This is a genomic window from Streptomyces sp. NPDC051664, from assembly GCF_044453545.1.
In the GTDB taxonomy this organism is placed as follows: domain Bacteria; phylum Actinomycetota; class Actinomycetes; order Streptomycetales; family Streptomycetaceae; genus Streptomyces.
In genome coordinates, this window is record NZ_JBITCU010000026.1 from 1 (window position 1) to 56214 (window position 56214).

Annotated in this window: 52 protein-coding genes and 2 pseudogenes (1 of these 54 only partly in view); 29 read left to right on the forward strand and 25 right to left on the reverse strand. The window is 70.1% G+C overall.

All coding sequences use genetic code 11. The features are described from left to right. Positions 1 to 123: 123 nt before the first annotated feature. Positions 124 to 636 (forward strand): hypothetical protein, encoded by a 513-nt coding sequence (locus tag ACIA8E_RS31955; protein ID WP_399303291.1) that lies wholly within the window; start codon positions 124 to 126, stop codon positions 634 to 636. 103 nt (positions 637 to 739) lie between these two features. After that, a complete protein-coding gene (locus tag ACIA8E_RS31960; protein WP_399303293.1) occupies positions 740 to 1096 on the forward strand; it encodes a DUF1330 domain-containing protein in 357 nt (118 codons plus the stop codon). A gap of 67 nt (positions 1097 to 1163) precedes the next feature. Here the strand turns inward: ACIA8E_RS31960 and ACIA8E_RS31965 are convergent, their stop codons facing one another. Then, entirely contained in the window at positions 1164 to 1613 is a 450-nt protein-coding gene (locus ACIA8E_RS31965) for a YrdB family protein (RefSeq protein WP_399303445.1), read from the reverse strand. Between the two features lie 376 nt (positions 1614 to 1989). Here ACIA8E_RS31965 and msrA point away from each other — a divergent pair, with 376 nt between their 5' ends. Then, entirely contained in the window at positions 1990 to 2502 is a 513-nt protein-coding gene (gene msrA, locus ACIA8E_RS31970; protein ID WP_399303295.1) for a peptide-methionine (S)-S-oxide reductase MsrA, read from the forward strand. Positions 2503 to 2724: 222 nt separating this feature from the next. On the opposite strand, the gene ACIA8E_RS31975 is transcribed toward msrA, so the two are convergent. The 3 genes from ACIA8E_RS31975 to ACIA8E_RS31985 all read right to left on the reverse strand — a co-directional run bounded on the left by ACIA8E_RS31975 (position 2725) and on the right by ACIA8E_RS31985 (position 6797). Next, the gene (locus ACIA8E_RS31975; RefSeq protein WP_399303296.1) at positions 2725 to 3855 is read right to left on the reverse strand and encodes a hypothetical protein; all 1131 of its coding nucleotides are present in this window, start codon (positions 3853 to 3855) and stop codon (positions 2725 to 2727) included. Positions 3856 to 3926: 71 nt separating this feature from the next. Further along, positions 3927 to 5516 (reverse strand): M48 family metallopeptidase, encoded by a 1590-nt coding sequence (locus tag ACIA8E_RS31980; RefSeq protein WP_399303298.1) that lies wholly within the window; start codon positions 5514 to 5516, stop codon positions 3927 to 3929. A 177-nt stretch (positions 5517 to 5693) separates the two neighbouring features. Continuing rightward, entirely contained in the window at positions 5694 to 6797 is a 1104-nt protein-coding gene (locus ACIA8E_RS31985; protein ID WP_399303300.1) for a hypothetical protein, read from the reverse strand. A gap of 67 nt (positions 6798 to 6864) precedes the next feature. Here ACIA8E_RS31985 and ACIA8E_RS31990 point away from each other — a divergent pair, with 67 nt between their 5' ends. Continuing rightward, positions 6865 to 8010, forward strand: coding sequence for a cystathionine gamma-synthase (locus ACIA8E_RS31990; RefSeq protein WP_399303302.1), 1146 nt, complete (start codon positions 6865 to 6867; stop codon positions 8008 to 8010). Positions 8011 to 8100: 90 nt separating this feature from the next. On the opposite strand, the pseudogene ACIA8E_RS31995 reads toward ACIA8E_RS31990, so the two are convergent. The 4 genes and pseudogenes from ACIA8E_RS31995 to ACIA8E_RS32010 form a co-directional block, all read right to left on the reverse strand. After that, positions 8101 to 8292 (reverse strand): annotated as a pseudogene (locus ACIA8E_RS31995) (DUF1059 domain-containing protein). A gap of 38 nt (positions 8293 to 8330) precedes the next feature. Next, positions 8331 to 8543 (reverse strand): hypothetical protein, encoded by a 213-nt coding sequence (locus ACIA8E_RS32000; RefSeq protein WP_399303447.1) that lies wholly within the window; start codon positions 8541 to 8543, stop codon positions 8331 to 8333. A gap of 35 nt (positions 8544 to 8578) precedes the next feature. Beyond that, entirely contained in the window at positions 8579 to 9085 is a 507-nt protein-coding gene (locus tag ACIA8E_RS32005) for a sigma factor-like helix-turn-helix DNA-binding protein (RefSeq protein ID WP_399303303.1), read from the reverse strand. Positions 9086 to 9176: 91 nt separating this feature from the next. Continuing rightward, a complete protein-coding gene (locus ACIA8E_RS32010) occupies positions 9177 to 9701 on the reverse strand; it encodes a MarR family winged helix-turn-helix transcriptional regulator (protein ID WP_399303304.1) in 525 nt (174 codons plus the stop codon). A 156-nt stretch (positions 9702 to 9857) separates the two neighbouring features. Here ACIA8E_RS32010 and ilvA point away from each other — a divergent pair, with 156 nt between their 5' ends. From ilvA to ACIA8E_RS32025, 3 genes are all read left to right on the forward strand, one after another. Next, positions 9858 to 11087 (forward strand): threonine ammonia-lyase, encoded by a 1230-nt coding sequence (gene ilvA / locus ACIA8E_RS32015; protein ID WP_399303305.1) that lies wholly within the window; start codon positions 9858 to 9860, stop codon positions 11085 to 11087. Positions 11088 to 11179: 92 nt separating this feature from the next. Beyond that, a complete protein-coding gene (locus tag ACIA8E_RS32020; RefSeq protein WP_399303306.1) occupies positions 11180 to 12202 on the forward strand; it encodes an ATP-binding cassette domain-containing protein in 1023 nt (340 codons plus the stop codon). Beyond that, positions 12199 to 13050, forward strand: a complete 852-nt coding sequence (locus ACIA8E_RS32025) for an ABC transporter permease (protein ID WP_399303307.1) — start codon at positions 12199 to 12201, stop codon at positions 13048 to 13050. Before ACIA8E_RS32020 ends, ACIA8E_RS32025 begins: the two co-directional genes overlap by 4 nt. A 64-nt stretch (positions 13051 to 13114) precedes the next feature. Here the strand turns inward: ACIA8E_RS32025 and greA are convergent, their stop codons facing one another. Continuing rightward, positions 13115 to 13612 carry a transcription elongation factor GreA gene (greA, locus tag ACIA8E_RS32030; RefSeq protein ID WP_030914765.1) on the reverse strand — a complete coding sequence of 166 codons (498 nt, stop codon included), beginning with the start codon at positions 13610 to 13612 and terminating at the stop codon, positions 13115 to 13117. Between the two features lie 203 nt (positions 13613 to 13815). Then, positions 13816 to 14232: a DUF4307 domain-containing protein gene (locus ACIA8E_RS32035; RefSeq protein ID WP_399303309.1), complete on the reverse strand. Its 417-nt coding sequence runs from the start codon at positions 14230 to 14232 to the stop codon at positions 13816 to 13818. Between the two features lie 152 nt (positions 14233 to 14384). Between ACIA8E_RS32035 and mca the strand changes: the two genes are divergently transcribed. Both mca and ACIA8E_RS32045 read left to right on the forward strand, forming a co-directional pair. Beyond that, positions 14385 to 15266, forward strand: a complete 882-nt coding sequence (gene mca, locus ACIA8E_RS32040) for a mycothiol conjugate amidase Mca (RefSeq protein WP_093929501.1) — start codon at positions 14385 to 14387, stop codon at positions 15264 to 15266. Between the two features lies 1 nt (position 15267). Continuing rightward, the gene (locus tag ACIA8E_RS32045) at positions 15268 to 15507 is read left to right on the forward strand and encodes a hypothetical protein (protein WP_399303311.1); all 240 of its coding nucleotides are present in this window, start codon (positions 15268 to 15270) and stop codon (positions 15505 to 15507) included. Positions 15508 to 15591: 84 nt separating this feature from the next. Here the strand turns inward: ACIA8E_RS32045 and ACIA8E_RS32050 are convergent, their stop codons facing one another. Continuing rightward, positions 15592 to 18849, reverse strand: coding sequence for a tetratricopeptide repeat protein (locus ACIA8E_RS32050; protein ID WP_399303313.1), 3258 nt, complete (start codon positions 18847 to 18849; stop codon positions 15592 to 15594). Positions 18850 to 19072: 223 nt separating this feature from the next. Between ACIA8E_RS32050 and ACIA8E_RS32055 the strand changes: the two are divergent. From ACIA8E_RS32055 to ACIA8E_RS32065, 3 genes and pseudogenes are all read left to right on the forward strand, one after another. Continuing rightward, a pseudogene (locus ACIA8E_RS32055) lies at positions 19073 to 19906 on the forward strand (recombinase family protein); the annotation flags it as partial. A 257-nt stretch (positions 19907 to 20163) separates the two neighbouring features. Further along, entirely contained in the window at positions 20164 to 20415 is a 252-nt protein-coding gene (locus ACIA8E_RS32060) for a hypothetical protein (RefSeq protein ID WP_399303451.1), read from the forward strand. Positions 20416 to 20462: 47 nt separating this feature from the next. Further along, the gene (locus tag ACIA8E_RS32065; protein ID WP_399303315.1) at positions 20463 to 22478 is read left to right on the forward strand and encodes a thioredoxin domain-containing protein; all 2016 of its coding nucleotides are present in this window, start codon (positions 20463 to 20465) and stop codon (positions 22476 to 22478) included. Positions 22479 to 22525: 47 nt separating this feature from the next. On the opposite strand, the gene ACIA8E_RS32070 is transcribed toward ACIA8E_RS32065, so the two are convergent. Continuing rightward, positions 22526 to 23158: a TetR/AcrR family transcriptional regulator gene (locus tag ACIA8E_RS32070; protein WP_399303317.1), complete on the reverse strand. Its 633-nt coding sequence runs from the start codon at positions 23156 to 23158 to the stop codon at positions 22526 to 22528. Positions 23159 to 23290: 132 nt separating this feature from the next. Next, entirely contained in the window at positions 23291 to 24016 is a 726-nt protein-coding gene (locus tag ACIA8E_RS32075; RefSeq protein WP_399303319.1) for a hemolysin III family protein, read from the reverse strand. A 196-nt stretch (positions 24017 to 24212) separates the two neighbouring features. On the opposite strand from ACIA8E_RS32075, the gene ACIA8E_RS32080 reads away from it, so the two are divergent. Then, entirely contained in the window at positions 24213 to 26039 is a 1827-nt protein-coding gene (locus tag ACIA8E_RS32080) for a phosphoenolpyruvate carboxykinase (GTP) (protein ID WP_399303321.1), read from the forward strand. A 272-nt stretch (positions 26040 to 26311) separates the two neighbouring features. Here the strand turns inward: ACIA8E_RS32080 and ACIA8E_RS32085 are convergent, their stop codons facing one another. The 6 genes from ACIA8E_RS32085 to ACIA8E_RS32110 all read right to left on the reverse strand — a co-directional run bounded on the left by ACIA8E_RS32085 (position 26312) and on the right by ACIA8E_RS32110 (position 32717). Then, positions 26312 to 26902, reverse strand: a complete 591-nt coding sequence (locus ACIA8E_RS32085) for a hypothetical protein (protein WP_399303449.1) — start codon at positions 26900 to 26902, stop codon at positions 26312 to 26314. A 16-nt stretch (positions 26903 to 26918) separates the two neighbouring features. After that, positions 26919 to 28535 carry a substrate-binding domain-containing protein gene (locus tag ACIA8E_RS32090; protein WP_399303323.1) on the reverse strand — a complete coding sequence of 539 codons (1617 nt, stop codon included), beginning with the start codon at positions 28533 to 28535 and terminating at the stop codon, positions 26919 to 26921. Next, positions 28532 to 29749, reverse strand: coding sequence for a toxic anion resistance protein (locus ACIA8E_RS32095; RefSeq protein ID WP_399303325.1), 1218 nt, complete (start codon positions 29747 to 29749; stop codon positions 28532 to 28534). Before ACIA8E_RS32095 ends, ACIA8E_RS32090 begins: the two co-directional genes overlap by 4 nt. After that, positions 29749 to 30852, reverse strand: a complete 1104-nt coding sequence (locus tag ACIA8E_RS32100; protein ID WP_399303327.1) for a substrate-binding domain-containing protein — start codon at positions 30850 to 30852, stop codon at positions 29749 to 29751. The genes ACIA8E_RS32095 and ACIA8E_RS32100 overlap by 1 nt, the downstream gene beginning before the upstream one ends. 121 nt (positions 30853 to 30973) lie before the next feature. Next, positions 30974 to 31417, reverse strand: a complete 444-nt coding sequence (locus tag ACIA8E_RS32105) for a hypothetical protein (protein ID WP_399303329.1) — start codon at positions 31415 to 31417, stop codon at positions 30974 to 30976. An 88-nt stretch (positions 31418 to 31505) separates the two neighbouring features. After that, on the reverse strand, positions 31506 to 32717 hold the full coding sequence (locus tag ACIA8E_RS32110; RefSeq protein ID WP_030969252.1) for a pyridoxal phosphate-dependent aminotransferase: 1212 nt from the start codon (positions 32715 to 32717) through the stop codon (positions 31506 to 31508). Between the two features lie 294 nt (positions 32718 to 33011). Here ACIA8E_RS32110 and ACIA8E_RS32115 point away from each other — a divergent pair, with 294 nt between their 5' ends. Next, positions 33012 to 33323, forward strand: a complete 312-nt coding sequence (locus ACIA8E_RS32115) for a helix-turn-helix domain-containing protein (RefSeq protein ID WP_399303332.1) — start codon at positions 33012 to 33014, stop codon at positions 33321 to 33323. A gap of 106 nt (positions 33324 to 33429) precedes the next feature. Here ACIA8E_RS32115 and ACIA8E_RS32120 read toward each other — a convergent pair whose 3' ends face one another. Both ACIA8E_RS32120 and ACIA8E_RS32125 read right to left on the reverse strand, forming a co-directional pair. After that, positions 33430 to 34263, reverse strand: coding sequence for an arylamine N-acetyltransferase (locus ACIA8E_RS32120; protein WP_399303334.1), 834 nt, complete (start codon positions 34261 to 34263; stop codon positions 33430 to 33432). A gap of 105 nt (positions 34264 to 34368) precedes the next feature. Further along, complete coding sequence (locus tag ACIA8E_RS32125) at positions 34369 to 34734, reverse strand: iron chaperone (RefSeq protein WP_399303336.1); 366 nt, start codon at positions 34732 to 34734, stop codon at positions 34369 to 34371. 116 nt (positions 34735 to 34850) lie between these two features. Between ACIA8E_RS32125 and ACIA8E_RS32130 the strand changes: the two genes are divergently transcribed. After that, complete coding sequence (locus ACIA8E_RS32130) at positions 34851 to 35720, forward strand: serine protease (protein ID WP_399303338.1); 870 nt, start codon at positions 34851 to 34853, stop codon at positions 35718 to 35720. Between the two features lie 235 nt (positions 35721 to 35955). Here ACIA8E_RS32130 and ACIA8E_RS32135 read toward each other — a convergent pair whose 3' ends face one another. Together ACIA8E_RS32135 and ACIA8E_RS32140 are read right to left on the reverse strand one after the other, a co-directional pair. Further along, complete coding sequence (locus ACIA8E_RS32135; RefSeq protein WP_399303340.1) at positions 35956 to 37569, reverse strand: amidohydrolase family protein; 1614 nt, start codon at positions 37567 to 37569, stop codon at positions 35956 to 35958. A gap of 104 nt (positions 37570 to 37673) precedes the next feature. Then, positions 37674 to 38978 carry an alanine racemase gene (locus tag ACIA8E_RS32140; protein WP_399303342.1) on the reverse strand — a complete coding sequence of 435 codons (1305 nt, stop codon included), beginning with the start codon at positions 38976 to 38978 and terminating at the stop codon, positions 37674 to 37676. A gap of 138 nt (positions 38979 to 39116) precedes the next feature. Here ACIA8E_RS32140 and ACIA8E_RS32145 point away from each other — a divergent pair, with 138 nt between their 5' ends. The 4 genes from ACIA8E_RS32145 (at position 39117) to ACIA8E_RS32160 (ending at position 42994) form a co-directional block, all read left to right on the forward strand. Then, entirely contained in the window at positions 39117 to 40205 is a 1089-nt protein-coding gene (locus ACIA8E_RS32145) for a sugar kinase (RefSeq protein ID WP_399303344.1), read from the forward strand. After that, positions 40202 to 40966, forward strand: coding sequence for an IclR family transcriptional regulator (locus ACIA8E_RS32150; RefSeq protein WP_267002558.1), 765 nt, complete (start codon positions 40202 to 40204; stop codon positions 40964 to 40966). The genes ACIA8E_RS32145 and ACIA8E_RS32150 overlap by 4 nt, the downstream gene beginning before the upstream one ends. Positions 40967 to 40972: 6 nt before the next feature. Continuing rightward, positions 40973 to 41383, forward strand: a complete 411-nt coding sequence (locus ACIA8E_RS32155; protein ID WP_399303346.1) for a RidA family protein — start codon at positions 40973 to 40975, stop codon at positions 41381 to 41383. Between the two features lie 135 nt (positions 41384 to 41518). Further along, on the forward strand, positions 41519 to 42994 hold the full coding sequence (locus tag ACIA8E_RS32160) for a GntP family permease (protein WP_399303348.1): 1476 nt from the start codon (positions 41519 to 41521) through the stop codon (positions 42992 to 42994). 73 nt (positions 42995 to 43067) lie between these two features. Here the strand turns inward: ACIA8E_RS32160 and ACIA8E_RS32165 are convergent, their stop codons facing one another. Continuing rightward, positions 43068 to 45080 carry a serine/threonine-protein kinase gene (locus tag ACIA8E_RS32165; protein WP_399303350.1) on the reverse strand — a complete coding sequence of 671 codons (2013 nt, stop codon included), beginning with the start codon at positions 45078 to 45080 and terminating at the stop codon, positions 43068 to 43070. 218 nt (positions 45081 to 45298) lie between these two features. Next, positions 45299 to 47023: a chitinase gene (locus ACIA8E_RS32170; RefSeq protein ID WP_399303352.1), complete on the reverse strand. Its 1725-nt coding sequence runs from the start codon at positions 47021 to 47023 to the stop codon at positions 45299 to 45301. Between the two features lie 664 nt (positions 47024 to 47687). On the opposite strand from ACIA8E_RS32170, the gene ACIA8E_RS32175 reads away from it, so the two are divergent. The 10 genes from ACIA8E_RS32175 to ACIA8E_RS32220 all read left to right on the forward strand — a co-directional run. Next, the gene (locus ACIA8E_RS32175; RefSeq protein ID WP_399303354.1) at positions 47688 to 48554 is read left to right on the forward strand and encodes a hypothetical protein; all 867 of its coding nucleotides are present in this window, start codon (positions 47688 to 47690) and stop codon (positions 48552 to 48554) included. Between the two features lie 154 nt (positions 48555 to 48708). Further along, a complete protein-coding gene (cpaB, locus tag ACIA8E_RS32180; protein WP_313938919.1) occupies positions 48709 to 49416 on the forward strand; it encodes a Flp pilus assembly protein CpaB in 708 nt (235 codons plus the stop codon). A 7-nt stretch (positions 49417 to 49423) separates the two neighbouring features. After that, on the forward strand, positions 49424 to 50725 hold the full coding sequence (locus tag ACIA8E_RS32185; RefSeq protein WP_030914843.1) for an AAA family ATPase: 1302 nt from the start codon (positions 49424 to 49426) through the stop codon (positions 50723 to 50725). Between the two features lie 3 nt (positions 50726 to 50728). After that, on the forward strand, positions 50729 to 51151 hold the full coding sequence (locus ACIA8E_RS32190) for a TadE/TadG family type IV pilus assembly protein (protein WP_399303357.1): 423 nt from the start codon (positions 50729 to 50731) through the stop codon (positions 51149 to 51151). A 3-nt stretch (positions 51152 to 51154) separates the two neighbouring features. Next, on the forward strand, positions 51155 to 51523 hold the full coding sequence (locus tag ACIA8E_RS32195) for a TadE/TadG family type IV pilus assembly protein (protein ID WP_399303359.1): 369 nt from the start codon (positions 51155 to 51157) through the stop codon (positions 51521 to 51523). Between the two features lie 60 nt (positions 51524 to 51583). Continuing rightward, a complete protein-coding gene (locus ACIA8E_RS32200) occupies positions 51584 to 52921 on the forward strand; it encodes a CpaF family protein (protein ID WP_399303361.1) in 1338 nt (445 codons plus the stop codon). 10 nt (positions 52922 to 52931) lie between these two features. After that, on the forward strand, positions 52932 to 53870 hold the full coding sequence (locus tag ACIA8E_RS32205; RefSeq protein WP_399303363.1) for a type II secretion system F family protein: 939 nt from the start codon (positions 52932 to 52934) through the stop codon (positions 53868 to 53870). A gap of 14 nt (positions 53871 to 53884) precedes the next feature. Next, positions 53885 to 54772 (forward strand): DUF5936 domain-containing protein, encoded by an 888-nt coding sequence (locus ACIA8E_RS32210; protein WP_399303365.1) that lies wholly within the window; start codon positions 53885 to 53887, stop codon positions 54770 to 54772. Between the two features lie 51 nt (positions 54773 to 54823). Further along, positions 54824 to 56140 carry a sensor histidine kinase gene (locus ACIA8E_RS32215; RefSeq protein ID WP_399303367.1) on the forward strand — a complete coding sequence of 439 codons (1317 nt, stop codon included), beginning with the start codon at positions 54824 to 54826 and terminating at the stop codon, positions 56138 to 56140. A 44-nt stretch (positions 56141 to 56184) separates the two neighbouring features. Further along, a protein-coding gene (locus ACIA8E_RS32220; protein WP_399303369.1) for a response regulator crosses the window boundary here: on the forward strand, positions 56185 to 56214 show its beginning. It continues 1053 nt past the right edge of the window; the window shows 30 of its 1083 coding nt (coding positions 1–30); it begins with the start codon at positions 56185 to 56187; the stop codon falls past the right edge of the window.

Genomic DNA, 56214 nt, shown 5'->3' on the forward strand with positions numbered 1-56214 from the left:
CCCCCCCCCCCCCCCCCCCCCCCCCCCCCCCCCCCCCCCCCCCCCCCCCCCCCCCCCCCCCCCCCCCCCCCCCCCCCCCCCCCCCCCCCGCCCCCGTTCGTTCATCGCACTAATCTCACACCCATGACCGCTGCCGTCACCGCCATGATCACCGCAGTCGTCGGTGTGCTGGGCACCCTGTTCGCCCCGATGCTCGCCCAGCGGCTGACCGCGCGGCAGCGCGCCGAGGAAGCCGGACTAGCCGACAAGCGGCGGAAGTTCGAGGAGCGACGTGCCCAGTACACGGCCATGAACCGGGCCTCCCGGCAGTTCCACACGCTCCTCAAGGACGCCCTGCACCGGACCAGGGACGGCGTCTACACGGAGCAGGAACGCGCCCAGCTCGAAGAGGCCCGTCTCGACCACCGCGACCGGTACGCCGAGGCGCAGATGATCGTCCCCGAGCGGATCCTGCAGGCGTCCCGCGATCTCAACCGGGTCCTCGCGGACGGTGACGCGGCCATCAAACGTCTGGACCGCGGCCTGGCCCGCGACGGCGAGAGCGTCGAAAGGGCCCTCGAGAACCTCCAGGCGGCGGACCCGCACCTCGACACCATGCGGAAGCTGATGCGGGAGGACCTGGGCATCGACGACTGAGCCCCTACCCCGGAGGTAATCGACCGGTCCGTACGCCCGCGGGCAGCATGGTGCACACCGGCTGACGGGACCACCGCAGCACGCAGATCCGGAGGGCGACACCATGACCGCATACGCCATAGGCCACCTGCACCCCGCCGCCCACCCCGGCGAGGAGGTACTCACGTACATCGATCGCATCCAGTCGACCATGGACCCGTTCGGCGGCCGGTTCCTCGTCCATGGCACGCAGGTCGAGGTCGTCGAGGGCGACTGGCCGGGTGCGCTCGTCATCATCGGCTTCCCCGACCTGGTGGCCGCCCGCAGCTGGTACGAGTCGGCCGCCTACCAGGAGCTGCTGCCGCTGCGGACGCGGAACATGGCGGGTGACGTGGTGCTTGTCGAGGGCGTCGGACCGGAGTACGACGCGTCGGCGACCGCGGCCGCGATGCGGGCGGCGGCCCCGCCGGTCATCAGCTGACGACGGCCGGCCGGGATCCCGTACGGGCCGCAGCTCGGCCCCGTGCGCGAACGCGACCCCTACCCGCTCATCCGTCGCGTTCTGCCGCTTCATCCGCGCGAGGCCGAGGGTGATGCTTCCCGGGCGCCGGCTTGTGCCGAAAGATCTCCGCCAGTGCGGTGTTCGCGACCATCACGACGGCGAGCGCCACCGCGGCCGCCGGGTGACCGACCCGGTACAGCCCGAAGGCGCCGCCGCCCAGAACCACGGCCTTGACCGCGAGCACACCCGCCGACGGCACCCGGATCCGGGCGCGTGGCGCGGCGAACAGCCCCCACAGGGCGATGGCGAGCGCAGGGATTCCGAACGCCAGCAGCAGTTGCCGGGCCAGGTTGCCGCCACCGGCATGGAAACCCCACCAGGACAGACAGGCCAGCGCCGCCAACTCCATTACGAACGCCAGGACTTCGTTGGCTGCCCACCAGGGGCGCCCGGCCGGATCAGGGATCTCCCTGCCGTCCGTGCGGTACTCGCGCATCGGTGCCCCCTCGGCGTCCACGGCTGCGAGCGTACCGGCCCGAACGGGGTACTCAGCTTGACGCCCGTCCCCACGAGCCTGCCGTGCCGTGTGACCGGTCCACGGAGAGCGTCACCTGCGGCGGGTTCGCCGGTCACAGGCGCGCGGGTTCCGAGGAGGAGGTCAATCAGTGGCCCTGTCGCAGGACCGCGAAGAAGATGGCGAGGGGCACAACACGGCGGTGCGCCCCTCGCGGCGGCCGACGACCGCAGGGCCGGTCGGACGGGCACGGAATCGCTTGGAACCCTCGCGCGTTGCAGGAAGTGGATACGGGATGCCGGTGGTGTGCGGACCGAGCAGCCCGAGTGACCGAGCTGACACATATTGGAGGACTGCAATGGCGGCGCAGACGCAGAGGGCCGTGCTGGCGGGCGGATGCTTCTGGGGGATGCAGGACCTGATCCGCCGGCGGCCGGGAGTGACGGCGACTCGGGTCGGATACACCGGCGGTGACGTGCCGAACGCGACGTACCGTAACCATGGCACGCACGCGGAGGCCATTGAGATCCTTTTCGACCCCGAGACGACCGACTTCCGCGCGATCCTGGAGTTGTTCTTCCAGATCCACGACCCGAGCACCAAGAACCGTCAGGGCAACGACATCGGCCTCAGCTACCGCTCGGCGATCTACTACGTGGATGACGAGCAGAAGCGGATCGCCGAGGACACGATCGCGGATGTGGACGCCTCCGGACTGTGGCCGGGCAAGGTCGTCACCGAGGTCGAGCCGGTCGGCCCCTTCTGGCAGGCCGAGCCCGAGCACCAGGACTACCTGGAGCGTTACCCGGAGGGTTACACCTGCCATTTCCCGCGCCCGGGATGGCGGCTGCCCGCCCGCGCGGAGGGCTGACCGCGAGAGGCGGCCCAGGCCGACTGGGCGGAAGTGCCGAGGCCGGGTCGTGCTTGTGCCCTGCCGCGGACGAAGAGGGTGCCGGCGGCGGGACACAGTCGCGGTCGCCCGTGACCGGTGCAAGGCCCGATGGACGGCGTGCGCCCGGGCCGTCCGGCCCCGGCGGCGTGCTGCGACGCGGCGGGGGCCCCGGGGAATTCCGGCGCCCCCGCGTCGTAACGATCAGTTCCCGCCCGCGGCCAGGACCTGCGCGGCGCAGAAGTCGCGGGACCGGACGTAGCGCGCCTTCGGGTCCCCGGAGTACGTCCACGGGGCGCTGTCGATGTAGCCGTCGATCGCGCGGTACTGCTCCAGCGCCGCCTCGTACCGGTCCTGCCAGTACAGCAGCCAGGCGAGCAGATGACGGACCCGGACGATCCGCCGGTCCTCGGGGTCGGCGGCCGCCACGTCGATCAGGCAGGCGTCGACTGCGGCGATCAGCTCTGGGCTCTTGTAGAACACGTCCGGGTCCAGATCCTGCTCCGCCGACTCCTGCTCGAACGCGGCGTAGAGCGGGAGGAGGGAGAGCAGCTGGCCGGGGCTGCCCTTCTGCACAGCCTCGCGGGCGAAACGCTCGGCCAGCTCGTGCGAGCCGCGCCACTTGCGGCACCAGTACTGGAGCGCGGAAGTATGAGCCGCGAGGTGGTGGGCGTCGCGCTTCTCGACCTCGGCCCACAGCGCGCGGAAGTCGTCATGCCCGTAGCCGAGGCCGAGGGCGCAGGAGATCTCGGCGATGTACGGGCACGGGTCGTCGCCGCCCAGCTCCTGGGCTTCGTGGCAGGCCTCCCGGGCCTGGGCCATCATCCGGTGGAAGCCGGCGAACTGCTCCTGCGTGGTGTACTTCGCCTGCTTCGCGCCACGGATGTCCGCGGCGACGCTGATCAGCGCGCCGGCGTGCACGAAGGCCGCTCCCGCGTCCTTGGGCTGCGCGGTGCGCCAGGCCAGCAGCCAGGTGTCGTCGGCCGCGGCCTCGTCCTGGAGGACGCCGGCACGCCGGTAGCGCTCCTGCCAGTCCCGGCCCGCCTCGGCGAGGAAGTCGGCGCCCGCCTGCCAGTTCCCGGACCGGACAGTGGCGCGTATCTCCTCGTCGCGCGGGTCGGGGGCGGCAGCATGCGCGGTGTCGAGCTCGTCGGCCGGTACGAGGCCGAGCTCCGCGGCGGCCCTCGCCGGGCCGGACTTCCGGCTCCGGCGCGCGCCGGGCGCCGAGGGGGTGGCGCCGGATGCGCCTTCCACGAACTCCGTCGTCTTCTTTCGCGCCTTCAGCCAGAAGTACACGCCGAGAGCGATCACCAGCAGGGGTATCAGTCGTGCCACGGGGGGTTCCGGTCCAATCCAGAAAGGTGAGCTCGAGGGAGGGGGAGGAGGGACAGGGGAAGGGAGAGACCCTAGGGGGCGAGCAGTTTGCGCAGCGGTTCCGTGTCCGGCACATCCGCCACCGCCGCATCCAGCGCCGCCGGGAGCGTCTCCTCGTACCCCTCTGGCAGCTTCAGTGTCGCCGAGTCGGTCCAGGACAGCTGCCAGCGGGCCCGCCCCTGCCGTACCAGCTCGCCGCCGGCCAGCTGCAGCAGTCCCGCGCGCAGCCGGGGCCTGGCGAACTCGCGGGCCGCGCGGCCGGTCGCGGTGCGGGCCTCGTCGGACTTGGGGAGGCGGTCGGCGATCTGCCACAGCGCACCCGCGTCGATCGCGTCGAGTGCGGCGGTCAGCGAGCCGTCGCTGCCGGCCACCGCGCCGACCACCGCGCTGAACCGCTGCGCCGACTGCTGGGCGTACACCGTCATCGACTCGTGCACCAGCTCCGGCCAGTCGATGCGGCGCAGCCGCAATGCCTCCGGGGTCAGCACCGACTCCTCGACGGCGGCGAGCGTCCGCGCGGCGTCGGCGAGCAGGCCCAGCGACGGCTCCACGGGCTCCGACGCGCGCCCGTCGTCAGGCAGCGCCTCGATCCGGGCGACACGCTCCGCGATCGGCGGGTGCGAGTCGTAAGGGGAGGACGGCTCGGACGGCAGGGAGCCGCGCATCTCGTCCAGCTCGTCCTTGCGGGCGGCCAGCAGATGCCGTACGCCGCCGAAGACCTGGCCGGGCGGCGGCAGCATCCCGGCCTCGACGCCGAGCGTGGCGTACGCGTTCATGTAGAAGCCGTGGGCGGCGTCGAGCGCCGGGAGCTCGCGCAGCGCGGACGCGGTCGCGTCACGGCCCGCGATCCTGGCCGCGGCGACATCGGCGGCGAGCTCCTCGCGGCGGGCTCCGGAGAGCGTGGCGCGGATGTAGAACTTCGCGTACGCCGTGTAGACCGCCGCCATCGCGCGGTACGAGAGCCCCGCACCACCGGTGTCGATCTCCTTGGCCTTCCTGCCCTTGGCGACGGCCTTCGCCGCCTTCTTCTCCTGACGCGCCTGCTCCTTGGCGACGGTCCGGCCCGCTCGCTCCTGGAAGTGGGCGATGGTGCGGACCACCTGGATGCGGCCGCGTGCCGTGATCGCGGAGAGGCGGGTGTCGGAGTTGCCGTAATGGCCCATCTCATGGGCGAGCACGGAGCGCAGCTGAGCCTCGGACAGTCCGGCCATCAGCGGCAGACCGAGGTAGAGCCGGCGTCTTCCGCCGACCAGGCCGAGGAACCTGGCGTCCTCGCTGACCGCCGCATTCACATCGCCGTTGAGGACGATCTCGTCGGGGGCACGGGTGCCGACCTGCTGGGCGATGTCGCGGACGGCGGCCCAGAGCCGGGGCTCCTGGGTGTCGTCGACCGGCAGCCCGGCCAGGCCGTCGTCCTTCGGCGTACGCAGCATGAACATGCCCCGCACGATCGGGATCGCCAGCACGACGCTGAGGATGAACAGCTTCGCGGCGACGCTGCCAGTGGTCCACGTGAACGCGGCCCAGTCGAGGGCGCCGAGGGCGGCGAGCAGGACGAGGCTCAGCAGATAGAAGCCGGCAAGCAGGACAAGAGCGCGGACGGCGCGCAGAGTTGGGCCCATCGGGCAAATCCCCCACAGGGACAGGGCTGGTGACAGCGGTGTGGCAAGGGTGGTGTGGGGGGAACCGGAGTATGACCTACCGCAGGTCGGCGCGGCAACGTGATCCGTGAGCAGCCCGGAACCAGCGGCGGAACAATCGCCGCACAGGGGCTGAACAGGAACGGAGCCGCCCCGCGGCTACCTCGGCAGCGTCGCCGGACTGCCGCCGTTCGCCTCGTACCCGGCGACCGCGAGCGCCCGGTACACCGTGTACTCGGCGGCCGGGTCCGAGCTCTGCGTCCACGGCAGCGCGCCCACATGCCCGTCGATGTGGACGAGTTGGTTCATCGCCTCCGACCAGCGCTCCATCCGCACCAGGAACAGCACCAGCAGATGCCGGACATGGGCGAGCATCGGATCGTCGGGACGCGCGGCGTGGACCGCGAACAGCGCACCCTCGACCGCCTTCGTCACCACCAGGCTCTCGTAGAAGCCGCTCACGAGATTGACCTCGGGCAGATGCTCGTACACCGCGAACAGCGGCAGCGCGGCCAGCAGCGAGCCCTGCGGGGCGCGGGCGGCAGCCGAAACGGCGAAGCGGTCGGCGTCCTCGCGGGAGCCGTGCCACTTCTCGCACCAGAAGTGCAGTGCCGCGATGTGCGCGCCCATGTGTGCCGGGGCCCGGTCGATGATCTTCACCCAGAGCCGGTCGAACTCCTCGTGGGAGTAGCCGAGTCCGCGGGCGACGGCCAGTTCGACGATGTACGGGACCGGGTCACCGGGCGCCAGCAGGGCCGCCTCGCCGCAGACCGTACGGGCCTCCTCCAGAATGATCCGGAAGTCGTCCGTCCCCGCGGTGGAGGACCGCCAGGCCTGCTGGACCAGGAACTCGGCATGCACGGCCGCACCGCCCGCGTCCTTCGGCGACTCGGCCCGCCACGACCGCAGCCACGCACCACCGACACCCGGGGCCTGCATCAGCTCGAGCGACGCGGCGCCGGCGAACGCCTGCACCCGCTGCCACCGCACCTCGCTCTCCTTCGGCGTCCCGGCCAGCAACTGCGAGGCCGCGCGGCAGTCCTGGGTGCGCTGCACGACATCGAGAACATCCAGGAGATCCTGATCGGGGCCCGGCATCCGGACGTCCAGCTCCTCCTGGCGGACGAAGCCGTACGTGTCGGGGTCGGCGGCGTCCGGGGAGCCGGGCGCGACCTGGTGGATGCCGGACCTGCGGCGCAGCACGAAGGGGCCGATCACCGCGGCGAGCATGCACAGCGCGATGAGGAACCAGAGAATCTCCATACGCCCATTGTCACCGGACGGCGCAGCGGCCGTGGATCACCCCCGTGACGAACTACGCTCGGGCCCCATGAGCGACCAGCACAGCTTCGAGACCCTCGCGATCCACGCGGGCAACGCCGCCGATCCCCTCACCGGCGCCGTTGTTCCGCCCATCTATCAGGTGTCCACGTACAAGCAGGACGGCGTCGGCGGGCTCCGCGGCGGCTACGAGTACAGCCGCAGCGCCAACCCGACGCGCACCGCACTGGAGGAGAACCTCGCGGCCGTCGAGGGCGGCCGCCGCGGTCTCGCCTTCGCGTCCGGGCTCGCGGCGGAGGACTGCCTGCTGCGTACGCTGCTGTACCCCGGCGCCCATGTCGTCATCCCGAACGACGCGTACGGCGGCACCTTCCGGCTGTTCGCCAAGGTGGTCAAGCGGTGGGGCGTCGACTTCTCCGTCGCGGACACCTCCGACCCGGCGGCGGTCCGGGCCGCGGTCAACGACCGTACGAAGGTCATCTGGGTGGAGACGCCGTCCAACCCGCTGCTCGGCATCACCGACATCGCGGCCGTCGCGGACGTGGCCCGCACCGCGGGTGCCCGGCTGGTCGTCGACAACACCTTCGCCAGCCCTTATCTGCAGCAGCCGATCGCGCTCGGCGCGGACGTCGTCGTGCACTCGCTGACCAAGTACATGGGCGGCCACTCGGACGTCGTCGGCGGTGCGCTGATCGCCGCGGACGCGGGGCTCGGCGAGGAACTGGCGTACCACCAGAACGCGATGGGGGCGGTCGCCGGACCGTTCGACTCCTGGCTGGTGCTGCGCGGCATCAAGACGCTGCCGGTCCGGATGGACCGGCACAGCGAGAACGCCGCCAAGGTCGCCGAGTTGCTGACCCGGCACCCCAAGGTGACCCAGGTCCTCTATCCGGGGCTGCCGGAGCACCCGGGGCACGAGATCGCCGCCAAGCAGATGAAGGCGTTCGGCGGCATGGTGTCGTTCCGCGTCGAGGGCGGCGAGGAGGCGGCGGTCGAGGTCTGCAACCGGGCGAAGCTGTTCACGCTCGGCGAGTCCCTCGGCGGCGTCGAGTCGCTGGTGGAGCACCCGGGCCGGATGACGCACGCCTCGGTGGCGGGCTCGGCGCTGGAGGTACCGGCCGACCTGGTCCGGCTGTCCGTCGGCATCGAGTCCGCGGACGACCTGCTGGCCGACCTGACGCAGGCGCTCGGCTAGATCGTTCCGTCCGGGGACGAGTGATGACCCCGAAGCGCCGGGCGGGCCGGCTCGCTGCCCGCCCGGCGCATCGCCAGGTGATCCGTCCGGTCAGGCGTCGACCTTCTCGTCCTCCATCGACTCACGGATCTGTTGCCGCAGCTCCGGGCCGTCCGTGTGCGCGTGGACGGAGACCGCGTGTTCCGGCGCGGCCCGCAGGACTTCCTCTTCCTCACCGGAGATGGTGAGCGAGCAGTTCGTGACGCTCGGGTACTTGCGTCAGGCAACGACTTTCCTGGTCATGACGGCCTCCTCGGCCCGTTCCGCACGCGAATCCGGGCTCACCAGCCTTCCAGTGGCGGTGTCGTCTCGGCGGGCGGCACCTGCCACGGCTGGGTGACCACCGCCCACACCATGAACGCGGCCACCGCCAGGAACAGCACCGTCAGCGCCAGCGCGCGGGCCGCCCGGTGGCGGCGCAGCATGCGGCCGCCGCGCTCCGCAGCCCGCTCCGCCAGACCGGCGGGGACCTGCGGATGCGGCCCGTCCAGCATCCGCCGGACGCGGTCCTCCCTGCGGCCGGGGCGCTTCACGGCGCGGCCCCCAGCGGCCCCATGGTCCATCGCCTGGTCCGGCGCCGTGGGGTGGGCCCCCGGGGGTCGCCCATCGTGGCCACCGAGCGGTTGCAGATCGCCCGGACCCGGTCCACCGGAAGCCCCAGCAGCGCGGCGGTCTGCTCCTCCGCGACACCCTCGTACAGCCGCAGTACGAGGACCAGCCGCGCTTTCGGGGTCAGCGGGTCCAGCAGGCCGCCACGCGGCCGGCGGTGCCGCCATGCCTCCCGGGCGAACCGGGAGGCCAGCTCCTGCCGGGTGCGGTTGTACGGATCCTCGCCGTGCAGCCGGTCCCAGTCCGCGTACGTACGGGCCAGCGCGGCGGTCAGCAGACGCAGCGCCCGTTCGTTGCTCCCGGGCGGCTGCGACGGTTCGGCGGTGAGCAGCGTGGCAGTGTGCAGCAGGCGGCCGCCCGCGCCCGCCACAAAGGCCTCGAACTCCTGGGCGCGGCGCCGCTGAGGACCCGCCTGCTGCTCTCGCACCCCCACATGGCAGCGCCGCCGACCACCCCTGGTCAAGAGGTCGGACCGAGCGAATGCCACCCCCGAGGCGCCGCCCGGCGCGCCGCTCGGCTCAGTCGGTCGTCGGCTGATGCGTCTGCCGCGCGGCCAGCGCAGCGTTGAACCGAGTCAGCAGCATGCAGAACATGTCCCGCTCATCCGCCGTCCAGTCCTGCGTCACCTGCGACATCAGCTCCCGCCGCGACGCCCGCACCTCGTCGAGCCGGGCCTGCCCGCGCGGCGAAAGCTGGAGCACGACCGCACGGCCGTCCTCCGGGTGCGACGTGCGCTTGACCAGACCGGTGTCGACGAGCGGCGCGACCTGGCGGGTCACGGTCGAGGAGTCGATCCCCATCCCCGCGGCCAGCGCCTTGACGCCCATCGGGCCTTCCCGGTCCAACCGGTTGAGCAGCAGATACGCGGCCCGGTCCATGGAATTGCGGACCTGGCCGACACCGCCGAGGCGAGTCTGCTCGGCACGGCGGGCGAACACGGCCACCTGGTGCTGCAGAGCATCGAGGAGGTGGTCGGGACCCGGGGAATCGGGGGTGGCGCCCCCGGAAGGAGACGCAGCTGTCGTCATGTCCTGAGGGGGCATGGCCGGGGGCTCTCTTCGTGCGGTGTCGGATGGGTGGGGGACAGAGTACGCGGCCCCGGGGCAACGCGTACCAGTGCCGCACAAACCTGCGGACAACGACGCAGGACGGCGCCGCGGCGGCGTCCCGCACCGCGTCCAGCTGCAAGACTTGTGGTCATGAACTTCCGTACGCCCCACCCGTTTCCCCCAGTGATCCTCGACGATGTCCGGGGCGCGCAGAAGATGCTCTCCGGTGTGGCCCGGGTGACCGCGATGGAGGGCAGCCGCCATCTGTCGGAGCTGGTCGGCGCGCCGGTCCACTTCAAATGCGAGAACCTGCAGCGGACCGGTTCGTTCAAGCTGCGCGGCGCCTACGTACGGATCGCCGGACTGTCACCGGTGGAGCGGGCGGCCGGGGTCGTCGCCGCGAGCGCCGGAAACCATGCGCAGGGTGTCGCACTCGCCTCTGCGCTGCTGGGCGTACGGGCAACGGTCTTCATGCCGGTCGGGGCACCGCTGCCGAAGGTCGCCGCGACCCGCGAGTACGGCGCGCAGGTCAGGCTGCACGGTCAGGTCGTCGACGAGACGCTCGCCGCCGCCCAGGAGTACGCCCAGGAGACCGGTGCGGTCTTCATCCATCCCTTCGACCACCCGGACATCATCGCCGGTCAGGGCACCGTCGGCCTGGAGATCCTCGAACAGTGCCCCGAGGTCCGGACGATCGTCGTCGGGATCGGCGGCGGCGGTCTCGCCGCGGGCATCGCGGTGGCGGTGAAGGCCGTCCGGCCCGACGTGCGGATCGTCGGCGTCCAGGCGGCGGGCGCGGCCTGCTACCCGCCCTCCCTGGCGGCCGGCCACCCGGTGGTGATCGACGGGCTGCAGACGATGGCGGACGGCATCAAGGTGGGACGCCCCGGCGACGTGCCGTTCGGGATCGTCCAGGAGCTGGTCGACGAGGTCCGTACGGTCTCCGAGGCCGAGCTGTCCAGCGCGCTGCTGCTCTGCCTGGAGCGGGCGAAACTTGTGGTGGAGCCGGCCGGCGCGAGCCCCGTCGCGGCGCTGCTGAGCGACCCCCGGTCGTTCCGGGGGCCGGTCGTCGCGCTGCTGTCGGGCGGCAATGTGGACCCGCTGCTGATGCAGCGCATCCTGACCCACGGCATGGCGTCGGCGGGCCGCTACCTGAGCCTGCGGGTGCGGCTCACGGACCGCCCGGGCGCGCTGGCCGCCCTGCTCGCCTCGTTGTCCGTCGCGGACGCCAACGTCCTCGACATCGGCCATGTACGGACCGATCCGCGGCTCGGGCTCACCGAGGTGGAGGTCGAGCTGCACCTGGAGACCAAGGGGCCGGTCCACTGCGAGGAGGTCACCACGGCGCTGCGGCAGGCGGGGTACGAGGTGACGGCCTGACACGCGGCGGTGTGCGCGTTCACCGGGCGGCGCAAGGCGCACAATCCTAGGATCTGTGAGGGAAGTCACCCGAACGCTCTGGGGGAATCCGTATGCCAGGCGCCATCCATGCCGAAGGCCTGGTGAAGACCTTCGGCGATGTACGAGCACTCGGTGGTGTTGATCTCGACGTGCCGGAAGGCACGGTCCTGGGCCTCCTCGGCCCCAACGGGGCCGGCAAGACGACCGCCGTACGTGTCCTGACGACTCTGCTCCGGCCGGACAGCGGCACGGCGTTCGTGGCGGGAATCGACGTACTGAAGAGACCCGACGACGTCCGCCGCTCGATCGGGCTCTCCGGCCAGTTCGCCGCGGTCGACGAGTACCTGACCGGCCGTGAGAACCTGCAGATGGTCGGTCAGCTCTACCAGATGAGCCGGCGCGACGCGAAGGCCCGGGCGGGGCAGCTGCTGGAGCGGTTCAACCTCGCCGACGCCGCCGACCGGCCGGCGAAGACTTACTCCGGAGGCATGCGCCGCCGCCTCGATCTGGCGGCGGCGCTCGTCGTCTCCCCACCCGTGATGTTCATGGACGAGCCGACGACCGGCCTCGACCCGCGCAACCGGCAGCAGCTGTGGGAGGTCATCGAGGAACTCGTCGCAGGCGGCACGACGCTCCTGCTGACCACCCAGTATCTGGAGGAGGCCGACCGTCTGGCGCACGACATCTGCGTCATCGACCACGGCCTCGTCATCGCCCGTGGCACCTCCGACCAGCTCAAGGCCCAGACCGGCGGCGAGCGTGTCGAGGTCGTCGTCCACCAACCCGACCAGATCGACCCGGCCCGGGCCGTCCTCGCCCATCTGGGCAAGGGTGAGGTCACCCTCACCCAGCACATCCGCAAACTGACCGTCCCGGTCTCCGGCGGCGCCAAACTGCTCGCCGAGATCATCCGAGATCTCGACACCCGAGGGGTCGAGATCGACGACATCGGCCTGCGCCGCCCGACCCTCGACGACGTGTTCCTCTCGCTCACCGGCCACGTGGCCGAGCTGACGGAGACCGATGACGGGACCGTCCCCCGCGGACGCGGGGCGCAGACCGGCCGGAAGGCCGGACAGGAGGCCGCGAAGTGACTGCCACGACGGAAACGCTGCACATCGCGGCCCCCCGCCCGGGCGGTTCCCTGGGCCGGTCGGTCCGCGACTCCCTCGTCGTCGCCCGGCGCAACCTGATCCGGATGACCCGGATCCCCGAGATGGTCATCTTCGGGCTGATCCAGCCGATCATGTTCGTGGTGCTGTTCAGCTACGTCTTCGGCGGCTCGATGATGATCGGCGGTTCCACCAGCCCCGCCGACTACCGCAACTTCCTGATGGCGGGCATCTTCGCCCAGACCGTGACCTTCGCCACCGCCGGCGCCGGCGCCGGTATCGCGGACGACATGCACAAGGGCCTCATCGACCGGTTCCGCTCGCTGCCCATGGCGCGCGGTGCGGTGCTCACCGGCCGCACGCTCGCCGACCTCGTCCAGACGACGCTCACCCTTGTCGTTCTCGCGGTCGTCGCCCTGCTGGTCGGCTGGCGCACCGAGGAGAACGCCGGCAAGGTGCTCGGCGGCTTCGCGCTGCTGCTCCTGCTGGGCTACGCCTTCTCCTGGATCGGGGCGCTGATCGGGCTCTCGGTCCGCACCCCCGAGGCAGCCACGTCGGGCGGCCTCATCTGGCTCTTCCCGGTCACGTTCATCTCGAACGCCTTCGTGCCCACCGAGAACATGGCGAGCTGGCTCCAGCCGATCGCCGAGTGGAACCCGTTCAGCGCGACCGTGCAGGCCTGCCGTGAGCTCTTCGGGAATCCGGGCGTCTCCCCCTCCGACGCCTGGCCGATGCAGCATCCCGTCTGGGCCTCGCTGGCCTGGTCCGTGCTGATCATCGCGGTCTTCCGGACGCTGGCGGTCCGCAAGTACCGCTCGGCGGCCGTCTGAGGGCGACGAAGAGCCCCGGCCGTCCCGCGGCCGGGGCTCTCGGCTGTGCTGCCGGTGGGGCGGGTCAGCCCGTGTACGGCTTCGCCTCGAGGATCTTCACCGAGGCCTTCTTGCCGTTCGGCAGCTCGTACTCGGCGTCCTCACCCATCTTCTTGCCGTTCACGCCGGAACCGAGCGGAGACTGCGGGGAGTACGTCTCGATGTCCGCGCTCGCGTACTCGCGGGAGGCGAGCAGGAACGTCATGGTGTCGTCGGGATCGCCGTCGAACGCGATGGTGACGACCATGCCGGGCTCGACCACGCCGTCGTCGGCGGGGGCCTCGCCGACCTTCGCATGCTCCAGGAGCTGGGTGAGCTGGCGCACCCGCAACTCCATCTTGCCCTGCTCCTCCTTGGCCGCGTGGTACCCGCCGTTCTCCCGGAGGTCACCCTCCTCACGGGCCGCCGCGATCTTTACGGCGATCTCCGTGCGCGCGGGACCAGACAGGTACTCCAGCTCGGCCTTGAGCTGGTTGTACGCCTCCTGCGTGAGCCAGGTGACGTTTTCGCTGGTCTGGGTCACAGGTGCTCCTAGTCGGTACTGGAAATACAAGCGTCGGTACTGGGAATACAAAGCATCGCCCTACCCAGAAGCATGTGCCTCCACGGGTGGGCGAAACCACGAGCCTAACAATTCCGCAGGAAAAGGGGGAGAAGGTAAACCGCTACGACCGCGTCAACGCAGGTCGGGGAAGATAGTCGCAGGTCGGAGCCGGTCCGTGCCGGTCAACGCGACGCCCCGCCGTCGGCGGTGCAGCCCAGCAGTTCCACGCTGGTCGCCCGCGACGTCGTACGCAAGGAGATGATCCGGTCGATCCGGTCGGAGCGGTCGTCGAACCGGATGTCCTTCCGGGCCACGTCGTCGCCGTCCACGCGCTGCGAGCGGAGTGTGCAGTAGCCCTTCGCGTCCCGGTCCTTGCGAACCTCCAGGTGGACGTCGACCCGGTCGTCCGAGACGATCTTGAACTTGATCACCTCGGCGCTGATCTCCTGGCCCGCCACGTAGTCGTAGCCGATCCAGCCGACCACGCCGAGCAGTGCGACGCCCAGCACCGAGCCGATGATCTTGAGCTTGCGGTCCGCGCGCTCGTCCGCGGAGCGCCCGTAGCGGCCCTCCGGAAGTGCTTCACGCACCGCAGTCATGATCGTTCCTTCCGTACCGGGGGATCGCGGAATTTTCCACCCCTGGCTTCGGTCACTATAGAAGTCTGCCACCGCCGGCCGACCGCCACCCCGCACCGACGTCCCTACGGGACGGCACCACTCAATGGCGACCAATCACTGAGGATCGAGTCTTGACTGAGCAGCTTCGACTGATGGCCGTACATGCCCACCCCGACGACGAGTCGAGCAAGGGCGCGGCCACCATGGCCAAGTATGTGTCCGAGGGGGTGGACGTGCTGGTCGTGACCTGCACGGGCGGCGAGCGCGGCTCCATCCTCAACCCGAAACTCCAGGGCGACGCGTACATCCAGGAGCACATCCACGAGGTGCGCAAGAAGGAGATGGACGAGGCCCGGGAGATCCTGGGCGTCAAGCAGGAGTGGCTCGGCTTCGTCGACTCCGGGCTGCCCGAGGGCGACCCGCTGCCGCCGCTGCCCGAGGGCTGCTTCGCACTGGAGGACGACGAGAAGGCGGCGGCGCGTCTCGTCCGGAGCATCCGCGCGTTCCGTCCGCACGTCATCACCACGTACGACGAGAACGGCGGGTACCCGCACCCCGACCACATCATGACCCACAAGATCTCGATGATCGCGTTCGACGGCGCCGCGGACACCGAGACGTTCCCCGAGGTGGAGTTCGGCCCCGCCTGGCAGCCGCAGAAGCTCTACTACAACCAGGGCTTCAACCGTCCGCGCACGGTGGCGCTGCACGAGGCGCTGCTCGCCCGCGGCCTGGAGTCGCCGTACGGCGAGTGGCTGGAGCGCTGGAAGGAGTTCGAGCGCGTCGAGCGGACGCTGACCACGCACGTTCCGTGCGCCGAGTTCTTCGAGATCCGGGACAAGGCACTGATCGCGCACGCCACCCAGATCGACCCCGACGGCGGCTGGTTCCGGGTTCCGATGGACATCCAGCGGGAGGTCTGGCCGACCGAGGAGTACGAGCTGGCGAAGTCTCTCGTCGATACGTCCCTCCCCGAGAGCGACCTCTTCGCGGGCATCCGCGACAATGCCTGATATGTACGCGACCCAGGCACTGACCCACGTCATTCCTCTCGCCGAGGAATTCGACAAGAACAAGGTGACACCCGGCGTCCTCGGCTTCATCGTCTTCGCGGCGCTCGCGGTGGGCGTGTGGCTGCTGATGAAGTCCATGAACCGGCACATGGGCAAGGTCAACTTCGAGGAGGCACCGGATCCCGACGCGGTGTCCGCCGACGCCAAGACATCGGGAACCGCTGCCGGGCGCGCCCGGTAGCGGTTCGTCCCTACCTGCCGGACGGGCTTGATCCACCGCCCGTCCGGCACATGCGAGTGCCCGGCAAGAGGCCTCGGCCCCGCCCTACGGCCTCGCCCCCACCGGTACGCCCATGATTTCGCGGGCGTGGCGGGTCGGGGTCATGCCCAGGCGCCAGGCCTGCCAGCCGTCCTCCAGGTCGACCCCGCGGTTCAGGACCACCGTGAACGCCTCCGCGCAGTCCTCCAGCTTGCTGTCGCGGGTCGGATGGCCGGCCCCGAGCAGGTCGGCGAGCTCCTGCTGGGCCACCACCGTGCCCACCTCCGTGCCGCCCGCCGACGCGTACGGCAGCAGTGTGCAGCGCAGGAAGCGGGCCCAGTCGGCGCCCCGTGTGTCGCCGTACGAGTCGAACAGCTGCGCCGCCTCGTCGCACAGGGCCAGCGCCTGCGGGGCGCGGTTGTTGCCCGCGTCGATCAGGACCAGCTCGAGACACGTCCACGCCTCGCCGTGGGCGACACCGATGCGCCGGAAGTCGGCCCGGGCGTCGACCAGGAGCTGCCGGGCGAAGCCGGAGTTGCGCAGATTGCCGGTCTGGGCGGCCCGCTGGTCGCGGGTGACCCGGCCCGAGTGGTGCCGGGCACACGCCAGGCCGTACACGTCCCGCATCCGGGAGAACATCGTGCGCGCCCGCTCCAGCTCCCGCACCGCCTGATCGGTGTCGCCGGTCTCCTCCAGGGCCTGCCCCAGGTAGTACAGCGTCCACGCCTCGCCGCGCGCGTCCTCGCTGTCCCGGTGCAGGGACAGTGCCCGGCGCAGCTCGTCGACCGCCGGGGCCGCCTCGCCGTCGAGCAGCCGGGCGCGCGCCAGCTGGGTCAGCGCCCAGGCCTCGCCGCGTTCGTCACGGGTACGGCCGTACAGATCCAGCGCAGTGCGCAGCGCCTCGTCGGCCCCCGCCACATCGCCCATCCGCAGCAGGGTCTGGCCCAGCTGGAACCGCGCCCACGCCTCGCCGTGCAGCGACTCGCCCTCCCCGTGCAGGATCAGCGCCGTGTCGAGAAGGGCCAGGGCCTCGGCGAGACGGCCGCAGTCACGCTCGACGGCGGCCAGCGCATGCAGCGACCACGCCCGGTCCGCGGCCTGCCCGTCCGAGGACTGCAGCCCGATCGCCTCGCGCAGCCGCACCGACGCCTCGGTCAGGTTGCCCTGGTGGTGCAGGGTGATGCCGAGCGAGCAGAGCGCCAGCGCCGTGCCCGCCTCGTTCTGCGCCTCACGGTAGAGGCCGACGACCGAGGACAGGGTGGTACGGGCCTTGTCCAGCTCACCGAGCTGCCGGGCCGCGATACCGGTACGCCACTGGACCGACCGCTCGAGCAGCCCCTTGTCGACGGCCTGCGTCAACTCGCTGATCTCGCCCAGCCGGTAGAGGTCGCCGCGCAGCAGGCAGTAGTCGCACAGCGCGCCCAGCAGATCCAGCACGGCCCCTTGGTCGACGCCCTCCGCGTGCCGCAGCGCGGAGGTGATGAAGCTCGACTCGTCGTCCAGCCAGTGCAGCGCCGCGTCCAGCGAGGCGAAGCCGTGCGAGCCGAACTGGCCCGCCCGGGTCGACATCTTGCCGTCCACCATCCGGATCACCGCACCGGCGAGCTCCGCATAGTTGTGGATCAGCCGCTCCTGCGCGGCCGTACGGTCCGCCGCCGCCTCCTCGTCGAGCAGCCGGGCCAGGGCGAAGCCCCGCACCAGATCGTGCAGCCGGTAGCGCGAGCCCCGCACATGATCGAGGAGCCCGGCCCGGCACAGGACCGTCAGCAGCCGCTGCGCCTCCTGTTCCTCGGCGGACAGCAGCGCCGCGGCCGCCGCCGCGCCCAGGCTGGCGCGCCCGGCCAGCGCGAGCCGGCGCAGCAACCGCCGCGCCTGCTCGGACTGGTCGGTGTAGCGCAGCCACAGGGTCCGCTCGACGGGGGCGACCGGACCGTACGCGGCGAGATCGGTGGCCAGCGAGCTGCGGGTACGCGCCCCGAGCGAGGAGCCCGCGACGCGCAGCGCCAGCGGCAGACCGCCGCACAGCTCGGTGATGGTGTCGGTCGACTGGGAGTCGTACGGCCCCAGCTCCTGCGCCTCGGCCGACGTGCGCAGCAGCTCCTCCGCGCCCCCCGCGTCCAGAGGTCCCACCGGCAGCTGGTGCACCCAGGCCGGGATGTCGGCGGGCAGGTCCAGGGGCGCACGGGCGGTGACGAGGACCAGGCTGTCGGAGCGCTCGGGGATGAGCGTGCGGACCTGCGCCGGGTCGCCGGCGTCGTCGAGGACGACCGTCACCGGCGTACCGGTCAGATGCTGGTGGTACAGCTCGCCCAGCCGTCGCACCTGCTGCTCCGCGGAGGACCCTCCCGAGGCTTTCGACCCCGCGCGACCGGGGGAGCCCCCCTCCCGGAACAGCAGCTGCTCGCGGGGCGCGCCCAGGCGGTTCAGTAGATGCAGCAGTGCGTCACGGGTCGGCAGCGGGTTCTCGCCGGTGACGTCGGAGCGCAGATCCACCACGCAGGCGCCCCGGAACTGGTCCTTCAGTTCATGTGCCGCCCGCACGGCGAGGGTGGTGCGGCCCGAACCGGGCTCGCCGTGCAGCACGACGACGGTCGGCTTCGTCTCCGTCGAGGCCCGGGCCGCGTGCACCCACCGGGCGATCTGCGCCAGCTCGGCCCGGCGGCCCGCGAACGGCCCGTCGGGGGCGGGCAGATGACTGAAGGACTGGCCGAGCAGCGACCGGGTGCGCGCCGCCGCACTGCGGTCCCCGCCGCGCAGTTGTTGCACGACGGTTGTCGCCTTCTTCTTCGGCGCACGGGTCGACGCGGTCAGTATCCGCTGCTGGTCCAGGAACGGGCGTATGCCCCGCACCTCCAGCGCCGCCAGCCACTGCAGCCGCAGCTGCTCGGGGCCGCCGGGCTGACCCAGCGCGCCCGCCTTCCGGTGGGCGGCGGGCCAGTGCGAGGCGGTCACCTTGGCGACGGTGGCCGCGGCGCCCGCGACGGCGACGACGGCGCCGGCGCCGAGCGCCGGCCCGGCCGCAGTGCCGAGCGCGACATCCGCGCCGAACGCCGCAGCTGCGGCAACTCCGGTCACCAGCAGGGGAGTTCCCATCGTCGCTTTGCTGAACCGCTGCGACAGGGGCTGCTGTCCAGCCTCCATCGTGTCGAGTGCCTGGACGTACGCGGCGTACTCCTCACCCGCGTCGGCCACCAGGGAATCGAGGGCGGCCCGCCCGCGCGCCAGCAGTGACGCGGCGTCGGTCCGGCCGCCCGATCGACGTACCTCTTCCTCCACGGCGCGCACCAACAGCCGTTCGGCTTCAGCCCGGTGGCTGTCCCGCATGTTCGTCCCCCTCCGAGAGCTTCGGTTCGGAACAAGTGTCCTGTGTGGGGCGGCTGAGCGCGAGAGCAAACGGGGCAAGTGGTGTCACCCGAGCGGCCGTTGTGCTCACCTGACGAGTCCGGACGGCTGGTGAGGTGGAGCTTGTTGCCTGCGGTGTGACTTGTCCCGCGTTCGCGCGTTGAAGTGACTGTCGGATGAATTCTCGATACAGAGCGGACTTGCCATGTCATCCTCATCAATTGCCGCTGGCTCGGGCCGCGTTCCAGTTGCTGCTTACGCCCGTACGTCTGAAGACTTCCGGAAGGGCGATGCCCATGGGGTGAATAATCAACACCGGATCAACGAGAAGTCCGCCCGTGAGCAGGGCTGCGTCATCGTCGCCAGATATACCGACAACGGGTGCAATGCCTCCAAGCCGGGGTGTTCGCGACCAGCGTTCGACAGGCTGCTCTTGGACCTCAGGCGAGGGACCATCGGCAGCGGTATGCCACTGGGCGGCGTCGTCTGTGTGGCAGACGACCGCCTCTATCGGCGCGTGGAGGACTTCGCGCGGTTCATCGAAGCCCTGACGTGCCACCCCGGGCGCATACATGTCGATCAGAGCGGAGTCCGTAACCCCTATACCAAAGAAGGGTTGTTGAAGGCTGTGCTGTCCCTCGAAGCGGCTGCTGCGGAGACCGAGATCCGAGCCCAGAGAGTTCGCAACTGGCATTGGTCCCGGGCGATGGACGGAATGCCGCACAGCGGACCGCGCCCCTTCGGCTGGGCGGACGACAGAATCACCCTGCACCCGGTCGAGGCCGAGCTGGTGCGCAAGGCCATCGAGGATCGCATCGGGGGTATGCCGGTCAATGCCATTGCACGTGAGTGGTACCGGCTGGGCGTGAGAGGGACGCGTGGTGGTGTCCACAACCCTCAAACGGTCACGCAGATCATGACGGCACCGCGTGTGTGCGGCTACCGAGCCAACCGCGGTGAGCTGTTGCTCGATCCGGACACCAGGGTTCCCGTGGTGGGCCAGTGGGAACCCATAGTGAACCCCGAACAGTGGCAGGCGCTGTGTGCGACGTTCGCGGCGGGAAGCCTTTATATGCACCGCGGGAGCGGCGCGCCGCGGCGAACGGGCGAGAAGGCCGGACCGAGGTACCTGGCCAGTGGATTTCTGCGCTGTGGCGGGGAGACCAAGCCCGGACAGACGTGTGGCCGGAAAATGGGTGGCTCCAAAAGCAGCAGGAGCCGGAGAAGCCCGTACAACTACATCTGCAAGGAGCCGCGGGCCGGGGCTGCGGACGCTGCGCGATCAGTGGCCCGCTTGTGGACGACGCCATCGAGAGGTTTCTCTTTCCCAAGGGAGGGCGCGGGCCCGTGCGACTGCCGGAGTCGATTCGGGAGCGCTGGAAGTCGGGTGACATGGACTTCGATGAGCGGCGCAAGGTGATTGCCTCGGTCTTTGAGTACTTGGTGATCCGGCCGGGGGTGAAGGGGAACCGGACCTGGGACTACTCACGTGTGTCGCCGGTCTGGAAGTGGGCGGACCGAGTGGCGGCATCCGATCCCGCGGCTTGAGGGCCGGGTCATGGGTTGGAGCGGGTCCATTCAGGCAGGATGGGGGTATGCCGAACCGCCTGGCCCATGAGACGTCTCCGTACCTCCTCCAACACGCCGACAATCCGGTCGACTGGTGGCCGTGGTCGCCCGAGGCCTTTGACGAGGCGCGGGAGCGAGGCGTTCCGGTGGTGTTGAGCGTTGGTTACTCAAGTTGCCATTGGTGCCATGTTTTCGCGGTCGAGAGCTTCGAGGACGAAACGACCGCGGCATACATGAACGAGCACTTCGTCAATGTGAAGGTCGACCGCGAGGAGCGGCCCGATGTCGACGCCGTGTACATGGAGGCCGTGCAGGCCGCGACCGGTCAGGGCGGCTGGCCGATGACCGTCTTCCTGACCGCCGACGCCGAGCCCTTCTACTTCGGTACGTACTTCCCGCCCGAGCCCCGCCACGGCATGCCGTCCTTCCTTCAGGTGCTCGAAGGTGTCGTCTCCGCCTGGACCGACCGCCTCGACGAGGTCAACGAGGTCGCCGGGCGCATCGTCCGCGATCTGGCAGGCCGCTCGCTGGCGCACGGCGGGGAGGGGCTGCCGGGCGAGTCGGAGCTGGCGCAGGCGCTGCTCGGGCTGAGCCGTGAGTACGACGAGAAGCACGGCGGCTTCGGTGGCGCCCCGAAGTTCCCGCCGTCCATGACGATCGAGTTCCTGCTGCGCCACCACGCGCGTACCGGCGCCGAGGGCGCCCTCCAGATGGCCGCCGACACCTGTGAGGCGATGGCCAGGGGCGGGATGTACGACCAGCTCGCCGGCGGGTTCGCCCGGTACTCGGTGGACCGGGAATGGGTCGTGCCGCACTTCGAGAAGATGCTCTACGATAATGCGCTGCTCTGCCGGGTGTACGCCCATCTGTGGCGGGCGACGGGGTCCGAGCCGGCCCGCCGGGTCGCGCTGGAGACCGCAGACTTCATGGTGCGGGAGCTGCGGACCGCGGAGGGCGGGTTCGCCTCCGCGCTCGACGCGGACAGCGAGGACGGCGGCGGCAAGCACGTCGAGGGCGCGTACTACGTGTGGACGCCCGCGCAGCTGCGCGAGGTGCTGGGTGAGGAGGACGCCGCGTTCGCCGCCGATCACTTCGGGGTGACGGAGGAGGGCACCTTCGAGGAGGGCGCCTCCGTGCTGCAACTGCCGCGAACCGACGTGGCGGTGGACGCGGGCCGGGCCGCCGATGTACGGGCCCGGCTGCTCGCGGCCCGCGAGGAGCGGGCGCGTCCCGGACGGGACGACAAGGTGGTGGCGGCCTGGAACGGTCTGGCGATCGCCGCGCTCGCCGAGGCCGGGGCGTACTTCGACCGTCCCGATCTGATCGAGCGCGCCACCGAGGCGGCCGACCTGCTGGTCCGGGTCCATATGGGCGATGTCGCCCGGCTGGCCCGGACGTCCAAGGACGGCCGGACGGGCGACAACGCCGGGGTGCTGGAGGACTACGGCGATGTTGCGGAGGGTTTCCTCGCGCTGGCCGCCGTCACCGGCGAGGGTGTCTGGCTGGAGTTCGCCGGCTTCCTGCTCGACATCGTGCTCCAGCACTTCACCGGCGAGGGCGGGCAGCTGTACGACACGGCGGACGACGCGGAACAGCTGATCCGCCGCCCGCAGGACCCCACCGACAGTGCGACTCCTGCGGGCTGGACGGCGGCGGCCGGGGCGCTGCTCTCCTACGCGGCACACACCGGCTCGGAGGCCCATCGCACCGCTGCGGAGGGTGCGCTGGGGGTGGTGAAGGCCCTCGGGCCGCGGGCGCCGCGGTTCATCGGGTGGGGACTCGCGGTCGCGGAGGCGCTTCTCGACGGCCCGCGCGAAGTGGCGGTCACCGGTCCGGTCGGCGGCGAACTGCACCGTACGGCGCTGCTGGGGCGGGCGCCGGGCGCGGTCGTCGCGGCGGGCGCGGCGGGCGGTACGGAGTTTCCGCTGCTGGTGGACCGGCCGATGGTGGACGGAACGCCGACCGCGTACGTCTGCCGGCACTTCGTGTGCGATGCGCCGACGACGGATGCGCAGGAGCTGGCGCGGAAGCTCGGGGGGTGACGGGGGCGGCCGGGCTCGGTCACCCGGGCCCGGCCGCGCCGGAGGTGTCAGAGCGTCAGGCCGCCCTCGAGCGTGTCCAGGGCCTGGTTGACCATCGCGATCAGGTCACCTTCCTGACCGTGCTCGCCCCAGTACAGCGTCACCTCGCGGAGCGCCCCCAGCACCGCCGCGACGAACACCCGGACCTGCAGGTCGTCGGCGCTGCGGCCGCTGCGGTCGGCGAGTACCCGGGCCAGGATCTTCGCCGTGTCCGACATGGTCTCCGCCGTCCGCGCGCGGATCGCGGGGACCTCCACCATCAGCCGGGTGCGCCGACGGAGTTCCTCCTCCTCGGTGGCGAGGAACGCCGCCAGCGCCTCCGTCACGACGAACCGCAGTGACTGCAACGGCGGTTCGTCCGCGGGACGGTTGCGCATCTCCGCTTCCATGAGGGGGTCGTACTCGTCGGTGAGGACGATGTCCTCCTTGGTCGCGAAGTACCGGAAGACGGTGCTCGGCGACACCTCGGCCGCTTCCGCGATCTGCTCGATCGTGGTGGCGTCGTACCCCTGCTCGGCGATCAGCCGGTACGTCGAGCGCCGGATCGCCATCCTGGTCTTGAGCTTCTTCCGTTCGCGCAGCCCCGGCCGGGGCTGCGCCTCGACGGAGGTGGGAGGCGAGGTACGGGAGGTGGCGGCCATGATCGCCATTCTCGGGCATCGGCGGGTGCCGGGGCCATGCCGGCGTCCACCGGTCCGTGCCGGAGCGGTGGCATGCGAAGTGGCCGCGGCTTTCGGGCCGCGGCCACTGAGGGGCACAAGGGGGGAGGGCGCTCAGCTGTGGTTGTACGCCACCAGTGAGATGCCGACGTAGTGCACGACGAACGCAGCCAGGGTCAGCGAGTGGAAGACCTCGTGGAAGCCGAACCATCGGGGTGACGGGTTGGGCCGTTTGATGCCGTAGATGACGCCGCCGGCGCTGTAGAGCAGCCCGCCGACGATCACCAGAACCAGCACCGCGATCCCGCCGGTGCGCATGAAGTCGGGCAGGAAGAAGACCGCTGCCCATCCCATCGCTATGTAGCAGGGTGTGTAGAGCCAGCGGGGGGCGCCGACCCAGAACACCCGGAAGGCGATGCCGGCCGCGGCCGCCGCCCAGACCGCCCACAGCAGCGGCCGCCCGGTCGACTCCGGGAGCAGCAGCAGGGTCAGTGGCGTGTAGGTGCCCGCGATGATCAGGAAGATGTTGGCGTGGTCGAGCCGGCGCAGCACCGCCTCGCCGCGCGGGCCCCACGTGCCGCGGTGGTAGACCGCGCTCACTCCGAAGAGCAGGCATGCGGTCACGATGTAGATGCCGCAGGCGATCCGGCCGCGGGTGCTGTCCGTGAGTGCGATCAGCACGATCCCCGCGATCAGTACCGCGGGGAACATTCCGGCGTGCAGCCAGCCGCGCAGATGTGGCTTCACCGGGAACGGCAGCGCCAGCTCGGCCGGCTCGGGCCCGGCTGGTTCGACCTCGGGTTCGGCCTCGGCTGGTTCGGGCGCGGCGGCAGCAGTCATGTCCGCATGCTACCTACGCCTCCGTAAGTTGCGAACATGAGTGGTGATGCTCACGTGGGCGGCCCCCTGGACATATGGGCGAATCGGTCGGATGATCAAATGAGTGCGGTCGGCACCGGATGAGCGGCTACGAAGCATCCGGGTCGCGGCCCCCACGGGGCACCTACCGAAAAGACACCCTCAACAAGGAGCGATCGTGGCGCGCGACATCGCGGCTCCCCTCACTGTTCCCACCCGTCACCAGGAGCTCGTCACCTGGGTGAATGAGATAGCAGCCCTCACCCAGCCGGACCGTGTGGTCTGGTGTGACGGCTCCGAGGCCGAGTACGAGCGCCTGTGCGGGGAGCTCGTGGCCAACGGCACGTTCACCAAGCTCGACGAGACGAAGCGGCCGAACTCGTATTACGCCGCTTCCGACCCGAGCGATGTGGCCCGTGTCGAGGACCGCACCTTCATCTGCTCCGAGAAGGAGGAGGACGCGGGCCCGACGAACCACTGGAAGGCCCCCGCCGAGATGCGGGAGATCTTCACGGGTGAGCAGGGAGTCTTCCGCGGTTCCATGCGCGGTCGCACGATGTACGTCGTCCCGTTCTGCATGGGCCCCGTCGGCTCCCCGCTGTCCGCGATCGGCGTCGAGATCACCGACTCCGCGTACGTCGCCGTCTCGATGCGCACCATGACCCGCATGGGCCAGGCTGTCCTCGACGAGCTCGGCACCGACGGCTTCTTCGTCAAGGCCGTCCACACGCTGGGCGCGCCACTGGAGGAGGGCCAGGAGGACGTTCCGTGGCCGTGCAACTCCACCAAGTACATCTCGCACTTCCCCGAGGACCGCGAGATCTGGTCGTACGGCTCCGGCTACGGCGGCAACGCCCTGCTCGGCAAGAAGTGCTACGCGCTCCGCATCGCCTCGGTGATGGCGCGCGACGAGGGCTGGCTCGCCGAGCACATGCTGATCCTGAAGCTCACGCCGCCGCAGGGTGAGTCGAAGTACGTCGCCGCTGCGTTCCCGAGCGCCTGCGGCAAGACCAACCTCGCCATGCTGGAGCCCACGATCTCCGGCTGGACCGTCGAGACCATCGGCGACGACATCGCCTGGATGCGGTTCGGCGAGGACGGCCGTCTCCACGCGATCAACCCCGAGGCCGGTTTCTTCGGCGTCGCGCCCGGCACCGGCGAGCACACGAACGCCAACGCCATGAAGACCATGTGGGGCAACTCCGTCTTCACGAACGTCGCGCTCACCGACGACGGTGACGTGTGGTGGGAGGGCATGACCGAGACGGCCCCCGCCCACCTCACGGACTGGAAGGGCAACGACTGGACGCCCGCGTCCGAGACGCCCGCCGCCCACCCCAACGCCCGCTTCACGGTGCCGGCCGGGCAGTGCCCGATCATCGCGCCGGAGTGGGAGGACCCGAAGGGTGTGCCGATCTCGGCCATCCTCTTCGGCGGCCGCCGCGCCTCGGCCGTGCCGCTGGTCACCGAGTCCTTCGACTGGCAGCACGGTGTCTTCCTCGGTGCCAACGTGGCCTCCGAGAAGACCGCCGCCGCCGAGGGCAAGGTCGGCGAGCTGCGCCGCGACCCGTTCGCCATGCTGCCGTTCTGCGGCTACAACATGGGCGACTACATGAACCACTGGATCAAGGTCGGCGCCGACAAGCCCGACCAGTCCAAGCTGCCGAAGATCTACTACGTGAACTGGTTCCGCAAGAACGACGCGGGCAAGTTCGTGTGGCCGGGCTTCGGTGAGAACAGCCGTGTTCTGAAGTGGATCGTCGAGCGCCTGGAGGGCAAGGCCGAGGGCGTCGAGACGCCGATCGGCATCCTGCCCGCCAAGGGCTCGCTGGACACCGTCGGCCTGGACCTCTCCGAGTCCGAGCTGGACTTCCTGCTCACGGTCGACAAGGAGGTCTGGCGCGAGGAGGCGGCGCTGGTCCCCGAGCACCTCAACACCTTCGGTGACCACACGCCGAAGGAGCTGTGGGACGAGTACCGCGCGCTGGTCCAGCGTCTGGGCTGACGCGCGCGGGGGCGCACTCCCGAAGTGCGCCCCTCGTGCACACTCCGTGGCCGGGTCGTCCGACATCCACCCTGACCTGTGGTTCAACGGCCCGACGCGGTACAGCCCCCGAAACCCCCTTACGGTTCCGGGGGCCGCCCTTTCCCGCCCCTTTTATAAGGAACGTCCGGACAACGCTGCAGGCCCACGTACGAGACCTTCACATTGCTCCGCTGTTCCTTCACATGACCTCCGGTGGGGCCGCCCGGAGGCCGGCCGGGCCTGTGCGGGGCTCAGTTCGCCCGGCCCCGGTCCTCCAGATACCGCGTGTGCGTCTGCTGCCGGCGTGCCTCGGCCTCCCGCAGCCCCGTGGCCAGCGACTCCGCCTCCCGGTGCAGCAGCGAAAGCTGCTGTTCGAGCGGTCGCTCGGGCGGCTCGGTGCCCGGCGTCAGCCGCGTCCACCAGCGGGTCCGCAGATACGTGTCGACGGATTCCGGGATGTCCTGGTGCACGGCGCGGGACAGGGCATGGATGGCTTCCGGGTCGGTGGCGAGGGCCTCGGAGACCCAGCCGGGTGCGAGCAGCCCTTCCAGCAGCCCGGTCAGCTCGACGAGCCGCCCGGAGGCGGCAGGCGGCAGCTCCACTCCGGTCAGATACTCCCGCAGGGTCGCGAAGTCGGCCCGCACCGTCTCCAGCTGCGACGACGGATCGGGGAAGTCCGGGGCGGGCGGCCGCTCGGGCGGGGCGATCAGTGCGCCCGCGCCGTACAGCCCGACGATCACCACCGGCCAGTACGCACCTGCCAGTCCCGTGAAGGTGAGGGCGAGCCCGGCGATCCCGCACGCACTCCCGGTGAGGTTCTTGCGGGACTCGACGTACGCCATGACCCGGCCCGACGCTCTACTGGTAGCCACGGATCTCCTCGAATGCCCCGTCCAGGGAGCCCGGCCCCTGGTCCTTCGTCGCGTCGAAGAGCCGGCCGCCGGTCAGGGTGGCGATCGCGTCCAGTTCCGCACGGTCCGAGTCGCCGAAGACGACCGGGAAGACGGGGGTGGCGCGACGCGCCGCCGGGAGCGAGCGGTAGAAGGCGGCGAAGTCGTCGGCCGAGTCGCCCGTCGTGTTCTCGCCGTCCGTCATCAGGACGATCGAGGTGAACGCGGACTCGGTGTCCGGACCCAGCCGGTCGTAGGCCGACTCCAGACTCGAAAAGATCGCGGTTTCGCCGCTCGCGGTCAGGGCGGCGGTGTCCGCCTTGATCGCCGCGAGCCCGGCCCGTGGGTCGGCGGGATCGACCGTATGCGTGCGTGCCCGCTTCACCGACGACCCGAACGGCAGCAGCGTGACCTCCTCCCGTTCCCGGAAGTCCCCGGTCAGCCCGGTCAGCGCCGCCTTCAGCCGCCTTAGCCGCTCGCCCTGCATCGAGCCGGACGTGTCCAGCGCGTACACGGTGCGCGAGGGCCGCCGGAGCTTGTTCTCGTAACTGTCGAGCAGTCCGTCCGCGACGGATCGCGAGCCGGGGAACGGAAGTTCCCGACGGGCCTCGGTGGCCAGCGCCGCCGCCGGCCGTACGGAGGCGACGACCGGGCGGCGGAACGTCTGCCGGGTCAGCTGCCGCTGCACGGCGGGGGAGCGGAGGTACGAGGTCAGGGCGCGGACCGCGTCCTTGGCGTCGGGCGAGGCGGCGGAGAGCAGGCTCAGCGGGTAGTCGGCCGTCACCACACCGTCGCGCGGGCGGATCACGGTGAGTCCGGTGTGACTGTCCCGGTTGAGGGAGAGCAGCACGGACTCGTAGTTGATCAGCGCGTCGACCGTGCCGCGCCGGGTGTACGCGGTGGCCAGCCAGCCGGACGAACCCGAGGTCAGCCGCTGCCCGCCGAAGAACTCCTTCAGCTTCCCGCTCGCCTTGCGGACATCGGCGTCGGTCAGCGCGGACTGGGCGCCGGAAAGTGCCGAAGCGATCGAAACCAGCGCGGAGAAGCCGGAGTTGGAACGAGCCGGATCCGTCATGCCGTACGTCAGCCGCCCGTCGGCGACCGCCTGGTGCACCTGCGTCCAGGTGACGTCCGACGGGTTCCAGCCGAGTCGGTTCACCACCGACGGCTTGACGCCGAGGGCGACCGGCGACGTCATCAGCGGGGTCTCGGAAGTGATCCGCTTCGCCGCGTCCGGATGGAGCCGCAGATAGTCGTCGGACGACAGCCACACCGCGTCGTACGCCCCGTCCGCCTTCCCGGACCCGAGCTGTTCGACGGCGTCGAGCGTCCCGGTCCAGGTGGGCCGCACGGTGACCCCGGTCGCCTTCCGCGCCTGCTCCAACAAAGGCTTCATATCAGCGAGTTCGCTGGATGCAAGCACCCGCAGCGTCCCGGCCCGAGGCGCGCCGTCATCGTTCTTCCCGGGCGGCGCGGGACCGTCCGACGCCGAACACGCCGCCAGGGGTACGAGCACCGCGGCGGCCAGCAGCGACGCGAGTGTGCGCGACACCCGGCGCCGCAGCCTTCGCAGCCGACCCGTCATCCGAGACCACCGCCCTCGAGGGCGCCCGCGGACCGGCTGCGCTCCAAGTGGCTGCTCGCCTGCTGGAGTTCGGCCGTCAGTGACTCGACGGTCGCCGCCATGGACTCGGTCGCCTGCACCTTGTACGTGTCGATGATGTCCAGCGTCCGGTAGATCTGCTGGAACGCCGTCCGCAGCGTCTCCGCACCCACCGCAGGGTCGGCGGCGATCCGCTGGATCTCCCCGCTCTGCGTGGCGAGCATCTCCGCATTGCCCCGGATCAGGTCCTCCGTCGTGGAGCGCAGCACCTGCACCTGTTCGCTCACTTTGCGCTGGCTCTCCAGCGCCGATGCCAGCATCACGGCGATCCGCAGCGCGGAGACCGTCGTGGTCGCGGCTCGGTCGACGCCCCTGATCAGCTCCTCGTTGTTGCGGCGTACGACGTCCATCGCCAGATACCCTTGCGCGCAGACCGCGAGCTGGGCCAGCAGATCCTGGTGCTTCTGCCGTACGGGGAACAGCACATCGGCGCGCAGGGCGTCCGCCTGTACGGGGTCGGCGGCCTCCGTCGCCCGGATGCGTTGCTCGACGGCGCCGTCCAGGGCCTCGGTGAGGACCACGTACTCCTGGAGCTTGCCCATCGTCTCCCAGAGCCGGGTGCGCTCGGTGTGCAGAGCGGCGTTGTCGCGGCGCAGTTCGTCCTGGCCGCCGCGGAGCGAGCCGACGATCCTGTTGAGGGTGGACTGTGCGGAGGCGTACTTCGCGACATGGTCGCGCAGCCTGTTGCCGCCGGGAAGTTTCGCCAGCAGCCGGCGGGCGCCGCGGCCGGGGGTGTCGCGCGGATCGAGGTCCTCGACGGTGCGGCGCAGCTCGACGAGCGAGGCACCGACCCTCGACTGCGCGTCCCCGTCCCCCGACCCGGCGGAGAGCTCGCGGACCGTACGGTCCAGCATCCGGTTGGACTGCTGCGCGGCGCTGCGGATGTCGCCCTGCCCGAGGGAGGCGATCTCCCCGATCCTGGTGGTGAACTCGGGTGAGCGGGCGTCGAGTCCGGCGAGGCCGCCGACGTACTCGGTAGCGCGTCGCGTCATCTCCGTGCGCACCGAGTCGTCGACCGGGACGAGACCGGCGGCCTGCTCGGTACGGACGGGGGCGACGGGCTCGGGCGGGGTGAGGACGAGCGGCTGCGGCTCGGCTTCGGTCATGGGTGAGGTCTCCCGGGAAGCGTGGGTCATCAGCCGCGGGTCCGGCGGGCCATCGCGCGCAGCACCGTGGCCGTGGGCACGGGCGCCTGGCGGATCCCGGTCAGCTGTTGGTCGATGTAGTCGGTGTGACCGGCGGTCGCGGCGGTGAACTCGGCCGCCGCGCCCTGGGGGCGGAAGCCGTGCCGTACGGCGAGCTCGCGCAGGCGCCGGTCGGTGGAGAGCAGTTCGCCGAACTGCCGTCCCGAGTCGGTCAGCGGTACGAGGGTGTGGTCGCTGGAGACGGTGGTGTCCGGATAGAGGACGACCAGATCCCCGAGATCCTGCTTCTGCAGCAGCAGCGAGGCGACCTGCGACTCGTACACCAGGACCAGCGGATTGCCGACTCCGCTGATGAAGTCCCGGAACGGCGCGTCACTGCTGGTCTGCTGTGCCCCCTGAACCTGGATCAGCTTCTTCAGCAGCGGCGCGGTGCGGTCGATGGCGGCCTCGTCGGCGGCGACCCGGCCGCCGTCGGCGACGTACGAGGCGGCGGCGAGGTAGAGCGCGCCGGAGTTGGACGCCACGGGGTCGGTGCTCGTGATGAACACCGTGCCGGTCAATTCGGCATGCTTTCCCGCACCCTTGAGCTGCTGCCAGGTCCGGTCCGCCTTCGCGGCCTTCAGATACGGGGCCATGAGCAGCTTTCCGCTGGACTTGCTGCTCAGTGTCGCCAGCCCGTTGTCCGCCAGCACCTGCGCGGCGCCGCGGTGGGCGACGACGACGAGCGGCGAGTAGAAGGGCCGGATCGGTCCGCCCTTGACGGAGGACTTGCGCTGCAGCTCGTCGGCGGGCGCCTTCGAGCCGGGGAAGGCGAAGTCGTAGTCCTTCAGCGGAAGTTGGTCCATGGCCCAGGACCCGGACGTCTCCGCCTTCACGGTGAACCCCTTGGCAGCGAGGGCCTTCACCACTTCGGGATCGGCGAAGAACTCCGCCTTCTCCGACCCGATCACTCCACGCACGGTCTTCGTTGCCGTGCTCGTGTCCTTGCTGTCGCGGCCTGCTACGACGGCTACTGCCACTCCGCCGATCAGCAGCACCGCCAGGACGATTCCCACGATGCGTCTCACACAGGCAGCGTGCTCGCGGAAACCCACATTCCGGACGGAGTTGGGTGGACGGAAGGTGAAGTGCCCATCCCAGTACGCAACGGGAACGGCCGATGGCAGATGTGTGGCACCCGGTCCACGCGCCTCCGCGGCCCGTGGACCGGGGCCGTCAGAGGGCGCCGACCAGCCGTACGGGGGCGGGGGTGGGCGCGGTGCCGGTCGCGGCGGCGGGCGGCGGGGTGGTCGCGGCGGCCATCGCCGCCGTGTGCGCGTCCATCCGCTCGGCCGCGAGGATCGCGGCCGCGGTGTCGGCGCGGGATGCGGCCACCACCAGCGCGCGGCCCGCGAGGGCGTGCGCGCGGCGGTGGAGTGTGTCCGGTGCGGCGTCGGTCAGGCCGGCGTGCCGGGCGGGAGGTGCGCCGCGCAGCCGGGCGACCTGCTCGGCGATGCGGTCGCCCGCCTCGCCGAGGCCGAGCTCGTCGGTGACCGCGAGGAGCGCGGCCAGGTGTCCGGCCAGCTGGATGTCCAGCTCCTCCTCGCGGGAGCGGTGCGGGAAGTCCTCGGCGTGGTCGGCCGGTGTGTGGACCGATTTGGTGCGGATCGGTTCGTACATGGATGGCCTCCTGGTGTTGCTTGGAACCATCCTAGCTTGGAATCAGTCTAAAGTTATCCGCGATCCGATACTGGGGCTGCCGCCATGGTCAGGGCTGGCTGTATCCGTCCAGGAAGTTCCCGATCCGCTGGACGGCATCCGTCAGATCCTCGGTCGAGGGCAGCGTCACGATGCGGAAGTGATCGGGCTCCGGCCAGTTGAACCCCGTACCCTGCACGACCATGATCTTCTCGGCCCGCAGCAGGTCGAGGACCATCTGCCGGTCATCCTTGATCTTGTGGACCTTGGGGTCGAGCCGTGGGAAGAGATACAGCGCCCCCTTCGGCTTCACACAGGTGACCCCGGGGATCTGTGTCAGCAGGTCGTACGCGACGTCCCGCTGCTCCAGGATCCGGCCGCCCGGCAGCACCAGGTCGTTGATCGACTGCCGCCCGCCGAGCGCTGTGGCCACCGCGTGCTGCGACGGCATATTGGCGCAGAGCCGCATATTGGCGAGGATGGTCAGCCCCTCGATGTACGAGGAGGCGTGCGCCTTCGGGCCGCAGACCGCCAGCCACCCCGACCGGTATCCGGCGACCCGGTAGTTCTTGGAGAGCCCGTTGAACGTCAGCACCATCAGATCGGGTGCGATGGCCGCGGTCGGGGTGTGGGTCGCTCCGTCGTACAGGATCCGGTCGTAGATCTCGTCGGAGCAGACGACCAGGTTGTGGCGCCGGGCGATCTCCGTCAGCCCGCGCAGCATCTCGTCGTCGTAGACCGCACCCGTCGGGTTGTTCGGGTTGATGATCACGATCGCCTTGGTGCGGTCGGTGATCTTCCGCTCGATGTCGGCGAGGTCCGGCATCCAGTCGGCCTGCTCGTCGCACCGGTAGTGCACCGCCGTGCCGCCGGCCAGCGAGACCGAGGCGGTCCAGAGCGGATAGTCCGGAGCGGGTACGAGCACCTCGTCGCCGTCGTCGAGCAGCGCCTGCATCGACATCTGGATCAGCTCGGAGACCCCGTTGCCCAGGTAGATGTCCTCGACGCCGAGGTCGATCCCCTTGGTCTGGTAGTGCTGCATCACCGCCCGGCGCGCCGACAGCAGGCCCTTCGCGTCGCCGTAGCCGTGCGCCCCGGCGAGGTTGCGCAGGATGTCTTCGAGAATCTCGGGCGGGCACTCGAACCCGAACGCGGCAGGGTTGCCGGTGTTCAGCTTGAGGATGCGGTGACCGGCCGTTTCCAGCCGCATGGCCTCCTCGAGCACGGGGCCCCGGATTTCGTAACAGACATTGGCGAGCTTCGTGGACTGGATGACCTGCATGTCAGCGAGCTTACGGCGGTGTTTCACCGGCTGCGCGGGGATTCCACGCAGGTTGACCCACCCGGGTAGCGCCGCCCGCCCGCCGCGTCTTCCATCGCCATGCACGCCCCGCCCCGGACAGTGGGAACCCCGGGCGCGGGCAGGGGCGAGGCTTGGAATAGGGGTGTGACGGGCCGGACCGGTGAGATGCGCCACGCGAGGGAGGCGGGGGGCCGTGACCAAGGTCCTCTGCGGCGAGTTGACCATCGTATGAACGAGCCGTACGACGGTGACCGAGACCTATGAGAGGAAGGCGTGAGGGCAGGGCAGCACAATCGCTGGATTCGTACAGGCGCCGAGACGGAAGACCCGGAACGGATCGCCATGCGCGAGGCTCTTGCCTTCGGTAAGGCCCTTTACGACCGGCGCACCGCGCTAGAGCTGACCGCGGCGGACCTGGCCGCGCGTTGTGGGATGGACGAGGATGGCAGCGAGTGCATCGAAGAGGGCGGGACGGCGCCGACCGTTGAACTGCTCAGGCGGCTCGCGGCCGCTCTCGACGCGGATGTACATCTCACTCCCGGCCATGACCTGGGATCGCTCTGGTTCCAAGCGCACGCGGCCTGACCGAGGGATGCGTGGTGCGGATGGCCTCGCCTCGAAGCGATCGGCATGGGCCGCCGGGCAGGCGGCCCATGCCGGCCGGATGAGCCGCGGCCCTCGGCCGCCGCCCTCACTCCGGCAGGCGGGTGCCCTCCGGGAGCCGGATGCCGAAGTCGGTCGCGAGGACCTGCAGCACCTCGTCGCCGTTCGCCAGCTCACGCTCCTTGCGCGTGCCGTCGGCCGAGGTCTCCACGAGTCTGCGGCCCAGCAGCGCTAGATGGGCTTCCGGGGTGGTGCGCTGGACGTACAGCAGGTGCTGGAACGGGGAGCGCGGGTTGGTCGCGATGTGCCAGTTGATGACCTCGTAGTCCGGCGCCTGGAACGGCTCCAGCGTGAACGCGTACTGGTCCTCCCACTTCCCGCCCGCGCGCCCGGCCTGGAGTTTCCACAGCTCCAGCGGGCCGTCGTGCGGCGCGTGCGCAAGCCGATGACGGCGCGGGGCGTCGTGCAGTTCCACGTCCGCCACCAAAGGGATCGGCTCCAGCAGCGAACTGTCCCAGCCGAATCCGACGTCGGCGACATACGGGGTCGGCTCACCCGGCACCTCGACCCGCATGAGCATGTGGGTGCGCGGACGCACGTCCCCGGGCGCGGCGCCCAGCAGTACGCGGGCGCAGAGCAGCGTGACCCTGAAACCGAGCGCGGTCAGTGCGGCGGCGAGGAGGGTGTTCTGCTCGTAGCAGTACCCGCCGCGCTCACCGCGTACGAGCTTCGCCTGCAGATCCGCGAGCGCGAGCGAGGGCACGCTGCCGAGTACGGGGTCCAGGTTCTCGAACGGGATGCTCAGCGCGTGGGCGCGGTGCACGGAGCGCAGCACCTCCACGGTGGGGGCAGGCTCGCCGGTCCACCCGATACGGGCGAGGTACGCGTCGAGGTCGAGGCCGGACTCGTGGTCGGTCGTCATGGATCGACCGTACGCAATCGGGGCGGCGGGATGCCTCCGGCCACGAGGTGATCCGGCTGGTGCGAGGGGGATTCACGGACGCCCGTCAGTGGCCCGGGCGCTTCCTCAGCAGACCGTGCCCGGTCCGGCCGCCGTGGCTCGCAACAGGTCGCGCACCAGGTCGAAGTCGATGTTCTCCGGCTTGCGGAAGCGCAGGCACGCCTTGCCCATGTCGTATCCGGCCAGCCGCTCCGCGAAGGCCTCGCGGACGTCGGAGCGCAGCAAGTAGAAGGAGATGTAGTTCTTCTGGCTGGCGAAGGCGACCTCGCCGACGCCGTTCCGTTCGTAGGCGGGCATCCCGTACGCCATCACCTCGGCGAACCCCTTCAGTTCCTGACGGCACATCTGCCGCAGCCTGCCCAGGGCCTCCCGGCGCTCCTGTGGGATCTCGGCCAGGTATCCGTCGACGTCCTCGGCCTTGCTCTGCACCATGTGACCGACCCTAGGCCGAAAACAGGCTCTTGCCCCGCACGGGCACGCCCCTAACAATGCGCATGACAAAGCCGAAGGAACCCTTCGGTCACAGAGGTCACAGAGGGGACCCCCACATGAAAAAGCCTCTCGTCGGCGCACTCTTCGCTGTTCTGCTCCTCGGAGCGGGAACGGCCCCCGCTGTCGCGGCCACAAGCCACGACGCGGCCGCGCCCACGGTCAAGGTCGCCGCGCCGCAGGCGGTCAAGGCCAAGGCCGTCAACTTCGCCGGGACCGTCGCGCTCAGCAACTGTTCCGGCTCCGTCGTCCGGACTGCTGCTTCGCTGCCGTCCGACCCGGCCCTCGTACTCTCCAACGGGCACTGCATGGAGACCGGCTTCCCGGGCCCGGGTGAGGTCGTCATGAACCGGTCGTCCACCCGCAGCTTCACTCTGCTGAACTCCGCGGGCAGCGGCGTCGGCACGCTGCGCGCCAGCAAGATCGCGTACGGGACGATGACCGATACCGACATCTCGCTGTACCAACTCACCCGCACCTACGCCCAGATCGAGAGCACCTACGGCATCAAGGCGCTGGAGCTCAACGCCGCGCACCCGGTCCAGGGCACCGCGATCACGGTCGTCTCCGGCTACTGGAAGCGCACGTACAGCTGCAATGTCGACGGTTTCGTCTACCGCCTCAAGGAGGGCGAGTGGACCTGGAAGGACTCGGTCCGCTACACCTCCGCCTGCCAGACCATCGGCGGCACGTCCGGTTCCCCGGTGATCGACAACGCGACCGGCAAGGTCGTCGCCGTCAACAACACCGGTAACGAGGACGGGCAGCAGTGCACGGACAACAACCCGTGCGAGGTCGATGAGAGCGGCAACGTGACGGTCCGCCAGGGCATCAACTACGCCCAGGAGACCTATGGCATCGTGCCGTGCATCGGCACCGCCAGCAGGATCGACCTCGACCGGGCCGGGTGCACCCTGCCCAAGCCGTAGTCGGTGAGGTGCGCCGTGGGACCCGGACCCCCGGGCCTCACGGCGCAGCCGCGCGTCGTACCGCGGCCTCGATCCCGTCCAGCAGCACGCCGAGCCCGACGGTGAACGTCTCCTGGGCCTGGCGCTCGAGACAGGGCACCGGGTCGTCGGCAGGCGGCGGCTCGGGTGCGCTCTCGCGAAGGAGCGGGCGGAAGGATCCTGAGCCGCATGCCGACGGCGGCGCCGACGGAGAGGGCTACGGCGTCGACCGGACCGCCCGCCCCGCCAGGACGGACGTCCGCCTGCCGTCCTCGATGACGAAGCGGCCGTCGATCAGGACGTGCGGGATGCCCACCGGCAACCTGCGCGGCTCCTCGAACGTCGAGCCCGCCGCCACCGTCTCCGGGTCGAAGAGGACGAGGTCGGCGCGGTAGCCCTCGCGGACGTGGCCCCGGTCGGGCAGCCGCAGCCGGGCTGCCGGGCGGGAGGTGAGGTGGGCGACGCACTCCTCCAGCGAGAGAACTCCCAACTCCCTTGCATACCGGCCGAGATACTGCGGGAACGTGCCGTACGCCCGGGGGTGCGGCTTGGCGCCCTGGAGAATGCCGTCGCTGCCGCCCGTGTGGACGCGGTGCCGCATGATCTGCCGGACGTTCTCCTCGTGGCCCACGTGCTGGAGGATCGTCGTGCCGAGCCGGTCGTCGACGAGCAGGCGGCGGGCGGTGACCCAGGGCTCCTCGCCGCGCAGCCGCGCGGACTCGGCGACCGTACGGCCGACATGGCCGGCGAGCTCCGGCACGCTGACACCGGAGATCTCGATCGTGTCCCACTCGATCGGCACCCCGTGACAGCCGTCCGAACCGAGCACCTCCATGTGGTGCCGGATCCGCTCCGCCGCCTCGTCGTCCGCGAGGCGCGTGAGGACCGACTCGGGTCCGCCCTCGCTCGCCCAGCTCGGCAGCATCGCGACGAGCGTCGTGGAGCCGGGGGTGTACGGGTAGGTGTCGAGGGTGATGTCGGCGCCCGTGGCGATGGCCCGGTCCAGGAGGGCGATCAGCTCGGGGGCCCTGCCCTTGTTCACGCCGAAGTTCATGGTGGCGTGGGCGAGATGGAGGGGGCAGCCGGCGTCACGGGTGAGCTGCACCATCTCCTCGTACGCGGCGAGTGCGCCCGCGCCGTACGAGCGGTGGTGCGGGCAGTAGTAGCCGCCGTGCTCCGCCACGACGCGGCACAGTTCGGTGAGTTCGGCGTCCTTGGCGTACATGCCCGGGGTGTAGGTGAGGCCGGACGACATGCCGACCGCGCCCTCCGCCATGCCCTGGGCCACGAGCTCCTTCATCCGGGTCAGCTCGGCCTCGGTGGCCGGGCGGTCGTCCCAGCCCACCGCGTACATCCGGACCGTGCCCTGCGGGATGAGGTATGCGGCGTTGACCGCGATGCCCTGGCCGCCGAAGTTGCGGTCGAGGCGGTCCAGGTATTCGCCGACCGTGCGCCAGTCGAAGTCGACGTCCGAACCGTCGCCGTTCCAGCCGGTGATCGCCTTCCGTACCTCGCTGAGGGTGCGGTCGTCGACCGGGGCGTACGACAGGCCGTCCTGGCCGAGGACTTCCAGGGTGACGCCCTGGGCGGCCTTCGCGCTGTGCTCCGGATCGCGGAGAAGGGCCAGGTCGCTGTGGGCGTGCATGTCGATGAAACCGGGGGAGAGGGCGAGGCCGGCGGCGTCGAGGGCCCGGGTGGCGGTGGGGCGGGGCCCCGGGATGCCCTCGGGGTGGATCTCGGCGATCCGGCCGTCGGCGATTCCGACATCGGCCCGGTAGGAGGGGGCGCCGGTGCCGTCTATGACGTCGGCGTTGCGGATGACGAGGTCCATGGTTGTGCAGCCTTTCGGTGACGGTGTCGCTTCCACCACCCCACCCCGCCCCTCCGCCCCGGTTCCGGGAAGGGGCGGGGTGGTGGGAGTCGGCCCCGCAAGGATCAGAAGAACGTGCGGATGTAGTCCGTGACCGTGCCGTCCGCCTCGACCAGCGGAATCAGCTGCCACTTGTCGAACGACGTGCACGGGTGCGAAAGCCCCATCCCCACCCAGTCGCCGACCTCGAGCTCCGCCCCCGCCTCGGTCCGCACCCACGTGTGCTGGTCCGACAGCCCCGTGACCGTGACCCCCGTCGCCGCCCGCACCGAGCCGTCGCGCCCGGACCGGATCACCTGCGCCTCCGGGAGGTCGAGGTCGTACGCCGCGTCCCGCTTCCCCGCGTTGAGGAACGCCTGCTCGGCGGAGGGACGCGACACGACCTGCGCCCAGAGCCGGAAGGCCGGCTGCAGCGTCCCCTCCTCGGACACCCGGTTGAACGGCGTGAGCCGCCGGTAGTGACCGTCGTCGTGCGAGACGTACGCACCGGAGCGCAGCAACTTCACCACCGGTGCGGAGAGTCCGGGAATCTCCGCGAAGACCTCGGCCACCGTGTCGAACCACGCGCTGCCGCCCGCGCTGACCAGAATCGCGTCCGCACCGGCGAACCGGCCGGCCTTGTCGAAGTCCGCCGCCAGCGCGACGAGCCGGCGCAGCCACTCCCGTACGCGCTCCGGCGACGCGTCCGGCACCTCGCCCTCGTAGCCGGCCACGCCCACCAGCCGAAGGGTCCCCGTCGAAGCCACCGCGTCGGCGACCGCCGCGCAGTCGGCCTCGGTACGCGCACCGGTGCGGGCACCCTCGCCCGCGCCCAGCTCCACCACGACATCCACCGGACGGGAGGCGCCCGCGGCGCGCAGGGCCTCGTCCATCAGCTCGACACCGCGCACCGAGTCCACATAACAGACGAAGTGGAACTCCGGGTCGGCCGCCAGCTCACCGGTCAGCCAGCGCAGTGCCACCGGGTCGACGAGCTCGTTGGCGAGGAAGATCCGCTGGATGCCGTACGCCCGGTAGACCCGCGCCTGGTGCGGAACGGCCGCGGTGATGCCCCACGCGCCGCGCTTCAGCTGGTCGGCGAAGAGCTGCGGGGACATGGAGGTCTTGCCGTGCGGGGCGAACGCGAGGCCGTGGCGTTCCGCGTACGTCTCCAGGAGGGCGAGGTTGTGCTCGACCGACTCGGCGGACAGGGCGAGGACCGGGGTGGTGAAGCCGCCGGTGAAGAGGTTGCGGCGTTCGGCGGTCAGGGCGCCGACGGTCAGGCCCTCCGCGTCGGGCGGGAGTGCCTTGAAGCGGTGGTCGACCCGTTCGTCGGCAAGTCCGGCGAGTGCGGCGAGTCCAGCCTGGGTGACCGGGTGGTCGGCGGCCAAGGGAGCCTCCTCAAGAAGTAATCGTTGCAACATATGCAACAGTCATTGCGCATATCGCTTGACGCTGTCTAACATCCGAGCCGATGCCGGGTCAATGGTGAGAACCGGCGCTGAATGCTGATCATCGAGGAGCCCAGAGTGCCCGGACCCGCAGCGGGGGCGGCCCACGCCGCCACGACGAGCGATGTCGTCTGCCTCGGCGAGTCCATGGTGACGTTCCTGCCCTCCCAGCCCGGACGCCTCGCCGACGTGCCGTCCTTCGGCCGTGCGATCGGGGGCGCCGAATCCAATGTCGCCTGCGCGCTCGCGGCGTCGGGGCACCGGACGAAGTGGGTCAGCCGCGTCGGTGCGGACGGGTTCGGCGACCATCTGGTCGAGGCGATCTCCCGGTACGGCGTCGACACGTCGGCGGTCGAGCGCGACCCGGCCCGCCCCACCGGCATCTACTTCCGTACGGCGACCGACCGGGCGACCGACACGCACGAGGTCGCGTACTACCGGGCAGGGTCCGCGGCATCGGCGATGTCCCCGGCGAACGTCCTGGCCGAGGACGCGCTCTGCGGCCGCATCCTGCACCTGTCCGGGATCACGGCGGCGCTGTCCGAGGACTGTCTGTCTCTGCTCCGCTCCCTGACGGCGCCCCGCCCCGGACGCCCGCTGATCTCCTTCGACGTGAACCACCGGACGGGGCTGTGGCGCGACGGCGACGCGGCACCGGCCGTGCTCCTCGACCTGGCGCGCCGCTCCGACCTCGTCTTCGTCGGTGAGGACGAGGCGGAGGAGGCGTGGGGGCTGCGCGGCGCGGAGGCGATCCGTGCGGCGCTGCCGGAGCCGGGGGTACTGGTCGTGAAGCGGGGGGCCGAGGGGGCGACGGTCTTTTCGGGGCCCCGCCCCGGATCCCGCTCCTCCGTCGCCGGCGCGCCCGAGAGTGTCGCCACCGTCCCTGCCCTCCGGGTCGACGTCGTCGCCCCCGTCGGCGCCGGCGACGCCTTTGCGGCCGGGTTCCTCTCCGCCACCCTCCGCGACCTGCCCGTACGGGACCGGGTCCGGCACGGGCACCTGACGGCCGCCGCAGTCCTCACCGTTCCCGGCGACCTCACCGACCCTCCGGCCCGTGCCCACGCCGACCGGCTGGTGGCTCTCGACGACACCGCCTGGGAGACACTTCGTCTCGGCCCCGGCTGGACAGCGGCCGAGCGGGCATCCGAGGAGGTACCCACCCCATGAGTCAGACCGTCGACCGCGCGCTGAGCATCCTTCCGCTCCTCGCCCAGGGCCCCGCCGATCTCGGCCAGGTCGCCGACCGCCTCGGCGTCCACAAGTCCACCGCGCTGCGCCTGCTCCGTACGCTCCACGAGCACGGACTCGTCTACCGTCAGCAGGACCAGCGCTACCGCCTCGGCGCCCGCCTGTTCGCCCTGGCGCAGGAGGCCGTCGAGAACCTCGACGTACGCGAGATCGCCCACCCCCACCTCGTCGAGCTCAACGAACAGTGCGGGCACACGGTCCATCTCGCGGTGTACGAGGAGCACGAGGTCCTCTACATCGACAAGGTCGAGAGCCGCTACCCGGTCAGGATGTACTCCCGGATCGGCAAACCCGTCGCGATCACCGTCGCCGCCGTCGCCAAGCTGCTGCTCGCCGATCTGACCGAGCCGGAACGGCGTGCGATCGCCGAGAAGCTCGACTACCCCATGTACACGTCCCGTTCGATCCCGAACGCCGGCGCCTTCCTCAAGGAGCTCGCCGCCGTCCGCGAACAGGGCTGGGCCACCGATCTCGGCGGCCACGAGGAGTCCATCAACTGCGTCGGCGCCCCCATCCGCGGCGCGGACGGCCGGGTCGTCGCCGCCATGTCGGTGTCCGCGCCGAACGTCGTCGTCACGGCAGAGGAACTCCTCACCCTGCTCCCGCTGGTGCGCCGCACCGCCGACGCCATCACCCGGGAGTACTCCGGCACGCCCACCCCCCAACCCAAGAAGGCCTGAACCGTCATGACCGAGAAGACCGCCCTCACCCCCAGCACCCACACCGCCCCGCCCGCCAAGTTCTCGCACGGCGTGAAGAAGGGGAACATCCTCCAGGTCGCCGGCCAGGTCGGCTTCCTGCCCGCCGTCGAGGGCCAGGTGCCGACCCCGGCCGGTCCGACGCTGCGTGAGCAGACCCTCCAGACGTTCGCCAACGTCAAGGCGATCCTGGAGGAGGGCGGCGCGAGCTGGGACGACGTGATGATGATGCGCGTCTACCTCACGGACGTGGACCACTTCGCGGAGATGAACGAGATCTACAACGCGTACTTCGGCGAGCAGAACCTCAAGGAGGCCCCCGCCGCCCGTACGACGGTCTACGTCGGCCTCCCCAAGGGCCTGCTGATCGAGATCGACGCGCTCGCCGTCCTGAGCTGAACGAGCCGACCGATCCACGGCTGATCCGCTTGCCGCACCGCAGCACCACGCCCCACGGCACGGCGCCCCGCACGACCGGGACGCCGTGCCGCGCCCCACCCTGCCCGAAGGACCCCCACACCACGGAGTCGTCCCATGCTGCTCGCCGCCACGCCACCTCCCGTCGAGACACCACCCCACACCGGTGGACTCCTCCTCCTGATCGACGGCACCGCCGGTCTGCTGACCGTCGCCGCCCTCGGAATCGCGCTCCTCCTCTTCCTGATCATCAAGGTCAGGCTGCAGCCGTTCGTCGCGCTGCTCGCCGTCTCCATAGCCGTCGGCCTGGGCGCCGGTCTCTCCGTCACCGAGCTCTTCGGCACGGTGCAGAAATCCGCCGCCGTCTCCGTCATCGAGTCCGGCATGGGCGGCATCCTCGGCCATGTCGCGATCATCATCGGCCTCGGTACGATGCTCGGCGCGATCCTCGAAGTCTCCGGCGGGGCAGAGGTGTTGAGCGCCCGCCTGCTGAACCTCTTCGGTGAGAAGCGGGCCCCGCTCGCCATGGGCCTGACCGGCCTCATCTTCGGTATCCCGGTCTTCTTCGACGTCGGTATCTTCGTCCTCGCGCCGATCGTGTACGCCGCCGCGAAGCGGTCCGGCAAGTCGATCCTGCTGTACGCGATGCCGCTGCTCGCCGGTCTCTCGATGACCCACGCGTTCCTGCCGCCGCACCCGGGACCCGTCGCCGCCGCAGGTCTCTTCCACGTCTCCCTCGGCTGGGTCATCCTCATGGGCGCCGTCGTCGGCATCCCGTCCGTCCTCGCCGCCTGGGTCTACGCCGCCTGGATCGGAAAGCGGATCTTCGTCGAGGTCCCGCAGGACATGGTCGAGGCCGCCGAGGAGTCGAAGGCCGCGGTCGTCGCCGAGCAGCGGGCCGCCGGTGTCTCCCCGCGGGAGGAGCCGGTCGGGCTCGCCACCGTACTGACGATCATCGGCACCCCGCTGGTGCTGATCCTCGCCGCGACGTTCTCCTCCATCGCCCTGGATCCCTCCACCGTCCGCTCGGTCATCGAGTTCTTCGGCAACCCGTTCGTCGCCCTCTCGATCGCACTGCTCCTCGCGTACTACCTGCTGGGCATCCGGCGCGGCTGGTCCCGCAAGTCCCTGGAGTCGGTGTCCACCTCGTCGCTGAAGCCGGTCGGCAACATCCTGCTGGTCGTCGGCGCGGGCGGTATCTTCGGCGCTGTCCTGAAGGGCAGCGGCATCGCGGACGCGCTCGCCGACACATTCAACGACGTCGGCCTGCCGGTCATCCTGCTGGCCTGGCTGATCTCCGTCGTCCTGCGCGTCGCCCAGGGTTCGGCGACGGTCGCGATCGTCACCACGGCGGGCATCGTCGTGCCGCTGGTCGAGGGCCACGACATGTCGCAGGCGCATCTGGCGCTGATCATCATGGCGATCTCGGCGGGTTCGATCTTCGCCTCGCACGTGAACGACGGCGGCTTCTGGATGGTGTCGAAGTACTTCGGCATCACCGAACGCGACACCCTCAAGTCCTGGACGGTCCTGGAAACGGTCCTGTCGGTGGCGGGCTTCGTGGTGGCGGCGCTGCTGAGCCTGGTGATCTAGGGCCTCTCGTTCGGATCATGCCGGGCTCGCGCCTGATCCGAACGAAGAACCCCAGGGCCGGCCGGCGGCGGGCTCAGTCGGTCTGTGTCGTGCACAGGACGTTCTTCCCGCCGTCCACGTCGTAGATCCAGTAGCTGTTCCGGTCTCCCTGGCTCCGGGCGCAGTAGCCCCGCGGATAGCTCTTCTGCGCCCGGTGGTAGCCGGTGATCTGCAAGGTCGCGTTGTAGCCGGAGGGGACCTTGGCCGCGTCGCAGCTCCAGACGTTCATGAGGAGCGACTCGGTGACGGAGGCGTTGCTGATCTTGGCCACGAAGCACTGGCCCGTGCGGAACTGGCGCTCCAAGCAGAGCGACACGGTGAAGTCCGGCACCGAGCCCACGTGGTACCAGTACGAACGCCCGTTACCGGTCGGGCAGTCCGCGAAACTGATCCCTTTCCGCGCGGACGTCACTCGGGTGTAGGCGTCGGCGGCACCGCACGACACCGTGCGCGGCGCGGTCGTGGACCAGTCGTCGTAGCCGTCGTCGTACGCCGTGAGGCAGTCCCCGGTCGATACGGCTCGGAAGGCGGCATCGGTGGCATCGGGCGTCGGGTCGGGGTCCGCGACGGTGCCGGAGGAGGATGAGCCGCTGCTGCCGGACGACGACGTGTAGCCACTGCTGCTGGACGTGCTGCTGCCCCCGCTGCTGCTTCCGGCATCCGGCTCCCACGGCCGCCAGACCACCATCACGACGAAGATCAGCGGGATGAGCCACCAGCCGCTCGAAGAACCCTTCTTCGCCGGCGGGGCGGTGACGGACGCCACGGACAAGGGCGGCTGCTGGGCCGACGACGAGGAAGCCCGCTTGCGGGCCCGCTCCTGGCGGCGCTCCTCGGCGCGTTTCTGCTCCGCGGCGCGCTCGGCCCCGAGCCGCGCGGCCTGCTCGCGGGCGGCCTGCTTCTCGGCCCGTTCGCGTTCCGCACGCTCGTGCTCACGCGCCGCGCGTTCCCGCTCGCGCTCCGCCCTTTCGCGTTCCCGTTCCCTCTCCCGTTCCTGTTCCCGCTCGCGTTGCGCCCGCGCCCGTGCGGCCTCCGCTTCCGCCTCCGCGTCCCGGGTGTACATCTGAGTCCGGCCCGGAAGCGGTACGGCTGATGTGCGCTGATCGGCGGTCAGGTCGTCGGGGCCCGCCGCCGCGCCGTGCCGCAGGGCGTGACTCTGGCGTTCGTACACCTCGATCATTGCTGTCCAGCGGGGCGGCAGCCAGCGGCTCCCGCTCTGTGAGAGCGGCAGTCCGGCCATCGCCTGGCGGAACTGATGCAGCACGTCCGCCGGTGCGGGACGGTCCGTCGGGTGTACCGCCAGACACGGACGGATGAGAGGTACGAGTTCCTTCGGCAGCCCGTCGAGATCCAGTTCACCGCGCTGCACCCGTGCCAGCAGGGCGAGGGTGTCCCCGTCGGCGCGGTACGGCGGCCGTCCCGTGGTGAGGTGGAAGAGTGTCGCGCCCAGCGAGTACACGTCGGACGCCGCCGTCGACGTCTCGCCGCGTGCCTGCTCGGGCGAGGTGAAGGCGATGGTTCCGAGGGTCAGACTGGTCCGGGTGAGGTCGCTGGCGTGCGAGATGCCGAAGTCGATCAGTCGGGGGCCCGTCAGCGGAAGCAGGATGTTCTGCGGCTTCACATCCCGGTGGATGATGCCCTCGCGGTGCAGCGTGACGAGCGCCTCGGCCGTTCCGGCAGCCAGCCACCGTACGGCCGACGCGGGCAGCACCCCTGCGGCGCGCACCAGTTCGGAGAGGGCGGGCGCGGCGATGTAGTCGATGGCCATCCAGGGCTGCTCGGCGTCCGGGTCCGCTTCCCGTACCCGTGCCGTGAACGCGCTGTCGATCCGTTGCGCCAGCTTCACCTCGCGGGCGAACCGACGCCGGTCGATGTCGCTGACCTCTCCCTCGGCCAGCAGTGTCTTGACCGCCACGAGCTGCCCGTCGGCTGCCTGTGCGAGGTAGATCCGCCCCATGCCGCCGGACGCCAGCCGGCCGAGCAGCCGGTTCGTCCCGAGTGCTGCCGGATCGCTCTCGCTCAGCCCTTCCAGCCGTGCCCCCGCCATGTAGCTCCCCCCGTCACTTCATCGCGCGGTGAACAGGGTCCCACGAGGGGTGGGCAGGTGACCCGACTCCCTCTGTACCAGGTCGGCAACTTCCCTTTCCCGCTCGGAAATACGGGCGAGGGAGAGACCGGAGGTCACGGGCCGGCACCTGGAGGCGGACATGCAGCAGCGCCACCGGGGGAGCGGTGGCGCTGCTGGTCACTGATTCCGGACGGTGGTTACGGCAGGCCGTGCACGTGCGGGCCCACCGCGTTCGACCAGGCATTGCCCGACTGGGCGTCCCAGTTGGTCGACCAGGTCATCGCGCCGCGCAGACCCGGGTACGTCGTGGACGGTTTGAACGAACCGCAGTTGGTGCCGCGGGCCAGGCAGTCCAGGGCGTTGTTCACGATCGTGGGGGAGACGTAACCGCTGCCCGCGCCACTGGTCGAGGCCGGCACCCCGAGCCCGACCTGGGCCGGCGAGAGGCCGCCCTGCAGCTGGATGCAGGCGAGCGCGGTGAGGAAGTCCACCGAGCCCTGCGAGTAGACCTTGCCGTCGCAGCCGAGCATCGAACCGCTGTTGTAGTACTGCATATTGACGACGGTCAGGATGTCCTTGATGTTGAGGGCCGTCTTGAAGTACTCGTTCGACGTCGACTGCATGTCGATGGTCTGCGGCGCCATCGTGATGACGAGCTTGGAGCCGGCCTTCGACGAGAGGGACCTGAGCGCCTGCGTCATGTAGGTGGAGTTCAGGCCGTTCTCCAGGTCGATGTCGACCCCGTCGAAGCCGTACGTCTGCATCATCGAGTAGACGGAGTTCGCGAAGTTCGTCGCGGAGGTGGCGTCGTTGATCGAGACGGTGCCGTTCTGGCCGCCGATCGAGATGATCACGGACTTGCCGGCCGCCTGCTTGGCCTTGATGTCGGCCTTGAACTGGTCGACGGTGTAGCCACCGAGCCCCGCCGAGTCGAGGTTGAAGGTGACGCCGCCCGGAGTGCCGGTCGCGTCGGCGAAGGAGACCGCGATGATGTCGTAGTTGGCCGGCACGTCGCTGATCTTCTGGACGGTGGCGCCGTTGTTGAAGTTCTGCCAGTAGCCGGTCACCGCGTGCTTGGGCACGGTCCCGCCGCCCCCGCCGCCACCGGTGGCCGAGGTGGTACCGGTCACCGCCGTGGACTTGGCGGACTCACCGGCCGCGTTGGTCGCGGACACCTGGAAGGAGTACGAGGTCGAGGCGGTCAGTCCCGTCGCGGTGGCCGAGGCCCCGCTCACCGACTGCACCTTGGTGCCGTTCTGGTAGACGTTGTAGCCCGTCGCGCCGGACACCGCGTTCCAGGACAGGGCCACGGAGGACGAGGTCACGGAGCCCACCGCGAGACCGGCCGGGGTGGCCGGCACGGTCGGCGCCGGGTCACCGCCGCCGCCGCCGTCCGGGCCGGTGACGGAGATGTCGTCGGCGAGGTAGGGGGCCTGCCCGTACCAGCCGTGGAGGTACACGGTCACCGAGGTGGTGTTCGGGCCGGTCGTGAAGCTCGTGGAGAGCTTGGTCCAGCTGCCGGCGTCGGGGGTCCAGGTCGACACGTCGGTCGTTCCGGTGCCGGTCGCGCCGATGTACGTGTATCCGCCCTGCACCCAGCCGCTGAGGGCATACGTGGAGTTCGGCTTCACGGCCACGGCCTGTGTGCACTGGGCGTTGTCCTGGCCGGCCGGGGTCGCCTTCAGGGCCGCGGCTCCTCCGTGCACGGGGGAGGAGACGGTGGTGCCGCTGCTGTTGGAACAGGTCCAGTTGGCGAGTCCGGACTCGAAGCCCGCGTTCTTGGCGTTGTTGACGTCGGCGGCCTGGGCGGTGCCGACGAGGCCGGTGAAGGTCAGCGCCGCTGCGGCGACGACGGCCATGACGGAGCCGAGGACCGGGCGGATGCGGCGTCTGCCGTGCCGGGTGCCGGGTGAGCGTTCCACGTGCTTGCCTCCGTGGGGGAGTTGGGGATGCAGGGGGATGCATCGGGGTGCAGGCGAGTGCCGGGGGTGCGACACGGGAGTGAACGTGCTGCGCATGGAGGTGCGTTGAAGAACGGTGGCCACCGTTGGCCGACAAAGCTGGTCCAGACCAATCGAGTTGTCAAGACCTCTGGTGACTGCGGGTTCCGACGAGGGGTGCGACAGGAGTGCGCCGGCCGGGGTCCGGATCGCTGCCGGTGCCGTTCCGCGACCCGATCGGCCTCTCTCGTGGGCGAGTCGGGAGGGCGGCTGACCGGGGTGGCCCGAGATGGCCGGACGGTGACGGATTTTGCGCCTCCGGAATGGAGCGCCGGTACCCGAGATCCATTCTGACGTGCGCGTATGAATTCAGGCCGGCGAAAATCGGAACGCGTTTCGGTAACCCTCCGCAGTGGTACAGGAGTTAACCACTTTCTGTTTCGCCCGATTTCGCACCTGGCTGTCGCCCGCCTGTCGCGAGGGTGTTGCCCGGATGTAGCTGTACTGGTCCACGAAAGGTGTTCTCTGGCTGGTAAGACGTGGATAAAGTGCTGTGGCAGAAGCACGGAACAGGAGCGATTGCGGCCGCCGTCAGCGCGACGGTGGCCGGAGCCGAACGGGGACCAGCGTGCCGACCGCAATAGCAGTGACCAGTGCTGATCTTGTGCTGCCACCGACCGACCAGCAGACACCCACGGCGGCCTTGCTGCAGGCTCCGCAAGACCAGACGATGGATCTGGCGATCAGTGACATGCATGTGCTGCTGGAGCAGCACGGCTATGTCGTCGCCGTCTACTCGGCCGGCCTGCCGGCCGCCCACGAGCGCAGGTTGCATTCCGTCAGATCGGTCCTGGAGAGCGACCGCATCGCCCTGCTCAAGGTGGATCTCCCACCGCTCGGCATCGCCGTACTCGTAAGACAGCTGCGCCAGTTGTCGATCTGCGACTTCAGTCCTGGAGTGGTCGCCTCCGCCGCCCGGCTGCTGCCGCACTACATCTACCCGGGCGCCCTGCTGAACTCGGTCACCAAGCTGGACCGGGTTCCGGTCAGTCTCAAGACGCATGCCAAATCGTGGGTGCCGGGCTCCCAGTTCGCCGTGGTCGCGGGGCCGAACCCGCAGCTCGTGAAGGTCGGTCCGGCCGTGGAGCCGCCGTCCGGGCCGGAGTTCGCAACGCATCTGCTGATCGGCAAGGGCCAGTCGCAGTCGGACTGGGTGCACAGGACTCTGGCTCCCGCCTGGAAGGTCCAGGCCATTCAGGAGGCCACTCTGCCTTCTGACTCCTCCCGCTGGTGGGGAACCGGAAAGCTGGTGGAATTTGCCGCCTATCTTCCGGACATCTCCGTTCTGTACCAACTGGTGGCCTCCGTAAGGCGCGAGAACTGCCACTGGTGCGGAATGGAACTCATCGGAGATCGTTGCGGGTTCTGTTCCTCACCGCTTCCTCCACCCGAGAACCGAATGCACCCCGGAAGTGTCCTGAACCAAGGAGCGCCCGTGCAGCCACGGTCGTGACGTCCCTGCATTTCCGCAACACGCGTAGATACAGACGTCGTACAGGCACAGTCCCAGACGCGAATCCCGACCGACTTCCAGACGTACGCCCAGTCACCGCGCATCCTTCTGTCCGCTGCCCCACGCATCCGATACGAACGAGGTTGTCCGGCCCATGAACTCCCGCCAGCGCCGCGGCGTGATACTCCTGCTCCTGTCGGTCCTGTGCGCCTTCGGCGCCTTCGCCGGCGTGCTCTCGGTGATCAGTGACGTCAACTCGAAGGTCGGCCCCGAGGTGTCGGCCTACCAGCTGAAGTCCGACATCGCCCCCTACACGGCGCTGTCCTCCGGACAGTTCGAGAAGATCAAGATGCCGAAGCGCTGGCTTTCGACCAACGCCGTGACCGACCTCTCCGAAGTCAACGGAAAGATCGCCGTCACACAGCTGCGCAAGGGCTCGCTGCTCCAGTCGGACATGATGCAGAAGAGTCCCGAACTGCAGCCCGGTGAGCAGGAGATCGCCATCATGATCGACGCCGCCACCGGCGTCGCCGGCAAGATCACACCCGGTTCGACGGTCAACATCTACGCCACGTTCGCCGGCGAGCAGGACGGCGCCCCGTCCCAGTCGAAGGTCATCGTCTCCAACGCCAAGGTGCTGGACGTCGGCAAGCTGACCGCCCTGGAGCCCGGCCGGGACGCCAAGTCGAACATGGGCACCGAGGCCGTCCCCATCACGTTCGCGCTCAACACGCTCGACACCCAGCGCATCGCCTACGCCGAGTCCTTCGCGGAGCACGTACGCCTCGCGCTCCTGGCCTCCGGCAGCGACAGCACCATCCGGCCGGGCGACCGCACCTACACGCTCGACAAGGACAAGTGAGGATCGAATGACCACAAGGATCCTCCCGGCCGTCGGTGACCCCGACGCGGCCAGATCCGTCACCACCCTGCTCAGCCAGCTTCCCGACGCAGAGCCGGCCGCACCGGTCGGCGACTCGACCCAGCTCATCGACACCCTCGCCCGCCTCGCGGGCGAGTCGCTCGACGAGCTGCCCGAGGTCGTGCTGGTCCATGAGCGGATCGGTCCGGTGCCGGCCCTGGAGCTGATCCGGGAGGTCTCCCTGCGTTTCCCCGCCATCGGGGTCGTGCTGATCACCGCGGATGCCAGCCCCGGGCTGTTCTCCGCGGCGATGGAATCGGGCGCCCGTGGCCTGGTCACCCTGCCGGTGAGTTACGAGGAACTCGCCAACCGGGTCCAGTCCGCCGCCCAGTGGTCGGTCGGGGTCCGCCGTCACCTGGGCAGCGGAGGTGACGTCTTCACCGGCCCCGGCGGCACCGTCATCACCGTCAGCGGCGCCAAGGGCGGAGTGGGGGCGACCGTCACGGCGGTCCAACTCGCCCTGGCGTCACAGGCGTCGGGGCAGACCGTCGCGCTGGTCGACATGGACCTCCAGTCCGGCGACATCGCCTCGTACCTCGACGTGCAGTTCCGGCGCTCCATCGTCGACCTGGCGGCGATCGCCGACATCTCGCCCCGCGTCCTCTCCGACGCCGTGTTCAGCCACAGCACCGGGCTCGCCCTGCTGCTGGCGCCCGGCGAGGGCGAGCGCGGCGAGGAGGTCAGCGACCGGTCGGCCCGTCAGATCGTCAGCGCCCTGCGTTCGCGGTACGAGGTGGTGGTCATCGACTGCGGCAGCCAGCTCCAGGGCGCCGGCGCAGCAGCCATCGAAATGGCCGACACGGCTGTTCTGGTCACTACCCCGGACGTGATCGCGGTGCGTGGCGCGAAGCGCACCGTACGGATGTGGGAGCGACTCCAGATCCGTAAGGCGGAGGAGACGCTCACGCTCGTCAACCGGTTCATCCGCAACACCGAGATCCAGCCGCCGCTGATCGAGAAGATCACCGGGACCCGGATGGCGAACACGGCGGTTCCCGCGAACTTCAAGGAACTCCAGGGCGCCGTCGACGCGGGCCGGATGCACGAACTCGACGCCAAGAGCACGGTGAAACAGGCGCTCTGGGGCCTGGCCGGAGAGCTGGGGATCGTGAAGCTCCCCGCCGGCGCAGACAGGAGCGGCGGGAAGAACGCCGGAAAGTTCAAGAACGACCGAGGCTCCATCGGACGCCCGCGCAGACGGCGCGACGGTGACTCCGGGGGCCGTGGGACGACCGAGGGGACACGTTGACCGATGGCAGCCACCGAGATGAGAGGCCTGAGGATACGGAGGAGGCGTGACGGTGATTCCTTCCGTGAGCAAGATCGCGGCCAGACCGCGATCGAGTTCGTGGGCGTCACGCCGCTGATCATCCTGTTACTGATCGCGCTCTGGCAGTGCGCGCTGATCGGCTACACGTTCAGCCTGGCGTCGAACGCGGCCGACGAGGCGGCCCGGGCGGGCACCGGGGCGGAGTACCTCCCGACGCTGGCCTGCAAGCGCGCGGCCCGGGAGGACCTGCCGGACGCCTGGGAAAGCAAGTCGAGAACGCGCTGCCAGGCGACGCCCACTCTGTACAAGGCCGAGGTCAGCCTGAAGGTGCCGGTCCTGGTGCCCGGCGTACTCAACTGGCCGATGACGATCACCGGCGAAGCCGCGTCGCCGACGGAGGGCTGACCGATGAGCGAGCGCACAGGCACACCCCGCCGCGACCGCGGCCAGGTGGCCATCGAGTACATGGGTTTCATCCCGTTGCTGCTCCTGGTGGGTCTTCTGGCGATCCAGCTGGGCGTGGCCGCGTACACGGCCAACCAGGCGGGCACAGGTGCCCGCGCGGCGGCCCGTACGGCCAGCCACGACATGCCGCTGACGCTTCCCGAAGAGGCGGGCCGGGAGGCGATGAGCGACTGGCTCGCCGACGACTCACTCTTCACCCCGAGCTACGGCATCGACGAGGTGACCTACACCGCGCGCGTCAAGATCCCCACCGTCGTCCCTGGACTCAGCTGGGGCTACGCCGAGCGAAGCTCCACCTTTCCCCGGGAGTGACCGAGCCCCGCATCGCGCGGCCGGAGCGCCATCTGCACGTCGGATCAAGGGAGTTACGGAATGAGCCTGCGGGCCCGCATCACCGCCCCCGAGAAGAACAGCGGGGGGCGGGAGGACAGCCACATGGTGGCCACCTACCGCGCCAAGCTGCTCGAGGAGATCGACCTCGCGGAGATGTCCTCGCTGGCCGCCGCCGACCGGCGGGCCCGCCTGGAGCGCGTACTCAGCCACATCATCAGTCGTGAGGGCCCGGTCCTCTCGACCGTCGAACGCACCCAGCTGATCCGCCGTGTCGTCGACGAGGCCCTCGGCCTCGGCATCCTGGAGCCGCTCCTCGAGGACGCGTCCATCACCGAAATCATGGTGAACGGACCGGACCAGATCTTCGTCGAACGCAGCGGCAAGGTCGAGCAGCTCCCGATGCGGTTCGGTTCGCACGAGCAGCTGATGCAGACCATCGAGCGTATCGTCTCGACCGTCAACCGCCGGGTGGACGAGCAGAATCCGATGGTGGACGCGCGGCTGCCCAGTGGTGAGCGTGTCAACGTGATCATCCCGCCGCTCTCCCTGACCGGCGCGACGCTCACCATCCGACGGTTCCCGCGGGCGTTCACGCTCCAGGAGATGATCAACGTCGGCTCGCTCGACGAGCAGATGCTGATCCTGCTGTCCGGGCTCGTCCAGGCCAAGCTCAACATCATCGTCTCCGGTGCCACGGGCACGGGTAAGACGACGCTGCTCAACGCACTGTCCGGACTGATTCCGAACCATGAGCGCATCGTCACCATCGAGGACTCCGCCGAACTGCAGCTCCAGCAGAGCCATGTGATCCGGCTGGAGTCCCGCCCGGCGAACGTCGAGGGCAAGGGCCAGATCACCATCCGTGACCTGGTCCGCAACTCCCTGCGTATGCGGCCCGACCGGATCGTCGTCGGTGAGGTCCGTGGCGGCGAGTCGCTCGACATGCTCCAGGCGATGTCGACGGGTCACGACGGTTCGCTCGCCACCGTCCACGCCAACAACGCCGAGGACGCGCTCATGCGTCTGCAGACCCTGGCCTCGATGTCGGAGATCAAGATCCCGTTCGAGGCGCTGCACGACCAGATCAACAGCGCCGTCGACGTGATCGTCCAGCTCACCCGGCACGCCGACGGTTCCCGCAAGGTCACCGAGATCGCCGTCCTCGACTCGCACGGCCGCGACGCCTACCGCATCGTGTCCGTCGCCCGGTTCAACGCCCAGCCGATGGCCGCCGACGGGCGGATCCACGGCCAGTTCCAGTACCTCCCGCTCCCGCGCAAGATCGCCGACCGTCTCTACATGGCCAGCCAGCCCATCCCGCAGGCCTTCGGAGTCGCCGCGTCCGACGAACAGCTCGCCACCCGAGAGGCCAAGTAGGTACCGCGCCATGAACAATCTCCCTCTGCTCACGATCGGCGTCACGCTGCTCTTCGGAGTGACAGGCGTCATGGGCCTGCACGCCTACTCCGGCGGGAAGGCCGACCGGGACGCCCTCGTCGACCGGCTGTCGCACACCGGCCAGATCCCGGCGGCCGGGCGACACCGCCGCTTCCAGGGCGTCGACCGCAGGCTGCGGAAGACGGGCCTGGGCCGCAAGCTGGAGCTGAAGCTCGCCGCCACGGGTCTGGAAATCACCCCGGGCGAGTTCTTCGTCTACGCGCTCGTCGCCATGGCCGCGCTCTGGATGACCGCCTCGTCGATCCTCGCCAGCTTCTTCGGCCCGGTCGCGGCGCTTGTAGGCCTCTGGGGTACCAACGCCTTCCTGAACTGGCAGCGGACCAAGCGCACCGAACGCTTCATCAACCAGTTGCCCGAGCTCTCCCGCATCCTCGCCAACGCCACCCAGGCGGGCCTCGCGCTGCGCACCGCCATCAGCATGGCGGCGGACGAGATGGAGGACCCGGCGGGAGAGGAACTGGCCCGCGTCGCCCGCCGCCTCGCCGTCGGCGAGTCGCTGGACGACGCGATGAGCGAGCTGACGGACCGGCTGCCGTCGCGCGAGCTCGTCGTCCTGGTGACGACCCTGGTCCTGTCCAACCGGGCCGGCGGTACGGTCGTCAGCTCGCTGCGCAACCTCACGGAGACGCTGGAGGAGCGCAAGGAGACCCGGCGTGAGGTCAAGACGCAGCTGTCACAGGTGACCGTCACGGCGTACGCCGTCCCGGTCTTCGGTCTCGGCGCGATGCTCCTGATGAACGCGGTGATGCCGGGCGCACTCGACCGGATGACCGGCGCCTTCATCGGACAGGTCGCCGTGATCGTCTCCATCGTCCTGTACACGATCGGATTCATCGTGATCCGCCGCATGTCCCGTATCGACGTCTGAGGGGAGGAGCTGACATGGACCTGTTGCTTGCGCTCGTTGTGGGTCTCGCGGTGTTCGGCGCCATCGCCGGCATCCGTATGTACCGGGCCGACGCCAAACTCCCCGGCGACCTCGCCATCGCCCTGGAGGTCGGTGCCACGCGCACCAACGCCATGGGTTCCGGCATCGACCGGCTCGGCATGCGCTGGGCCCCCATGGTGCTGCGGATGATGGGCCCCAAGGCCGTCAACAAGAAGCGCCGCCAGATCGACATGGCGGGCAACCCCGGCGGTCTGACGATTGACCGCTACGCCGCCCGCCGCTTCGTCTACGGTGCTCTCGGTCTGCTTGGTGCGTTCACGATGATCCTGCGCGGCCAGTTCTTCCTCTCCCTGCTGCTGATCGGCTTCGGCCTGTTCTGGGTGGAGGTCGGGATCTGGTCGGCGGTCCGGGTCCGCAAGGACCACATCGAGCGGACGCTCCCCGACTTCCTCGACGTCCTGGCCGTCGTCGTCTCGGCGGGCCTCGGTTTCCGCCAGGCCCTGGGGCGCGTCGCCGACAAGTACGAGGGCCCGTGGGCGGACGAACTCCGTATCACGCTGCGCCAGATGGACATGGGCGTCAGCCGTCGCCAGGCCTTCGATGAGCTGCGCAAGCGCAACGACTCGGAACAGGTCGCGATGTTCGTGACCACGCTCCAGCAGGGTGAGGAGCTGGGCGCCCCGATCGTCGACACGCTGATCCAGATCGCCAACGACATGCGGCGTACGGATGCCCAGAACGCCCGCCGGAAGGCCGCCAGGGCCGTTCCGAAGGCCACCTTCGCGGTCACGACCTTCCTGCTCCCGGGAACCCTGGTCCTGCTGACGGTCGGCTTCGTCTACGGAGCCGACGTCGACTTCAGCTTCCTCACGGGCGGATGACATGCATGACGGGGATCTTGAGCACGATGACCAGGGGGAGGTGACAGGCTCATGTCGTTCCAGCTCGGCAGTTCACAGCTCGGACTGACCGCCGAGGTGCGTCAGGCGATGGCCGACCCCGGAGCGCGCCCGGCGTTCGCGATCCAGCTCAACGCGCTCCAGGCCATGTGCCGTCAGGTCTTCGGCTTCCGGCTCGCGATGATCGCCATAGCCACGCCGTTCGCGATCAATCACACGGCGTCGGGCGTGGCCACCTGGCTGATCGGCTCGGCCGTCCTCGTCACTTTCATGGGGTCGTACGTCCTCTTCCGGGACTGGGAACGCTTCGGGCCCGTCCTCCTGCGCCACCCCTGGCTGCTGGGCATCGACGCGTTGTTCGGAGCCCTGCTGCTGATCACCGCCACGCCCGAGTCCACTCTCGCCTACGTCACCGTGTGCACCCCGCTGTTGGCGGGACTCGTCTACGGCTGGCGGGGCGCGGCGGTCTTCGCGGCGCTCCAGACGCTGATCGTCTTCGGCGTGTACGGGACCGACTCGAGGCTGCAGGCGAGCGACGCCACCGCGCTGCTCCTTCCCGGCTTCTGCGTGATCGCGGGCGCCGTCGGGGTCACCCTGCGCAATCTCCTCCTACGGTTCGGCACGGCGAGCCAGGCCCTCACCGAGACCAGGGCGCGGCTGGCCGTGAACGAGGCCGTGGAGGGCGAGCGCACCCGGCTGGCCCGCGAGATGCACGATTCGGTGGCCAAGACCCTGCACGGCCTGGCGCTGGCCGCCGACGGCCTGGCCAGCTCCTCCGACCGGATGGACCCGCTCACCGTCAAGCACCAGGCCGAACTGGTGGCCCGCTCCGCCCGCCGGGCAGCGGCGGAGTCGCGGGAACTGCTCTCCGACCTGCGCCGCGACTCCGGACTCGACGGCGGTGTGGATGTCGTCTCCGAACTGCGGGCCAGGGCTGACGACTTCACCCGACGCCATGGGCTCACGGCCACCTTCCGGATGCTCAACGAGGCCCCGGTCCCGCTCGTGCCGCAGGTGGTCGCCCGCCAGCTGCTCACCGTCGCCTCCGAAGCGATGGAGAACGCCCATCGCCATGCCCACCCGACCTATCTCATCGTGCTGGCCGGCGTGAAGGGCGATGTCCTGCGCGTCAGCGTGTACGACGACGGGCGGGGCCTGCCCCCGGGCACGACGCTCGACGACCTCAAGCGCGCGGGCCACTTCGGTCTCGTCGGCATGGTCGAACGTGCCGCGTCCATCGGAGCCCGTATCCGCATCGGCAAGGGCAAGGCGGCCAAGGGCACCGAAGTACGCCTGGAACTTCCGGTGGCCGCTCTCGCAGCCGGCCCCCACGCACAACAACTGAACTGACCCGCTCCACCCCCCCCCAAAAAAAAACCGAGAGGAGGTCGCAGATGCCGGACGACGTCTCCCGTGCGTCGGGC

Excerpts from the sequence above, each read along its gene's own strand:
- ACIA8E_RS31955 (WP_399303291.1), top strand. The coding sequence starts at position 124 with ATGACCGCTGCCGTCACCGCCATGATCACCGCAGTCGTCGGTGTGCTG.
- ACIA8E_RS31960 (WP_399303293.1), top strand. The coding sequence starts at position 740 with ATGACCGCATACGCCATAGGCCACCTGCACCCCGCCGCCCACCCCGGC.
- ACIA8E_RS31965 (WP_399303445.1), bottom strand. The coding sequence starts at position 1,613 with ATGCGCGAGTACCGCACGGACGGCAGGGAGATCCCTGATCCGGCCGGG.
- msrA (WP_399303295.1), top strand. The coding sequence starts at position 1,990 with ATGGCGGCGCAGACGCAGAGGGCCGTGCTGGCGGGCGGATGCTTCTGG.
- ACIA8E_RS31980 (WP_399303298.1), bottom strand. The coding sequence starts at position 5,516 with ATGGGCCCAACTCTGCGCGCCGTCCGCGCTCTTGTCCTGCTTGCCGGC.
- ACIA8E_RS31985 (WP_399303300.1), bottom strand. The coding sequence starts at position 6,797 with ATGGAGATTCTCTGGTTCCTCATCGCGCTGTGCATGCTCGCCGCGGTG.
- ACIA8E_RS31990 (WP_399303302.1), top strand. The coding sequence starts at position 6,865 with ATGAGCGACCAGCACAGCTTCGAGACCCTCGCGATCCACGCGGGCAAC.
- ACIA8E_RS32000 (WP_399303447.1), bottom strand. The coding sequence starts at position 8,543 with ATGCTGGACGGGCCGCATCCGCAGGTCCCCGCCGGTCTGGCGGAGCGG.
- ACIA8E_RS32010 (WP_399303304.1), bottom strand. The coding sequence starts at position 9,701 with ATGCCCCCTCAGGACATGACGACAGCTGCGTCTCCTTCCGGGGGCGCC.
- ilvA (WP_399303305.1), top strand. The coding sequence starts at position 9,858 with ATGAACTTCCGTACGCCCCACCCGTTTCCCCCAGTGATCCTCGACGAT.
- ACIA8E_RS32020 (WP_399303306.1), top strand. The coding sequence starts at position 11,180 with ATGCCAGGCGCCATCCATGCCGAAGGCCTGGTGAAGACCTTCGGCGAT.
- ACIA8E_RS32035 (WP_399303309.1), bottom strand. The coding sequence starts at position 14,232 with ATGACTGCGGTGCGTGAAGCACTTCCGGAGGGCCGCTACGGGCGCTCC.
- ACIA8E_RS32045 (WP_399303311.1), top strand. The coding sequence starts at position 15,268 with ATGTACGCGACCCAGGCACTGACCCACGTCATTCCTCTCGCCGAGGAA.
- ACIA8E_RS32050 (WP_399303313.1), bottom strand. The coding sequence starts at position 18,849 with ATGCGGGACAGCCACCGGGCTGAAGCCGAACGGCTGTTGGTGCGCGCC.
- ACIA8E_RS32065 (WP_399303315.1), top strand. The coding sequence starts at position 20,463 with ATGCCGAACCGCCTGGCCCATGAGACGTCTCCGTACCTCCTCCAACAC.
- ACIA8E_RS32070 (WP_399303317.1), bottom strand. The coding sequence starts at position 23,158 with ATGGCCGCCACCTCCCGTACCTCGCCTCCCACCTCCGTCGAGGCGCAG.
- ACIA8E_RS32075 (WP_399303319.1), bottom strand. The coding sequence starts at position 24,016 with ATGACTGCTGCCGCCGCGCCCGAACCAGCCGAGGCCGAACCCGAGGTC.
- ACIA8E_RS32085 (WP_399303449.1), bottom strand. The coding sequence starts at position 26,902 with ATGGCGTACGTCGAGTCCCGCAAGAACCTCACCGGGAGTGCGTGCGGG.
- ACIA8E_RS32090 (WP_399303323.1), bottom strand. The coding sequence starts at position 28,535 with ATGACGGGTCGGCTGCGAAGGCTGCGGCGCCGGGTGTCGCGCACACTC.
- ACIA8E_RS32095 (WP_399303325.1), bottom strand. The coding sequence starts at position 29,749 with ATGACCCACGCTTCCCGGGAGACCTCACCCATGACCGAAGCCGAGCCG.
- ACIA8E_RS32105 (WP_399303329.1), bottom strand. The coding sequence starts at position 31,417 with ATGTACGAACCGATCCGCACCAAATCGGTCCACACACCGGCCGACCAC.
- ACIA8E_RS32110 (WP_030969252.1), bottom strand. The coding sequence starts at position 32,717 with ATGCAGGTCATCCAGTCCACGAAGCTCGCCAATGTCTGTTACGAAATC.
- ACIA8E_RS32120 (WP_399303334.1), bottom strand. The coding sequence starts at position 34,263 with ATGACGACCGACCACGAGTCCGGCCTCGACCTCGACGCGTACCTCGCC.
- ACIA8E_RS32125 (WP_399303336.1), bottom strand. The coding sequence starts at position 34,734 with ATGGTGCAGAGCAAGGCCGAGGACGTCGACGGATACCTGGCCGAGATC.
- ACIA8E_RS32130 (WP_399303338.1), top strand. The coding sequence starts at position 34,851 with ATGAAAAAGCCTCTCGTCGGCGCACTCTTCGCTGTTCTGCTCCTCGGA.
- ACIA8E_RS32135 (WP_399303340.1), bottom strand. The coding sequence starts at position 37,569 with ATGGACCTCGTCATCCGCAACGCCGACGTCATAGACGGCACCGGCGCC.
- ACIA8E_RS32150 (WP_267002558.1), top strand. The coding sequence starts at position 40,202 with ATGAGTCAGACCGTCGACCGCGCGCTGAGCATCCTTCCGCTCCTCGCC.
- ACIA8E_RS32155 (WP_399303346.1), top strand. The coding sequence starts at position 40,973 with ATGACCGAGAAGACCGCCCTCACCCCCAGCACCCACACCGCCCCGCCC.
- ACIA8E_RS32160 (WP_399303348.1), top strand. The coding sequence starts at position 41,519 with ATGCTGCTCGCCGCCACGCCACCTCCCGTCGAGACACCACCCCACACC.
- ACIA8E_RS32165 (WP_399303350.1), bottom strand. The coding sequence starts at position 45,080 with ATGGCGGGGGCACGGCTGGAAGGGCTGAGCGAGAGCGATCCGGCAGCA.
- cpaB (WP_313938919.1), top strand. The coding sequence starts at position 48,709 with ATGAACTCCCGCCAGCGCCGCGGCGTGATACTCCTGCTCCTGTCGGTC.
- ACIA8E_RS32185 (WP_030914843.1), top strand. The coding sequence starts at position 49,424 with ATGACCACAAGGATCCTCCCGGCCGTCGGTGACCCCGACGCGGCCAGA.
- ACIA8E_RS32190 (WP_399303357.1), top strand. The coding sequence starts at position 50,729 with ATGGCAGCCACCGAGATGAGAGGCCTGAGGATACGGAGGAGGCGTGAC.
- ACIA8E_RS32195 (WP_399303359.1), top strand. The coding sequence starts at position 51,155 with ATGAGCGAGCGCACAGGCACACCCCGCCGCGACCGCGGCCAGGTGGCC.
- ACIA8E_RS32200 (WP_399303361.1), top strand. The coding sequence starts at position 51,584 with ATGAGCCTGCGGGCCCGCATCACCGCCCCCGAGAAGAACAGCGGGGGG.
- ACIA8E_RS32205 (WP_399303363.1), top strand. The coding sequence starts at position 52,932 with ATGAACAATCTCCCTCTGCTCACGATCGGCGTCACGCTGCTCTTCGGA.
- ACIA8E_RS32210 (WP_399303365.1), top strand. The coding sequence starts at position 53,885 with ATGGACCTGTTGCTTGCGCTCGTTGTGGGTCTCGCGGTGTTCGGCGCC.
- ACIA8E_RS32215 (WP_399303367.1), top strand. The coding sequence starts at position 54,824 with ATGTCGTTCCAGCTCGGCAGTTCACAGCTCGGACTGACCGCCGAGGTG.